At 63.6% G+C, this 48985-nt stretch carries 42 protein-coding genes, 1 tRNA gene and 1 other RNA gene; 25 read left to right on the forward strand and 19 right to left on the reverse strand.

Features of this window, described 5'->3' with window-relative positions:
* Positions 1-12 precede the first annotated feature (12 nt).
* From Y703_RS17625 to Y703_RS0103400, 6 genes are all read left to right on the forward strand, one after another.
* Positions 13-4014: an Lhr family helicase gene (locus tag Y703_RS17625; RefSeq protein WP_253907919.1), complete on the forward strand. Its 4002-nt coding sequence runs from the start codon at positions 13-15 to the stop codon at positions 4012-4014.
* Positions 4007-4813: a DNA-formamidopyrimidine glycosylase family protein gene (locus Y703_RS0103380; RefSeq protein WP_026551593.1), complete on the forward strand. Its 807-nt coding sequence runs from the start codon at positions 4007-4009 to the stop codon at positions 4811-4813. The genes Y703_RS17625 and Y703_RS0103380 overlap by 8 nt, the downstream gene beginning before the upstream one ends.
* Positions 4814-4835: 22 nt before the next feature.
* Entirely contained in the window at positions 4836-6785 is a 1950-nt protein-coding gene (locus Y703_RS0103385; protein ID WP_026551594.1) for a DUF6541 family protein, read from the forward strand.
* 44 nt (positions 6786-6829) lie between these two features.
* Positions 6830-7738, forward strand: coding sequence for an RluA family pseudouridine synthase (locus Y703_RS0103390; protein ID WP_026551595.1), 909 nt, complete (start codon positions 6830-6832; stop codon positions 7736-7738).
* Positions 7739-7790: 52 nt separating this feature from the next.
* Positions 7791-8438: a DedA family protein gene (locus Y703_RS17630; RefSeq protein ID WP_253907920.1), complete on the forward strand. Its 648-nt coding sequence runs from the start codon at positions 7791-7793 to the stop codon at positions 8436-8438.
* 226 nt (positions 8439-8664) lie between these two features.
* Complete coding sequence (locus tag Y703_RS0103400) at positions 8665-9585, forward strand: hypothetical protein (RefSeq protein WP_026551596.1); 921 nt, start codon at positions 8665-8667, stop codon at positions 9583-9585.
* On the opposite strand, the gene Y703_RS21340 is transcribed toward Y703_RS0103400, so the two are convergent.
* The 4 genes from Y703_RS21340 to Y703_RS0103415 form a co-directional block, all read right to left on the reverse strand.
* The gene (locus Y703_RS21340; RefSeq protein ID WP_081743375.1) at positions 9527-9832 is read right to left on the reverse strand and encodes a hypothetical protein; all 306 of its coding nucleotides are present in this window, start codon (positions 9830-9832) and stop codon (positions 9527-9529) included. The two genes, Y703_RS0103400 and Y703_RS21340, sit on opposite strands and share 59 nt — an antisense overlap.
* 29 nt (positions 9833-9861) lie before the next feature.
* A complete protein-coding gene (locus Y703_RS0103405) occupies positions 9862-11100 on the reverse strand; it encodes a DUF2254 domain-containing protein (protein ID WP_051427259.1) in 1239 nt (412 codons plus the stop codon).
* A gap of 162 nt (positions 11101-11262) precedes the next feature.
* Positions 11263-12426, reverse strand: coding sequence for an acyl-CoA dehydrogenase family protein (locus tag Y703_RS0103410; RefSeq protein ID WP_026551598.1), 1164 nt, complete (start codon positions 12424-12426; stop codon positions 11263-11265).
* A gap of 33 nt (positions 12427-12459) precedes the next feature.
* The gene (locus Y703_RS0103415; protein ID WP_026551599.1) at positions 12460-13236 is read right to left on the reverse strand and encodes a 3-hydroxyacyl-CoA dehydrogenase; all 777 of its coding nucleotides are present in this window, start codon (positions 13234-13236) and stop codon (positions 12460-12462) included.
* 170 nt (positions 13237-13406) lie between these two features.
* Here Y703_RS0103415 and Y703_RS17635 point away from each other — a divergent pair, with 170 nt between their 5' ends.
* Complete coding sequence (locus tag Y703_RS17635; RefSeq protein ID WP_051427260.1) at positions 13407-14528, forward strand: glycoside hydrolase family 76 protein; 1122 nt, start codon at positions 13407-13409, stop codon at positions 14526-14528.
* On the opposite strand, the gene Y703_RS17640 is transcribed toward Y703_RS17635, so the two are convergent.
* The 4 genes from Y703_RS17640 to Y703_RS0103440 form a co-directional block, all read right to left on the reverse strand.
* Positions 14477-15547, reverse strand: coding sequence for an ABC transporter ATP-binding protein (locus tag Y703_RS17640; RefSeq protein ID WP_173400603.1), 1071 nt, complete (start codon positions 15545-15547; stop codon positions 14477-14479). The two genes, Y703_RS17635 and Y703_RS17640, sit on opposite strands and share 52 nt — an antisense overlap.
* A complete protein-coding gene (locus tag Y703_RS17645) occupies positions 15544-17127 on the reverse strand; it encodes an ABC transporter permease (protein WP_081743377.1) in 1584 nt (527 codons plus the stop codon). The genes Y703_RS17640 and Y703_RS17645 overlap by 4 nt, the downstream gene beginning before the upstream one ends.
* 20 nt (positions 17128-17147) lie before the next feature.
* Positions 17148-18203: an iron ABC transporter substrate-binding protein gene (locus Y703_RS0103435; protein ID WP_026551600.1), complete on the reverse strand. Its 1056-nt coding sequence runs from the start codon at positions 18201-18203 to the stop codon at positions 17148-17150.
* A 103-nt stretch (positions 18204-18306) separates the two neighbouring features.
* Positions 18307-18897, reverse strand: coding sequence for a YdeI/OmpD-associated family protein (locus Y703_RS0103440; protein WP_026551601.1), 591 nt, complete (start codon positions 18895-18897; stop codon positions 18307-18309).
* 62 nt (positions 18898-18959) lie between these two features.
* Between Y703_RS0103440 and Y703_RS17650 the strand changes: the two genes are divergently transcribed.
* The 6 genes from Y703_RS17650 (at position 18960) to Y703_RS0103470 (ending at position 24538) form a co-directional block, all read left to right on the forward strand.
* Complete coding sequence (locus Y703_RS17650; protein ID WP_051427261.1) at positions 18960-19646, forward strand: hypothetical protein; 687 nt, start codon at positions 18960-18962, stop codon at positions 19644-19646.
* A 112-nt stretch (positions 19647-19758) separates the two neighbouring features.
* A complete protein-coding gene (locus Y703_RS0103450) occupies positions 19759-20298 on the forward strand; it encodes an NUDIX hydrolase family protein (RefSeq protein ID WP_026551602.1) in 540 nt (179 codons plus the stop codon).
* Between the two features lie 30 nt (positions 20299-20328).
* Positions 20329-21150: a DUF6707 family protein gene (locus Y703_RS0103455; protein ID WP_035763724.1), complete on the forward strand. Its 822-nt coding sequence runs from the start codon at positions 20329-20331 to the stop codon at positions 21148-21150.
* A gap of 40 nt (positions 21151-21190) precedes the next feature.
* Complete coding sequence (locus tag Y703_RS0103460) at positions 21191-21997, forward strand: SRPBCC family protein (protein WP_051427262.1); 807 nt, start codon at positions 21191-21193, stop codon at positions 21995-21997.
* Between the two features lie 19 nt (positions 21998-22016).
* Positions 22017-23261 carry a tRNA guanosine(34) transglycosylase Tgt gene (gene tgt / locus Y703_RS0103465; RefSeq protein WP_051427263.1) on the forward strand — a complete coding sequence of 415 codons (1245 nt, stop codon included), beginning with the start codon at positions 22017-22019 and terminating at the stop codon, positions 23259-23261.
* A gap of 320 nt (positions 23262-23581) precedes the next feature.
* A complete protein-coding gene (locus tag Y703_RS0103470; RefSeq protein ID WP_026551606.1) occupies positions 23582-24538 on the forward strand; it encodes a type IV toxin-antitoxin system AbiEi family antitoxin domain-containing protein in 957 nt (318 codons plus the stop codon).
* A 94-nt stretch (positions 24539-24632) separates the two neighbouring features.
* Here the strand turns inward: Y703_RS0103470 and Y703_RS0103475 are convergent, their stop codons facing one another.
* The gene (locus Y703_RS0103475) at positions 24633-25355 is read right to left on the reverse strand and encodes a queuosine precursor transporter (RefSeq protein WP_051427264.1); all 723 of its coding nucleotides are present in this window, start codon (positions 25353-25355) and stop codon (positions 24633-24635) included.
* Between the two features lie 137 nt (positions 25356-25492).
* On the opposite strand from Y703_RS0103475, the gene thiD reads away from it, so the two are divergent.
* The 4 genes from thiD (at position 25493) to Y703_RS17665 (ending at position 33071) form a co-directional block, all read left to right on the forward strand.
* The gene (gene thiD, locus Y703_RS0103480) at positions 25493-26317 is read left to right on the forward strand and encodes a bifunctional hydroxymethylpyrimidine kinase/phosphomethylpyrimidine kinase (protein ID WP_026551608.1); all 825 of its coding nucleotides are present in this window, start codon (positions 25493-25495) and stop codon (positions 26315-26317) included.
* On the forward strand, positions 26314-27810 hold the full coding sequence (locus tag Y703_RS17655; RefSeq protein ID WP_051427265.1) for a polysaccharide pyruvyl transferase family protein: 1497 nt from the start codon (positions 26314-26316) through the stop codon (positions 27808-27810). Before thiD ends, Y703_RS17655 begins: the two co-directional genes overlap by 4 nt.
* A 9-nt stretch (positions 27811-27819) precedes the next feature.
* Positions 27820-28809: a glycosyltransferase family 2 protein gene (locus Y703_RS17660; protein ID WP_051427266.1), complete on the forward strand. Its 990-nt coding sequence runs from the start codon at positions 27820-27822 to the stop codon at positions 28807-28809.
* 299 nt (positions 28810-29108) lie between these two features.
* Complete coding sequence (locus tag Y703_RS17665; protein ID WP_051427267.1) at positions 29109-33071, forward strand: S8 family serine peptidase; 3963 nt, start codon at positions 29109-29111, stop codon at positions 33069-33071.
* A 76-nt stretch (positions 33072-33147) separates the two neighbouring features.
* Here Y703_RS17665 and rraA read toward each other — a convergent pair whose 3' ends face one another.
* Positions 33148-33624, reverse strand: a complete 477-nt coding sequence (gene rraA, locus Y703_RS0103500; protein WP_026551609.1) for a ribonuclease E activity regulator RraA — start codon at positions 33622-33624, stop codon at positions 33148-33150.
* 37 nt (positions 33625-33661) lie between these two features.
* Positions 33662-35167, reverse strand: coding sequence for a helix-turn-helix domain-containing protein (locus tag Y703_RS0103505; protein WP_026551610.1), 1506 nt, complete (start codon positions 35165-35167; stop codon positions 33662-33664).
* Positions 35168-35296: 129 nt separating this feature from the next.
* On the opposite strand from Y703_RS0103505, the gene aceA reads away from it, so the two are divergent.
* The 3 genes from aceA to Y703_RS0103520 all read left to right on the forward strand — a co-directional run bounded on the left by aceA (position 35297) and on the right by Y703_RS0103520 (position 39261).
* Entirely contained in the window at positions 35297-36643 is a 1347-nt protein-coding gene (gene aceA, locus Y703_RS0103510; RefSeq protein WP_026551611.1) for an isocitrate lyase, read from the forward strand.
* Between the two features lie 137 nt (positions 36644-36780).
* Positions 36781-38400: a malate synthase A gene (gene aceB, locus Y703_RS0103515; RefSeq protein WP_026551612.1), complete on the forward strand. Its 1620-nt coding sequence runs from the start codon at positions 36781-36783 to the stop codon at positions 38398-38400.
* Between the two features lie 144 nt (positions 38401-38544).
* Positions 38545-39261, forward strand: coding sequence for a DsbA family oxidoreductase (locus Y703_RS0103520; RefSeq protein WP_026551613.1), 717 nt, complete (start codon positions 38545-38547; stop codon positions 39259-39261).
* On the opposite strand, the gene Y703_RS17670 is transcribed toward Y703_RS0103520, so the two are convergent.
* From Y703_RS17670 to Y703_RS17685, 5 genes are all read right to left on the reverse strand, one after another.
* Entirely contained in the window at positions 39258-39965 is a 708-nt protein-coding gene (locus tag Y703_RS17670; RefSeq protein WP_051427268.1) for a LytR C-terminal domain-containing protein, read from the reverse strand. The genes Y703_RS0103520 and Y703_RS17670 overlap by 4 nt on opposite strands.
* Positions 39958-40257 (reverse strand): type II toxin-antitoxin system VapB family antitoxin, encoded by a 300-nt coding sequence (locus Y703_RS0103530; RefSeq protein ID WP_026551614.1) that lies wholly within the window; start codon positions 40255-40257, stop codon positions 39958-39960. The genes Y703_RS17670 and Y703_RS0103530 overlap by 8 nt, the downstream gene beginning before the upstream one ends.
* 87 nt (positions 40258-40344) lie before the next feature.
* Positions 40345-41694, reverse strand: a complete 1350-nt coding sequence (locus Y703_RS0103535; RefSeq protein WP_253907921.1) for a multicopper oxidase domain-containing protein — start codon at positions 41692-41694, stop codon at positions 40345-40347.
* Positions 41691-43124 carry a multicopper oxidase domain-containing protein gene (locus Y703_RS17680; RefSeq protein ID WP_035763698.1) on the reverse strand — a complete coding sequence of 478 codons (1434 nt, stop codon included), beginning with the start codon at positions 43122-43124 and terminating at the stop codon, positions 41691-41693. Before Y703_RS17680 ends, Y703_RS0103535 begins: the two co-directional genes overlap by 4 nt.
* Positions 43121-43780 (reverse strand): hypothetical protein, encoded by a 660-nt coding sequence (locus tag Y703_RS17685; protein WP_253907922.1) that lies wholly within the window; start codon positions 43778-43780, stop codon positions 43121-43123. Before Y703_RS17685 ends, Y703_RS17680 begins: the two co-directional genes overlap by 4 nt.
* A gap of 86 nt (positions 43781-43866) precedes the next feature.
* Between Y703_RS17685 and Y703_RS17690 the strand changes: the two genes are divergently transcribed.
* Positions 43867-44769, forward strand: a complete 903-nt coding sequence (locus tag Y703_RS17690; protein WP_051427269.1) for a Cof-type HAD-IIB family hydrolase — start codon at positions 43867-43869, stop codon at positions 44767-44769.
* 56 nt (positions 44770-44825) lie between these two features.
* Here Y703_RS17690 and Y703_RS0103560 read toward each other — a convergent pair whose 3' ends face one another.
* Positions 44826-45797, reverse strand: a complete 972-nt coding sequence (locus Y703_RS0103560; protein WP_026551617.1) for an NAD(P)-dependent alcohol dehydrogenase — start codon at positions 45795-45797, stop codon at positions 44826-44828.
* Positions 45798-45853: 56 nt separating this feature from the next.
* Here Y703_RS0103560 and Y703_RS17695 point away from each other — a divergent pair, with 56 nt between their 5' ends.
* Positions 45854-46561, forward strand: a complete 708-nt coding sequence (locus Y703_RS17695) for a TetR/AcrR family transcriptional regulator (RefSeq protein WP_253907923.1) — start codon at positions 45854-45856, stop codon at positions 46559-46561.
* Here the strand turns inward: Y703_RS17695 and Y703_RS0103570 are convergent.
* Positions 46545-47048: a glutathione peroxidase gene (locus Y703_RS0103570; protein ID WP_026551618.1), complete on the reverse strand. Its 504-nt coding sequence runs from the start codon at positions 47046-47048 to the stop codon at positions 46545-46547. The two genes, Y703_RS17695 and Y703_RS0103570, sit on opposite strands and share 17 nt — an antisense overlap.
* Before the next feature lie 75 nt (positions 47049-47123).
* Between Y703_RS0103570 and Y703_RS0103575 the strand changes: the two genes are divergently transcribed.
* Positions 47124-48059: an oxygenase MpaB family protein gene (locus Y703_RS0103575; protein ID WP_026551619.1), complete on the forward strand. Its 936-nt coding sequence runs from the start codon at positions 47124-47126 to the stop codon at positions 48057-48059.
* 147 nt (positions 48060-48206) lie between these two features.
* Here the strand turns inward: Y703_RS0103575 and Y703_RS0103580 are convergent.
* A tRNA-Ser gene (locus tag Y703_RS0103580) sits at positions 48207-48291 on the reverse strand.
* A 190-nt stretch (positions 48292-48481) separates the two neighbouring features.
* Here Y703_RS0103580 and ffs point away from each other — a divergent pair.
* Both ffs and Y703_RS17700 read left to right on the forward strand, forming a co-directional pair.
* Positions 48482-48577: signal recognition particle sRNA small type (gene ffs / locus Y703_RS21345), an RNA gene on the forward strand.
* Between the two features lie 24 nt (positions 48578-48601).
* Positions 48602-48985 (forward strand): glutamate--tRNA ligase family protein (locus Y703_RS17700; protein WP_035763739.1); only part of this gene is annotated, 384 nt, incomplete at its 3' end.

A 48985-nucleotide genomic window follows, 5' to 3' on the forward strand; every position in this document is an offset into this window, starting at 1 on the left:
GAGGAGATCCAGGTGCGTATCCTGCCGGCGCAGCAGAACGGTGACGACGACTCCTACGGTGCCGAAGCCGTTCCGCAGGGCAGCATTTGGCCGCACGTCGAAGAGAAGATCGTCGACCTGATTCAGGCCAACCGCTCAACGATCGTGTTCGCCAACTCGCGCCGCCTCGCTGAACGCCTCACCGCCCGCCTGAACGAGATCCATTCCGAACGGCTGGAGACAGCCGCGCTGCGAAACTCTCCTGAGATTGACCCACCTCAGGGCCCCCCCGCCCAGCTGATGGGCCAGTCGGGTCAGAGCGACGGCGCGGAGCCACTGCTGGCGCGTGCCCACCATGGGTCAGTATCGAAAGATCAGCGGGCCCTGATCGAGGATGATCTCAAGTCCGGGCGCCTGCGCTGCGTGGTCGCCACCTCGTCGCTGGAGCTCGGAATTGATATGGGGGCTGTTGACCTGGTGGTTCAGGTGGAGTCTCCCTACTCGGTGGCCAGCGGTTTGCAGCGCGTGGGGCGGGCAGGGCACCAGGTGGGCGAGGTGTCCCAGGGTGTGCTCTTCCCCAAGCACCGCGGCGATCTGGTAAACACAGCCGTCACTGTTGAGCGCATGCTCGCCGGGAAGATCGAGCCGCTGTACATTCCCGCCAACCCACTGGACATTCTGGCGCAGCAGACGGTCGCGGCGGCGGCCCTGGGCACCATCGACGTCGAGGAGTGGTTCTACGTCGTCCGCCGCTCGGCACCCTTTGCGAGCCTGCCGCGTTCGGCGTTCGACGCGACCCTTGACCTGTTGGCGGGGCGCTACCCCTCCGACGAGTTCGCGGAGCTGAGGCCGCGGATCATCTGGGACCGGGTGGAAGGCACCATCACCGGGCGGCCCGGGGCCCAGCGCCTGGCCGTCACCTCCGGCGGCACCATCCCCGATCGCGGGCTCTTCGGCGTTTTCCTGGTGGGCTCAGCTGAACCCGGCACCGGAGGCAAACAGGGTGGACGGCGCGTCGGGGAGCTCGACGAGGAGATGGTCTACGAATCCCGGGTTGGCGATGTATTTGCCCTGGGCGCCACCAGCTGGCGGATCGAGGACATCACCCACGACCGGGTGCTCGTCTCCCCCGCGTTCGGCCAACCCGGGCGGCTGCCGTTCTGGAAGGGCGACTCCCTGGGCCGGCCCGTCGAACTGGGCCGCGCTGTCGGCGCATTTGTCCGCGAAACCTCTGCGGCTACCCCCGAGGATGCTCAGGCGCGATGCCAGGCGATTGGCCTGGATGACTGGGCGGCGGGGAACCTGCTGACCTACCTCTCCGAGCAGCGGGCTGCCACCGAGATAGTCCCCAACGATCGCACCCTGGTGGTTGAACGCTTCCATGACGAGCTCGGCGACTGGCGCGTGATCCTGCACAGCCCGTTTGGCATGCCGGTGCATGCACCGTGGGCGCTAGCTGTTGGCGCGCGCCTCGAGCAGCGGTATGGCATGGATGGGTCGGCGATGGCGTCCGACGACGGAATCGTCCTGCGGGTTCCCCTGATGGACGATGAACCCCCCGGGGCTGAGTTGTTTCTCTTCGATGCCGAGGAGCTTGATGGCATTGTCACGACCGAGGTGGGAGGTTCAGCGCTTTTCGCCTCAAGATTCCGTGAATGCGCTGCACGTGCCCTGCTCCTGCCCCGCCAGAACCCCGGGAAGCGCTCTCCACTGTGGCAGCAACGGCAACGCTCGGCGCAGTTGCTCGACGTCGCCCGTAAATACCCGACCTTCCCGATCGTTCTTGAGACAGTCCGCGAGTGCCTGCAGGACGTCTATGACCTGCCCGCCCTGAAGGAGATCGCAGCCAGCATTGAGCGCCGGGAGCTGCGGATCGTCGAGACGACGACGCCTCAGCCGTCACCGTTCGCCCGCTCCATGCTGTTCGGCTATGTGGCGTCGTTCCTCTACGAAGGAGATTCCCCCCTCGCCGAACGGCGAGCAGCCGCCCTCTCGTTGGACCCCACCCTGCTCAACGAACTGCTCGGCCGCGCCGAGCTTCGTGAGCTGCTGGACCCTCAGGTAATCGCCTCGACCGAACGCGAACTGCAGCGGCTGGCACCGGACCGGACCGTCCGCGGCGTCGAGGGTGTGGCGGACTTGCTGCGACTGCTGGGTCCGCTCACCACGCAGGAAGTGGCCGACCGCTTCCAGATGCCTGAGGAGCCAAGCGACATCCCAGCCGTCGACGAGGTGGTTCCGCTTCTCACCCAACTGGTCCAGGCGAACCGGGCGTTGCTGGTCTTCGTGGCAGGAGAAGAACGCTGGTCAGCCGTCGAAGACGCCGCCCGGCTGCGCGACGCACTGGGCGTTCCGCTCCCGATGGGCATCCCGCTGGCCTTCATCGAGCCCGTAGCGGATCCCCTCGGAGACCTGGTGGGACGCTACGCGCGCACGCACGGCCCGTTCACCGCCGTCGAAACGGCCGAGCGGCTGGGGCTTGGGGTAGCGGTGGTGCTGACCTCCCTGCAACGGCTCGCCGCCGACGGCCGGGTGGTGGAGGGCGAGTTCCGCCCTGTTGCTTCCCTTCCTGAAGACTCAGTCGAGGCTCAACGCCATACCGCGGCGCCCAGCGAGTGGTGCGACGTCGAGGTGCTGCGCAGGCTGCGCCGCCGGTCCCTGGCCGCACTCCGGCAGGAGGTAGAACCGGTAGAACCTGCCGCCTACGGCAGGTTCCTTCCGTCCTGGCAGCATGTGGGCTCCACTCTGCGAGGACTTGACGGCGTGGCAACGGTGGTCGATCAGCTGTCGGGGGTACCCATTCCGGCGTCGGCGTGGGAACCGCTCATCCTCGGGTCCCGGGTGGCCAACTACACTCCGGCGATGCTCGATGAACTTACAGCTACCGGTGAGGTGGTGTGGTCCGGAGCGGGTTCGCTGCCGGGTAACGACGGGTGGATCGCTCTGCACCTGGCGGAAAACGCACCATTGACCCTCCGGCCGGACCCGGTATTCGACCCGTCCGCCCTGCAGTTGAATCTGCTGGAACTGCTGGACCGGGGCGGAGCCTACTTCTTCAGGCAGTTGGCCGAGTCGCTGGACTCCGAGGCGCCGCGAAACGACTCCGAGGTGGTCAACGCCCTGTGGGAACTGGTGTGGGCTGGACGGATCGGCAACGACACCTTCACACCGGTGCGCAGCCTGCTCTCAGGCGGCAAGACCGCCCACAAGCAGCGCGCTGCACCACCGCGGGCCCGGTCGTCACGCGTCGGTAGGCTCGGACGCACCCCCGGGGCCTCGTTAACTGGGTCTTCCCTGCGGATCTCGGGTACCGACGACGGCGTACGCGGCTACCAGCGCAGCACCCCTCCGATGGCCGCCGGTCGATGGGCCGTGCTGCCGCAGGTCGAAGCGGAAACCACCGTCCACGCCCATGCCACAGCCGAACTGCTTCTGGACCGGTACGGAGTAGTCACCCGCGGATCGGTGGCCAGCGAAGGCACCCCCGGCGGTTTCGGTCTGCAATACAAGGTCCTGGCCCGGCTCGAAGAAATGGGCAGGTGCCGGCGAGGGTACTTCATTGAGCACCTGGGCGCCGCCCAGTTCGCGGTGCCAGCCACTGTGGACCGCCTGCGCTCGTTCGGCGCCGACGCTCAGCAGGAGCGCCGCCCGGGTGAGGATTCCGGCGTCGTCCGGTTTTCAATTGCCCTAGCCGCTACCGACCCGGCCAACCCCTACGGCGCCGCCCTGGCCTGGCCTGCCTCCGACGGTGGGCACAGACCCGGCCGGAAGGCTGGCGCCATGGTGATCCTGCAGGACGGCCATCTGGCCCTCTATGTGGAACGCGGTGGCAAAACAGTGCTCGCCTTCACTGATGATGCGGCGGCTCTGAATGCAGCAGCCGTTGCGCTGGTAGCTGTAATCCGCAGGGGTGCAGCCGAAAAGATGGCGATCGAAAAGGTTAACGGAGAACCGGTACTGGACTCGGAGGTGGGCCGGGCCCTGACCGCCGCAGGGTTCTACTCCACTCCACGGGGGCTGAGGATTCGTGCCTGAGGGGGATACCGTCTGGCGGGCCGCCCGCGAACTCAATGCCGCCCTGGCTGGCCGGACCCTGACACGCTGCGATATCAGGGTGCCCCGCTTCGCTACTGTAGACCTCACCGGCGAGACGGTGCAGGACGTCGTTGCGCGGGGAAAGCATCTGCTGATCCGGGTGGGCGGCGACGACGGGTGGATCGTTCACTCCCACCTGCTGATGGAGGGGATCTGGCACATTTACGCCACAGGGGCCAAATGGCGGCGACCCGCGTTCAAGGCACGATGCATCCTGGCAACTTCTGACGCGACGGCTGTGGGTTTTGAACTTGGTTTCCTGAAGATCCTTCCCCGGTCCGCCGAGGAGGAGGCGGTGGGTTACCTGGGCCCTGACCTTCTGGGACCCGGTTGGGATCCCGAGGAAGCGCTGCGGCGCCTACTCTCTCAGCCGGACCGGCCAATTGGGCTCGCCTTGCTGGATCAGCGGAACCTTGCGGGGATCGGAAACGTGTATCGGTGTGAGTTGTGTTTCCTCGCCGGAGTGCATCCCCTGACCCCGGTTGCCGGCGTCAGGGACTTGCCGCGAATGGTGGCCCTGGCCAAGAAACTCCTGGAAGCCAACAAGGCACGGTCCACCCGCACCACCACAGGAAATCTGAGGGGTGACACGCTCTGGGTCTATGGCAGGGAGCATCGCGGTTGCCTGCGCTGTGGGACCCGGGTGACGCTGGAGCAGCTCGGGGACAACGAACTCGAATTGCGGGACCTGTACTACTGTCCGTATTGTCAGCCTGCCAGTCCGGCGCCAGCCGAATGAGAACCACTACCCGAGGGGGCCTATGAGTTGGACGGAGACCGTCCCCGCCTTTGTGGTAGCTATCGCGGTGGTGTTCGGTCCTGGTCTGGCCTGGGGCGCAACCCTGGGGTTGCGACGCCTGACCCTGCTGGCTTTGGCTGGACCGTTCAGCGTGAGCGCGGTGGTGATATCGGCCGAGGTAGCCGCGTTCGCCGGCGTCGGATGGTCGCTGTTGCCTGTCCTGGCCGTCACGGTGGTAGTGGCGGGTGCGTTGTGGGCGCTGCGGCGTCGATTCGGACACCTGATCCATGGCAAACCGATCAAGGACGAGCCCCTGGCCCGCTGGCGGCCAGTTCTTCTCGCCTGGGCTGTCGCCGCCGTCCCAGTGGCGGCGGTAATGTTCTGGATGTTCGGCGTTCCCGAGAACATCGCGCAGTCCCACGACAACATCTTTCACCTCAACGCCCTGCGCTACATCATCGAGACTTCCAACTCATCCTCACTGACTCTCGGGTATCTCGGAACCCGTGAGGGTACGTTCTATCCGGCCGGCTGGCACGCTGTCGTCTCGCTCGTCATCGCCACAGCCGGCATTCCCCTCACTGCAGCAATCAATGTGACCAACCTGGTGCTGATCACCGGAATCTGGAGCGTCGGCTGCCTTTTTCTTGTCAGCCGACTCACCGGCGAGCGCACGCTGCCCCTCCTGGTCGCGGGCGTCCTTTCCACCGCCTCCAGCTCGTTTCCCTACCTGCTGCTGGAATTTGGGGTGGTCTACCCGTTCATGCTGTCCATCGCGATCCTCCCAGCGGCCCTGGGGCTCGCGATTCAGCTGGTCGGGGCGGGCACTGATGTGCCGCTGAGGCGTTTCGGCAGCGTCCTTCTGTTGGCGGGACTCCTGCCCGGGCTGTTGCTCGCGCACCCGTCGTCGCTGCTCGGGCTGCTCGCCCTGGCCGCACCGGCCGTGATCGCTGTGGCGTACACCCGGTTCCGGGCTACCAGCGGCCGGCGACGGCTGGCTGCCGCGTCCAGCGCCGGCGCCTTCCTGGTACTTTCGGCAGTGCTCTGGATGACCGTCCGACCTGCACTGAGCAGCGCCGACAACTGGGCGCAAATGGGCGACGCCGGTGGCGCGATCCTAGGGGTGGTCTTCCACGGCCCCCTTGGCCGCCCCGTAGCTCTCTTACTCACTGTGCTCACCGCTGTGGGTGCCGCAGTTGTCCTGTACTTGCGCAGCCACCGGTGGGTGATCGCAATGTATCTTGTGGCGGGCACCCTGTTTGTGGTTGGCAGCTGGCAGGAGGTGCCAACCCTGCGGTGGGTCGTTGCGGGCCCCTGGTACAACGACTATTTCCGGATCAGCGCCATGCTGGCCCCAGCGGTCATGCTCGTGGCAAGTATCGGTGGCGTTGCGCTGGCGGGTTCGCTGCTCAAGGGGTTGCAGAATGCCCGTGCACTGCGTGGCACCCCCGAGCCTGCCTGGTTCCTGCCGTCTGCAGGGGCGGTACTCGTGGTGATCTCTCTGGCGGTGGCCCCATTGTTTGCCGTGCAGCGCGGGGTCAGCGAGGCTGCTTTCCACTACCGTTACACCGCTGACTCGCGGCTCCTGACCTCAGACGAGCTTCAGTTGCTGGAGCGCCTCCCGGATCACGTGCCACCGGATGAGGTGGTAGCGGGCGATCCTCTGACTGGTACCTCACTCTCCTATGCCTTCGCTGGCAGGGAGGCGTTGCTGCCGCACGGTACCAACCCGCCGACGGCGGAGGCCAGGCTGATCTTCAGTGAGCTGGACACCATGGTGCGGAATCCGGCTGTCTGTGACGCGGTGCGGAGCACCAATACGGCCTTTGTGCTCGACTTCGGAACCGCTTCGGTCCACGGCGGCGAGGCTCGGGTGTTCGCCGGCTTGGACGACCTCTCGCCAGAAGCAGGCTTTGAGCTGGTGGACCGGGAAGGCGATGCGTCACTGTACCGGATTGTGGGCTGCGGCTAGCCTCCAGTGTGCCGGCCAACTGGGACGCGTACCCTTGATAGGTGATGCAATCCCCCCTTCCCGTCCGCAACGGCGTTAACGCCACCCGGCTGCGCCTGCCCTCCGAGGGCCCCTGGGGGACAGCGCTCGACTACATTCTGGACCGCTGGAACCATGTCGATCCTGAAGGCATCGCCGCCCGCTTCGACAGGGGCGAGGTGGTGGCGCTGAACGGTGACCAGCTCACCCGGAGCACCCCGCTCACCGCTCATACCTTTGTCTGGTATTACCGGGAGTTGCCGATCGAGGAACGTCTCCCCGTCGAGGTCAGCATCCTTCACCAGGACGATCATCTTCTAGTGGTGGACAAACCCCATTTCCTGCCCACAACTCCGGGCGGCCGCTATGTGGCCGAGTCTGCGTTGGTCCGGCTGCGTGTTCAGCTGGATCTGCCGGACTTGATCCCCATGCATCGTCTGGATCGGTTGACAGCTGGGATTCTTCTGTTCTCCACTAACCCTGCCACCCGGGGAAACTACCAGCTTCTGTTCGAGAACCGCCTGATCTCCAAGGAGTACGAGGCGGCCGCCCCGGTGAACCACAGCCTGGACCTGATGGACCATCCCCGCGTGGTCCGCAGCCGAATCGTCAAGAGCCGCACCTATCTGCTCGCCCAGGAGATGGAGGGGGAACCCAACACGGAAACCCTGGTGAGCCTGGTGGAGGAACGACTGGGCCGCGGCCGCTACCGGCTGATCCCCCACACCGGCAAGACCCATCAGTTGCGGCTGCACATGGCAGGGCTGGGGCTGGGGATTATCAATGACCCGTTTTACCCAGTGCTGCATGCCCAGGCGCCGGACGACTACAGCAAGCCGCTCCAGTTGCTGGCGAAAAGCATCGCGTTCACCGACCCGCTCAGCGACCTCCCCCGCCGTTTTGACAGTCAGTTGCAGCTGCAGGACTTTCCCTAGCAGGTTCCCCACCCCTAGACCGCACCCCGTTGGGCCCCTGTAGATTGGAGCGGTGGACCTTACCGATTTCGGAGCATGGTCGCCGCTGTTCCATCCCCTGACCTTCCTCGTCGTCGTCATTGACGTGTTCATTCCTGCGGTGCCGTCCGAATTCCTGGTGATCGCGTCCGGCACCATGGCCTCCGAGGGGACACTGCTTCTGCCAGTGGCGCTGCTGACGGCGAGCCTGGGGAGTTGGCTGGGCGACATCATTTTGTACCTGCTGTTCCGCAACCGATTGACGTCATGGTTGGACAAGTACAGGTGGGGGCGCTTTATCCACCGAAGTATCCGAACTGCTGTAACTAAGGCAGGGAAGTCGCCCACCTACGCGGGACTCATCGCCCTGCGGTTCCTTCCGGCAGGGCGAACGGCAGGTGTCGCTGCGGCCGGCATCGCCAACCTTCCGCTCCGCCCCTTCCTGGCGTCCGCCGCCGTCGGCGGCATCCTCTGGGGCTCCTGGCTCGTCATGCTGGGCTACATCACCGACGTGACCACTGGGTTCCCGTTGTGGGTCAGTGCCCTGTTGGGAATGGGTGTGGGTACGCTGGTGGGACTTGTAATTGCTGCATTCCTCGCGCTCAAGCAACACCGGAAGGCTAAAACTACCGATGAGCACCCCGACGCCGCCCACCCCCCGGCTGCCGAACGAACCGACTAGTTCGCCGGCTGTCGCATCGGAATCCCTAGGGCACAACCCGCCATCAGACGGTGGGGCCCATCAGTCGCCCTCGCCCGTGCTGGAGCGGCTTCGGGCCGGTCGACCCAACGGTGGTGCGTCCAAGGGAACGACGCCGGACGACAGTACTGCAGCTACCGTGCGGCCCTCAGCATCCGAGACCAGTCGGCCAGTGACCCCCGCTGCAGCGCCAGGAAGCGCAGCGAGGGTGGCCACAGGTCGGGCCGGGGAGACGGGTTCAGCAATTCTCAGGGGTGTCCGTTCCTGGGACCCCGATCTGGTCCGGCGGATTGTGGTGACAGTGGTCGTGATCGGTGCGACCCTGGGTACTGTCAACGCCGCCGGCGCCTTCGGCGGACAAGATATCCGGGAGACCCCAATCGGGACCTTCGATCCCGGCGCCACTTTGCTCTCCGTCGCCGCCCCCGCGCCGTACCTGTGGCCGGTGATCGGCGTCGGTTTGCTTGCGTACACGACCCACCAGTGGTTGCCGTCCCAGCGGCGCAGCCCCCGGCATCGCGGGCTTGGCTGGATAGTTGTGGCCGCCCTGCTCGTGACACTGGGGTGGGTTCTAGCCGTCCAGCAGGCCATGCCGACGGCGAGCCTGGCGATGATCGGGGTGCTGGTGGTCCTGCTGCTGGGATCCCTCCGGTGGCTCAACCACTACCCAGCGCAGACCAGAACGGAAGGCCGTCTCGTGGATGCGCCGCTCGGATTGTTTCTGGGTTGGGCCGGGGTCACCTTCGCCGTTCACACGGCAGCGGTCCTGACCGTCCGCGACGTCGACTGGCTGGGATGGGGCGCTCAACGATGGGCTCTCATCGCGGTGGTGCTGCTCACCCTGGCCGCGATGGCCGTGTGCATGACCGATCGGGGGCGGATTGCCGTCGCCGTCGCGGTCGTCTGGGGATTGGCCTGCATGGTGCCCGAGCGCCTCATCGGTGACCTGCAGTCGAACCCGGTGGCGTTCGCTGCCGGGCTGGGAGCGTTTGTCCTCATCATCTCTGCTGGATCGAGGCGGCATCGGGTGGACCATGCTTATCGCCGAGAGCTACGGGCACGTCAGATGGCTACAGTCGCTCCCATCGATTTCCACGACGACGGAGAACCCGCAGAGACCCGACTGTAGCCACCCGCTCAACCGCGTGCCGCATATTCATCGCAGCGCTGATAGCGTGCCGGGCACCTGTCTCGCCATCGGTTTCCTCGACCAGGAACCGGAGGGTGATCCGCGGGACCCCCGCCACCACATCGAGCTGCTTTGCCTCCACCAGGTGCGCTGAGCTGAGCGCCGCTTCGGCGGCATCCATGACGGCCTCAGGAGGATGCCCTGGAAGCAATCCAGTGATGTCGAGTTGTGCGCGGAAAGAGGGCATCCCACCAGTCTGCCATCGCCGTCCTGTCCTCAGCCGCGTTCTTCGTGCGGGGCAGTAACGAGGTCATCGGCCGAGCCAATCCCCGATACATCGGGGACAACCGCCGCTTTCGCGTCCGCTGTGGAGGATGCAACGTCGCGAGCGCTGGAATCGAGCGACTCCAGCTGGTACTCCAGCGGCTGGAGCCTCTCGGCGGGGGCGACCGCCATCAGGTCATCAAGTGCCAACCTCAACCGTCTGGTCACCTGCGGCGATCCGGACCCCGCCAAACGAACTTCGTCGAAACCGAGCCGCACGTACCCTTCCCAGAGCATGGTGGGCATCGTCAACCTGAGGACGCCGGCGTCGTCGTCGTGGTGCCCCGAATGCAGTGGACGGCGGCAGATTTGGCGGAGGATGTCGTGAATCCGGTCGATAGCCTGGACTGCTGTGGTGGGATCTTCGAATGGCCCCGATGACAGGGAACGAATAGCAATGTCTACCAACATCCTGATGCCATAGGCTACGTCCTGGTTCATGGTGCGTTCGGGGCCGATGGCTACGGCCTTGACGACGTCGGATTCTGAGAGCCCGCCCGGGTTGCCCACGATCCGGAATAGAGCTGAACCGGTCGGAATGTAATCTCCGACTGCCCAGAGCAGCTCCAAGCGGCAGCCAGCGCGCTCGGCGAGGACGACGAGTCTCCGATGGTCAACGGCAAACATCACCCCGGACTTGGGCGCAACGACCAGCTCCGAACCGAGATCAGGGGCAGGACCGGGGTCGGGATAGACGTGGTTCAAAGTCTTCATGGTGTCGTTGGCAACCCATCCCACCAGGGCAGCGACGCGCAGAGATTGCCCGATGTGGTTCAGGTACCACACCAGGGTGCCGATGCAGCTCAAGACCAGGACCATGGCCGTAACAACCGCCAATCCCGGCACAGTCCCGCCGTCGGTGGTGGTCTGAACTGAACGCATAGACAGCATGGAGTGCGCGAACGTCCCAGCGAACAAACCGATAGCGGACTGGCTCGGCCGGTCCTGGAGAATTTGACGAACAATGCGCGGCGAAAAGACTCCCATGGCAAGCTGGACCACTACAACCACCAGCGACAGCACCAGGCCAGTAAGGGTCAACATAGCGAAGGAAATCAGGTAGAGAATCTGCAGGGCCGCGTTGGCGTCCCCGCTCACGCTTTGCGGGATCAGCGTTCCATCATCGATCGACGTAGTGATGAGGGAGGTCGCTACGCCACCGAGAATGAAGAGAACCGGTATGACCCACAAGCTCGTTTTGAGGTAATGCCCTATCCGGAAACGTTTGATTGGGGCCTCCTCTCAGCCAGCGGGCGACATCTGGAACCCGCAGGTAAAAGCACGCTGCTCCGATCTCGACGGTAACCTAGAATATACCGCTCCATTACGGGAGAGAGAGAACGCCTCAACTGATCAGTTGATCGCTGACAGCCCGGTGATGGCTCGTCCGACAATGAGGGTGTTGATCTCATAAGAGCCTTCGTAGGTGTAGACGGCTTCCGCATCGGCGAAGATCTTCGCCATCCGGAAATCGGTGGTGATCCCGTTGCCGCCGAGCATGCCACGGCCCAGCGCGACGGTTTCGCGCATTCGGGCAGTGGTGTATGCCTTGGCGAGTGCCGCCTGGGGCATGTCCCCTCCGCCGCCTTCCTGCAGCTGAGCCATCCTTGCCATCATGCCCAGGCTCGCTGTCGTATTGCCGAGCATGCGCACCAGTTGCTCCTGCACCAACTGGAATCCCCCGATGGGGCGGCCAAACTGGTGGCGTTCCACTGCGTACTGGCGGGCGACATCAAACGCGGCCAGCTGCTGGCCAACGGCCTGCCACCCGACGAGGATCCGTGACCCGCGCAGCAACCGGCGCGTATCGGCGAAGGTATTGATACCGGCGAACCGGTCCGACTCGGGGACGCGGACATGGTCGAGCACAATGTCCGCGTTCTGAACTGTGCGCAACGCGATCTTGTTTTCGATCCTGGTCCGGGTTACTCCCGGCAGGGTCGCGTCGAGGATGAAGCCCCTGATGCTCCCATCGGCGGTGTCTCTCGCCCACAACAGCATGTAGTCGCAGAAGGTCCCGTTGCCAATCCAGCGTTTGGCGCCGTTCAGGATCCAGCTGTCGCCGTCGCGCGTTGCGGTGGTGGACAGACCGCCAGCCACGTCGGAACCGTGCAGTGGCTCAGTGAGCGCGAACGCCCCAGTGATCCGTAGATCCATGGCGTCCTGCAGCAGCCGTGCCTTTTGGTCTTCGGATCCGAACTCATGCAGCGCTTCGACAAAGAGATCGTGGTGGACCATGAAGAACGTGGCAAGTGAAGTGTCGGCGCGGGTCATTTCAGCGATGACCATGCCGCCAAACAGGTAGCTATACCCCTGCTGGACCGGAGTGCTCAGGTTCAGGGCGGCGAGTTTGGGCAGCACCTCGATAGGGAATTCGGCCCGGTTCCACCATTCCCCGGCCGACGGCGCCACCTCCTTGTCGAGGAAATCGCGGACGTCGTCGAGCTTGGCCCGCTCAACGGGGCTGAGAAGGGATTCAAAGCCCATGAAATCGGCGGAGGGGAGGGTGCTCTCCATTGAGCTGTTCCTTTCTGATGCTGCTGTTGGCAGCTATTTCGGTGCCATCCGGATGGCACCGTCGAGGCGGATCGTTTCGCCGTTGAGCATCTGGTTGTGCACAATGTGGGAGACCAGCGCGGCGTACTCGTGGGGCTTGCCGAGCCGGGAGGGATGAGGGACCTGGGCGCCCAGAGAATCCTGCGCCTCCTGGGGTAGTCCGGCCATCATGGGGGTTTCGAAGATTCCGGGAGCTATAGTCACCACCCTGATCAGCGAGCGGGCCAGTTCGCGCGCAATCGGCAGGGTCATGGCTGCGACCGCACCCTTGGAAGCGGAGTAGGCCGGCTGCCCAATCTGACCATCAAACGCCGCGACGGAGGCGGTGTTGACAATGACCCCCCGCTCGGCTGAGCCGTCGGCGGGGCTGACCGGATCGGTTGCCGCCATGGCCGCGGCGGAGAGCCGAATCACGTTGAAGGTGCCGATCAGATTGATATTGATGACCCTGGCAAACTGTTCCAGCGGGAGCACGCCATCCCGGCCAAGCACCTTGCCGGGGGTGGCGACCCCCGCACAGTTGACCACGATGCGCAGCGGGCCCAGCGCAGCCGCGACATCGACGGCGGCCTGCATCTGAGCAGGGTCGGTGACGTCAGCTGGAGCGAACACGGCGCGATCACCGAGCGCAGCTGCGAACTCGGCGCCCGCCGACTGCGGCAGATCAACGAGGACTACTGTCGCACCCTCGCCGTGGAGTTTCGTGGCGGTAGCCTGTCCCAAACCCGAGGCGCCCCCGGTGATCAGGGCAACAGTGTTGGTGATATCCATGGTGTCTCCTTCAGCTGGCCGGGGTTGGGCGATCTGTCGACAATGTGAGCTCAGGCGGGACCTGATGCCAACCAAACACTACTGTGACGCAGCCCATACTGCATCCGGGCGACTGTTCAGTTGGCAGATTGCTCAATCCCAGCCACGGGTTCTCCGGCTAGGGTGGATTTATGCTCACTTCGCGCCAGGAACACCCGATCCGTCGGGCAGCTTCGAGGGCGGGGGCCGCCGCGGACTCGGTCCAGTCCCGATTCGGCCATCGACTGTTCGGGCTCCCGGGGACCCACCTTGGCGCTGTGCATAACCCCCGCGAGCGCATCGGCTCGCCCTGGCACTACTGGTGGCAAGCCCATTATCTTGACGCGCTGATTGACGCTGCGCTGCGGGAATCGGATGAGCGTGAATCCAGGCGGCTGGCCATGACCGCCCGGCGCTTACTGCGCGGGATCCATCTGCGCAACGGACTGCGCTGGACCAACTCCTACTACGACGACATGGCATGGCTGGCCCTGGCAACCGATCGGCTGACCCTGCTGGGACTGGGTGGCAGCCGCGCGATTCCGCCACTGGAACGGGCCCTCCGCTCCGCGCATACGCCGGAGGCCGGTGGCGGGCTGTACTGGAATATGGGCCGGGACTTCAAGAACACCCCCGCCACAGCACCTGCGGCCCTGCTCTTCGCCCGGCGGGGCGACCCAGCCCAGGCACAGCAGCTGCTGGACTGGCTGCGTCAGCGACTGCGGAATTCGCACACCGGGCTGCTTCAAGACGGTATTCGGCTCGATAAGGGGCGAGAGACGCTAGTACCAGACGTGTACACCTATAACCAGGGTCCGATCCTCGGCGCCCTGCTGGAAATGGGTGGACCACGGCACCTCGTTGATGCTGCCAGCCTGATCACCGCCGTCGACGAGCACCTGGCACGTGACGGGGTGCTGACAACCCATGGGTCCGGCGACGGCGGCCTGTTCACCGGAATTCTTGCCCGGTACCTGGCCCTCGCAGCGCTCACGCCTGCGCTCCCGGCCACCGTTCAGCGCACAGCCGCGACCCTGGTGACCACCACCGCCGAGGCACTGTGGGCCGGGCGAATCGAGGCGCCACCCGCTGGGCGGGGCGGCCGTCGTCGTTCTCACCGGACCGGCCAGCTGGCGTTCGCCGCCGGAACCGGCGACGACGCACTCACCGACGGGGCCGAACTGTCCACGCAGCTGCAGGCGTGGATGATCCTGGAAGCCGCCTACCGCGTGGACACCGGCGCAATCGGCGACGACGCTGAACCGTCGGAGTAGGCGAGCGCCCGGTGTCTGATACCCAGCGAAACCTGGTCCCCCCTGCTGGGCAGATCGGGTGCGGCGACTCGGGCACGCACCGTTGTTCCGGACGGCAGTTCCACACCGACGAGGGCGTCATGGCCAGCGTAGGCCACCGAGGTAACTGTCCCGTCGGTTCCGCCAGCCCGCACACTCAGCCACTCCGGGCGAAGCATCACGCAGACCGGTGAGCCGTCCTGCGGTTCGCTACCATCGGCCATCTCGGCCTCCACCAGCCCAAGTGCGCATTGCACCTGCCCGCCGGAAAAGTAGCCGTTCAGTTCCACCGTGTCTCCAACAAATGCCGCCACCCACCGACTGACCGGCCGCTCATACACTTCGCGGGGTGTTCCCCACTGGAGGATAGCGCCGTTCCGCATCACCGCAACGTAGTCGGCGAGGGACAGCGCCTCCTCCTGATCGTGGGTGACCAGGAGGCTGGTGTTGCTCTGCCCACGCAGGAGTTCAGCGACTTCCCGCCGCAGGGTTGAGCGCAACTGAGGATCAAGCGCGGCGAACGGCTCGTCGAGGAGGATCAGGTCCGGCCGTGGCGCAAGCGAGCGGGCCAGTGCCACCCGCTGGGCCTGCCCGCCGGAGAGCTGGGAGGGTGCGCGGTCAATCAACTCTTCGAGGCCCACCATTTCCGCGAGGTCGGAAATCCGTGCCGGCCGGTCAGCGTTCCGTTTCAATCCGAACCCGATGTTCTCCCCGACCGACAGGTGAGGAAACAGCGACGCGTCCTGGGGCACCCACCCGACACCCCGTTTCTCGGGAGCGATCTGGACGGTGGGCGAGGAGAGGAGCTTCTCCCCCACGCTGATGGTGCCGCCGGCCGCCGGGAGTAACCCGGCGATGGCGCGCAGCAAAGTGGTCTTGCCGCACCCGCTCGGACCCAGCACAGCGGTCAGGGACCCCCGGGGAATCTCCAGGTGGACGCCCTCGAGCACCGTCGTACCCCCATAGGCAACCCTCAGCTCGTCAATGACCACCCAGCTCACAATTCCTCCTTCGCGACGCCTCGGAAACCGGAGAGCACCACCGCCGGGACGGCGGCGAGCAACACCAGAGTCGCCGCGTAGGGTGCGGCAGCCCCGAACTCGAACACTGTGGTTCTTGACCACAGCTCAGTCGCGAGGGTGGCCGTGCCGGTGGGGCGCAGCAGCAGCGTCGCAGGTAATTCTTTCATGACTGAGATGGCGACCAGTAGCGCGCTGACGCCGATGCCGGGGAGGGCAAGGCGGGCAGTGACCCGCCACCATGATTGCAGGGGGGACAGGCCCAGCATTCGTGAGACGTCAACCAGGTTCCCGGGTACCGCCGCGATACCGCTGCGCATGGTGCCGATCGCCTTGGGCATGAACAGGACTGCATATCCGAAGATCAGCACCACTACGGTCTGGTACAGGGCCGGGACAACAGCCAGCGCGAAAAACACCAGCGCCAGGCCTACCACGATGCCTGGTAGCGCATGCCCCAGGAACCCGACGGCCTCTATCGCTGCGACCAGCCGTCCCCGGTAGCGTGCTGCCAACACTGCTATTGGCAGGGCCAGCACCACGGCGGCGAGCGCGCCAGCAACGGCGAGGCCCAGTGTCGCTCCAATCGCCTCGGCAAGTCGGACGCCGTCGATCTCACGCAGCGTCTCCGCGTCGAGGAGGCGGCTGGTGAGCCCACCCACGGGAACGACAACGCTGATCAGCGGGGCGCTGAGCACCAGGGCCAGCGTGGGACCAAGCCACCGTCCGGGCGAGATCAAGGGTATTCTGCCGCGGCTGGCTCCCGGACCGGTCTGACCGCGAAAGCGCTTCTCCCCGGCCACCACTGTGAGCGCCAGGACCACGAGCATCAGCGCCAGCAGCGCGGCCTGGTTACGGTCGAAACTCGCGCCGTAGGCCGAATTGATGCCCCAGGTAAGTGTTTGATACCGCAACATGGACACCAGCCCGAAGTCGGACAGCGTGTAGAGGGCCACGAGGAGGGCTCCAGCTGCGGCGGCAGGCCTGACCCGAGGCCACGTTGCCGCGCGGAAGGCCCCCCACGGCCCGCGGTCCAGGGTGCGGGCCACAGCCTCAAGGTCTCCTGACGCGCCACGCAGAGCTGCGGCAACCGGCAAGGTGACATACGGGGTGCAGACCGCCGTCATGATCAACCAACTCGCAAGGAATCCATCGAGGGCCGGCAGCCAAACCAGCCAGCCGTACGCGGCGAGGTAGGACGGGACCGCAAGCGGCAGCGCGGAAATCAGCAACATGGCCCGCGGGGCCGGGATGCGGACCCGGGTCAAAACCCAGGCGGATGCAGTTCCCAGTACCAGACAAGTGCCAGTGACTGCTGCCGCCAGCAGCACTGAGTTCACGGCGAGCTGCAGCACCCTCGCGCGCAGGAGGGTGTCAACCAGTTCGGCAAACCCGGCGTCGAACGTCCGCACGAGAAGATAGACCAACGGGATGGCCGCCGCCGAGGCGCACACCACTGACACCGCCACCAGCCAGACAGGGGGCCTGCCCCCAGGGACCGCTGGCGCGCGAACTGAACGCGGCAGCGCATCGCTGGCACGTTCAGTTCGGGCGAGGGTCATTCGGGTGTCACCGGCTCCTTCTAGATCAGGCCATACTTGGTGAGCAGTTCCTGGGTCGCCTCAAGGGACTCCAGGTCGGAGAGATCAAGATCCGGGTTGACCAGAGAGTCGAGAGCGGGCAGGCCCTCGGGAGCTTCGATGCCCTCGGCGAGGGGGTATTCGAACGTTTCCTCAACGAAGTACTGCTGGGCGTCGGCCGAGACCAGGAACTCGACAAATTTCAGGGCGTCGGCATCCTGCGCCGCATTGGAGAGAATCCCTGCCCCCGTCACATTGACAATGGAGCCTGGGTCGCCAGCTTCGGGGTAGGAGAGCTGGGCACGCATGTTGTCCTCGCCAGCCTCTGCGGCCTGTCTGAACCAGTAGTAGTGGTTGATCAGCCCGGTCTCGACGACGCCGTCGTTCACAGCGGTCAGGACAGCACCGTTGTTCTCGAAGATCTGGGGGTCATTGGCGGCGAATGCTGCCACCCATTCATCGGCTGCTTCTTCGCCCTTCAGCACCCGGTAGGCGGTAATGAAGGCCTGGAAGCTGGCGTTCGATGGAGCAAATCCCACCCGTGAGGACCACTGCGGTTCGGTGAGCTCATCCACCGATACGGGGACCTCATCGGCAGTCAGCTCTTCGCCGTCGTACACGAGGACGCGGGCACGCCCGGTGACACCTACCCAGCTGTCATCGGTGGAGGTGAACCCATCAGGAACCGTGGCGGCGAGGTCTTCGGGGAGAGTGGTGAACAGGCCAGCGCTGCTGAGCGCACCGAGCGCTCCTGCGTCCTGGGAAAGGAAGACCTGGGCGGGAGTCTGCTCGCCTTCTTCGAGTAACAGCGCACCAAGCTCGGCCGTATTGCCGTACCGCACGTCTACCTTAATCCCACTGCTTTCCTCGAACATGTCGATGAGCGGCTGGACCAACGCTTCGTCTCGGCCGGAGTAGAGGGTGAACGCGTTATCCGCCTCCAGTTCCGCGGCCGGCGCAGAACCGTCCTGCTCCGCTGCTGGCTCAGTTGTGGTCCCGCAGCCCATGAGAGCGAGGATCGTGGCACCGGCTGCTAGGGCGGCAAATCTACTAGTCATGTGTGATATCTCCGAGTAAGTTCCGAAAGTTGGTAAGGATAACCTTACACGGAATAAATCCGAATTAGTCACAAAAGTGTGACCTAATAGGCCTAGCGGTCGATCAGGGGCGCTTCCGCTGGGGGTAGAGAGTCTCGTGCCGGGCCAGCATTGCAACGAATTTTGCCATATTGCGTTCCCTGGCCGCGTCGGTCTTGAGCTGGCCCAGGCGGAAGATCAGCGCATATCTGTTCTGCGACGTCAGTACATCGAACATCGCCTGCGCCTCTGGCTCAGCTGAAATTGCCGCGGCCAGGTCGGCGGGAACTTCAGTCGTCGCCGGTCCAGCGTAGGCCCGCTCCCACCTGCCGTCGGCTTTCGCGGAGGCGACGGCGTCCTCGCCAGCCCGCGTCATCCGGCCTTCCGAAGCAAGCCGTTCAATGTAACCGATGTTGCGCAAGGACCAGATGCTGCGCGGACCCCGTGGCGTGAATCGCTGGAAAGTGCTTTCGTCGTCTCGCCGTCGTGCCTGGCCGTCGATCCAACCCACGCAGAGTGCCTCATCCAACGCCGCCGCGTACGTCAGGTCGGTCACTGACCCGCCCTTTTTGTGCAGGATCAGCCAGACGCCTGGGGAGGTGGGGTGGTTGGACTCGAGCCATTCCCTCCACTCAGTGGCATGGAACACCACCAGTTCGGGCAGTTCAGCCTTCATGAAGCTACTGTAATCCCCTATGCTCCCCTGAGCTCCCCGACCCACGAATCTGGAGACACCCAATGCTGCGGGTCCGCCTCACCCTATTCACTGCAGACCCAGCTCAAGCGGCCGCCCTGTTGCAGGCTCTGGGTCTGATTTCCGGGGAAGCAACTGCTGATCAGCGGCTTTTTGACGCCAGCGGAGGTCGGATCGCTGTCCACAAAGCTGGAGCTGGCACCCACGGGCTCGTCATTCTCGGTTTCGAAGCAGGCGTTCTGGACGAGTTTGCCCGCCGCACGCGGGAGAGCGGTACAGCTGCTGAGGTAGTCAGCGGGCCCGACGGCGAGCCGACAGCCCGCGTCACCATGCCGGGACTAACATTCACCGTCGATCGAGGAGAGCGGGAGCTCAGTACCGGCGTCCACCCGCACCTGACCGTTGTGTGCGTCTGGCACACGCCGGCCACGACATCGGCGGCTCGCGCGCTGAGGGACATCGGGGCGCGGCCCCGCACGGGCGAGACATCAGGTCCGCTGGATTTCGCTGCCAAGAACGGCGGTCTGGTGTCAGTCCGCCCCGCGGAGCAGCAGCGCTTCGAGCTGGGCTTTGAGTACGCCGGCGCGTTGAGTGAGCTCCTCTCTCGTGTCCAGAACGCTGGCTTCCCGGCAGAACTGGTGGACATTGGCGCCGACCGTTTCCTGCGTGTGCCACTGCCTACTGGCCGGTACCTCATCATCGCGGTGCGCCGCGAGGAACCTGGACCGTGACCGTGGCATTCAACACCTGAGGCACAGTCAGGTGGAAAACTCGAGATTCAGCCAATGGCCGAAGCGCAGCGCGCCGCCCGCAGTCGCAGCCTTGTCTGCTATAAAACAAAGTATGAACGTTCGCACCCCAGACCCCAATCCCGGGTGGCTTTCGGAAGATGACCTCTCCGAAGCCCGCCGTCGCCTCCCTATGGTTTACGTTGAGGCCATCCCGGTGCGATGTGACTCGCTGGGGTACGTCACCGAGGTCGGGCTGCTACTGCAGGCCAACGAGCAGGGCGAGATGGTCAGGACGTTCGTCTCTGGGCGGGTGATGTACCGGGAAACCATCCGGGCCGCACTGGTCCGCCACCTGGAAAAGGACCTGGGCCCGTTTGCCCTTCCACAGCTGCCGCCCTGCCCAGTGCCATTCACCATTGCCGAGTATTTCCCCTCGCCCTCCGAGACCGGAATGACTGATGACCGGCAGCACGCCGTCGCCCTCGCCTACCTGATTCCCGTCACCGGCGAATGCGAGCCCCGGCAGGACGCGCTGGAACTATCCTGGATGACCCCCGACGATGCCCTGAGCCCAGGCGTTCAGTCAGAGTTCTCCGGCGGGCGCGGAGGGCTGCTCCGCCAGGCGCTGGCCTACGCAGGCTGGGGACGTTAGCCAGTGACCGGGGACCATTCACCGCCGCGCGTGCGAAGGGTCAGCGCTGAGGCTGTCGCCGCCGGTCACCACATCATCGGTCCGGCCGGGACGGAGCCCACCAAGGTGGTGGAAACCGATATCGAGACCGATGATTTCGGCACCCCCGCCGTCGTCGTTGCCACGCTCGATTCCGGTGCAACCCTTCGGATCGCCACCGGTTCGCAGGTCCAGGTTGCAGTTGACGGTCGCGAGGCGTCCGGGTCCATTCCCGCCCAGGACGGAACTCCTGAGGCAGTGATCGCCCACGCTGTCTCAGTCCACCCGGAAAGCGTCCAGCTGCAAGCCATCGCTGAACGTCTCGGCAGGGGGGTGAACGTCAAATCCGGCGCCCATCTGCAGGACGTCCACGACCTGGCGCTGAGCCTGCTGGTCGATTTCGCCGACACAGCAAACGCACTCCGGGTCTGCGACCTACTCACCCAACTGCCCTACGACGGCAATTTTGGCCGTTGGAAATGGATCGAGGGAGTGCTGGCGCTCGCATCCTATCTGGCCTACGACGGCGGTGACATCACCCGCGCAGCTGCCTATTCGGTATCGCTACGCACTGCCGATGATGGCGAAACCGACCCGTTGAAAGCCAAACTGGCCGCGGCGGTCCGGCAACGCCAGCTCAACGACCCGAATCTCTACGACCCTGAGATCAGCCGCGCCGCCGCTGCCGCAGACGCTGCTGCGGAGAAGGACTGGCGAGTGGTCCGGCTCACGGCGCTGCTCTACCTGCGATCCCACGGTGGTTCCGAGACCCTGGCCACTGAGGAATTGAACCGCCGGATCCACAACGAGCTGCTTGCGATTCGTGCCGTGTAGGACTCTGGAGCACTTGCTGCGACGGGAGTAGAGTGTCGCCATGAATCACTCATCCGGCGCTATCGACACGGCTTCAGCTGGCGTTCTGAATCCGCTAAGCGTTCACATTTTCGCCGACGCCCGCCAGGTCTGGGTGATGCTCCGCGAACCGGCGAAGGTTGCCCAGTGGCACGGGTGGGACTACGACGGCCTCGCCCAGGAGATCCGCCAGATCTTCTTCTCTGTCAGTGTCGCCGAGGGGCAGGACCATCTTTCACTGACGCTCGGGGACGGCGACACGTTTGGGCTGCAGCCCGGCCCGGACGGGACCGTCGTCACCATGGAACGTGGACACCCTGACCCGGAGTCCGAGTTGGCCCATTGGTCAGCTGACATCACAGAGGGATGGATTTCCTTCCTTCAACAGTTGCGTTTCGCGCTGGAGCGGCATCCCAACGCAAACCGTCACACAGCGTTCTTTTCCGGCACCCCAGCGGATGGGCTATCCATCGCGGACCGGCTGGGCGCAGCAGGGGTGGGCGAGCCCGGCGATTCCTATTCGCTCACCCTGCCTGACGGCCAGGAGCTGACGGGCAGGGTGTGGTTCCGCACCGAACGCCAGCTGGGACTGACAGTGGCTCAATATGCCGAGCACGGCGACGGGCTGCTGATCCTTGCCGAGCAGCCGCTGGCTGAAGGGGTCCGTGACGTGCCGTCGTCGGTGCTGATCGCCTCGACGTACGCGTTGGGGGCCAGAAGCCTCCACAGTATCTGGGACGGTTGGGAAACTATCCGCCGCGATCACTACCCGGACGCCGCCCCCCTGGTCACTTCCATCCTCGGGCCCGCAGGCAAACGCTCCCGGTAATTGCTGGCAAAATGGGCTGGTGCCAACTGATACACAGCAGTCCTCCTTCTCCTTCACCGTAGATCAACGCCTGAGCACTCCGACGGGCGAGCCACTGCATGGGCGCACGGGCACCATCAGTACCCCACACGGTGAGATCCGAACCCCTGCCTTCATCGCCGTCGGGACCAAAGCCTCGGTCAAGGCGGTGCTCCCCGAGTCCATGAGCGATTTGGGGGCCCAGGCACTGCTGGCGAACGCCTACCACCTGTATCTGCAGCCGGGCCCCGAGATACTCGACGCAGCAGGTGGGCTGGGCCGTTTCATGAACTGGAACGGGCCAACGTTCACCGACTCGGGAGGGTTCCAGGTGATGAGCCTGGGCTCCGGGTTCAAGAAGGTCATCACCATGAACGTCGCCGACGCCGAGGCTGGAGGCTCCGATCAGCGGGTTGCGGCCGGCAAGGAGCGGCTCGCCCACATTGACGACGACGGCGTGTGGTTCAAATCGCACCTCAACGGCGACCGGCACAGATTCACCCCCGAGATTTCGATGCAGGTCCAGCACCAGCTCGGCGCCGACATCATGTTCGCCTTCGATGAGCTCACCACCTTGATGAACTCGCGCGGGTACCAGGAAGAGTCGCTGGAGCGCACCCGGCTGTGGGCCGAACGCTGTATTGCCGAGCATGATCGGCTCACCGACGAGCGGGTAGGGAAGCCGTATCAGGCTCTCTTCGGCGTCATCCAGGGGGCCCAGTATGAGGATCTGCGGCGCAAGGCGTCCCGCGACCTTGGCGGCATGGATTTCGACGGCTTCGGCATCGGTGGGGCCCTGGAGAAGGAGAACCTGGGGGCCATCCTGGGCTGGTGTGCCGACGAACTGCCGGAGAACAAGCCGCGACACCTCCTGGGCATCTCCGAGCCAGACGACCTGTTCACCGGCATTGAGAACGGCGCTGACACCTTCGACTGCGTCTCCCCTACCCGGGTGGCCCGCAATTCAGCGTTCTATACCCCCGACGGGCGATGGAACCTTTCAAACGCACGGTTCAGGAAGGACTTCACTCCCCTGGTCGACGGGTGCGACTGCTACACCTGCACCAACTACACCCGCGCCTACATCCACCACCTGTACAAGGCGAAGGAAATGGTTTCGGCCACCCTCATCTCAATCCACAATGAACGCTTCATCGTGAAACTGGTCGACGACGCCCGCGACGCGATCAGCGACGGCACGTTCTTCGACTTTAAGGAGGAGGTGCTGGGCCGCTACTACACCTAGCCCGGCCCCTTCCCGCTCCGGCTTCCCCGCTCCGGCTTCCCTGCTCCGCGTCGCTCCCGTCCGGGCGTCCCAGCGTCCCAGCGTCCCAGCGTCCCAGCGTCCCAGCGTCCCGGCGTCCCGGCGTCCCGGCGTCCCGGAAAAGTGGTGGACCCGCAGCCAAGTGGTGGGGCAACAACGATCCTGCGGGTGCGCCACTTTCTGGCGGATGCAGTTGCACTCGGACGGGTCACACCTCCTCCACAGCCACCCGTTTGGCTCGGGTTGCCCACATAACGGACTCGGCCTGACCGTGGCCACCCGGATCGGCGCATGCTGGCTGCATGAATATCCAGTGCCCCTCCTGGCTGAAGGCCTCTGACATTCCCTGGACCACCGAGGAACTCGCTGAGCGACACGTCGGTGATCGGCAGGTCGCCCAGCTCGTGGCATCGGGTGACCTGGTCCGTCTGCGACGCGGCTGCTACCTTTCCGGCCAGCTGTGGCAGCAGCAGTCGCCTGAGACGCGGGCGCTGCAACGCATCCATGCCCACCATCATGCACTTCTGCGGGTCTCTCGAGGCGGGATGGTTTACAGCCACACGTCGGCGGCCCGCGTGCATGGCCTGCACCTGTGGAAGGTGGATGACCTCATCCACCTCACCCAGGGATTCCCGACCACGCCGCACGGACATGGCCCTGACGTCCGCGCCCATTGCTCACGGCTGGCACCGCAGGATATAACCTCCCGGGGAGGCCTGCGGATCACGTCCCTGGAACGCACAGTCGTGGATTGTGCCCGAGTTCTCCCCTACCGCAAGGCGCTCATTGTCGCCGATCACGCCCTACGGGCCGGCGGAAACCAACCGCTGATGCAAAACCTTACCCATCAGCTCTCTGGCCACAAAGGCGTTGCCAACGCTCGAAAGGTTACCGTTCACGCCAGCGGGTTGGCCGAGTCTCCAGGCGAAACGCTGACCAGGCACTTCCTCCACCGGATGAGGCTACCGATGCCCGAGGAACAAGTGCCCGTCCGAAGCAGGTACGGCGAGCACCGGCTCGACTTCGCCTGGCGGGAACTCCTGCTTGCCCTCGAGTTCGACGGACGGACCAAGTATTTCGCGTATGCGCCCACCGATGAAGTGCTATTCCAGGAACGCCGCCGGGAGAAGGCCCTGATGGAGGACGGCTGGCAGTTTGTCCGCATCGAGTGGGCAGATCTGTTCCGTGAGCCGGAGTTGAAGGCGCGGATCGTCGCGGCCCTGCACCGGGCGTGCCGGATCCACCGGAAAAGTGCTTGACCTGCAGACGAGTGGCCGCCCCACCACTCGTCTGCGGCTCCGGCACTTTTCCAGGCGGGCCGGGCCGAGGAAGTCGCTAGGACCTCAGGAGACGCTAGGACGCTGCATAGCTCGGTTCGCGCTTCTTGATCCACCCGATCACCACTGCGGTCAGTGGCACAAAGAGGACCTCGATCAGGGTTTTGTACAGGAATCCGAAGAGCAGATAATTCAGGAATCCCCCGAAGGTGGTGATGCCGATAACCGATGCGGCGATGGCGCAGAAGATCAGGGTGTCGGCGAACTCGCCGACCACTGTAGACCCGAGTAGTCGACCCACCAGGCCGCGCTCGCCTAGACGGGTCTTCATCCGGACCAGAACCCATGAGTTGAGGGTCTGTCCCACGGCGAAGGCCAATAAGGAGGCCAGAACAATAAGCGGGACCGGTCCAAGCGCTCCTTCAAGGGCGGCCTGCTTCACCGTGCCGAAATCGTCTTCGAAGCCTGGCAGCGCGATGATAATCAGGTAGCAGAGCGACGCGAACGCCGATAGCAGGAAGGTGACCGCAATGGCCAACCGCGCCGCTTTGAAGCCGTAGACCTCACTGATCACATCACCCAGGATGTAGGCAATGGGAAAGAGGAAGAAACCGCCGTCAGTGATGATACTGAAATCGCCGGCGATCGGTCCGATCGCCACTCCCTTGGAAGCACCGATGTTGGAGAGGAGCACGACGACGGCGAGGGTCGCGAGCATGATCGCAAAGTATGTACTCCCGGAGGCGGCAAATTTTGCGCGGGCTTTTTCCTGCAGTTGAGTCAACGTCTTCTCATTCATCGAAGTGGTTCGCGGACACGTGTGCGCCCGCTGTATTAGCACTGATGCCCGGCTGCCCCCGGGCAGTTCAATTCTGCCATGCCCCGTCGGGGCGTCCCGAACTGGCCGCACCGACCGAAAATGGGCACACTAGAGAAATGTCCCTAACTAATCCCGCCCCCGCAGTGACCCTCACCATCGCCGGATCCGAAGCTACCGGTGGCGCAGGCGCCCAAGCGGACCTCAGGACCTTCCAGGAGCTAGGGGTCTACGGTATTGCGGCCCTGACGTGCATTGTGTCCTTCGACCCGAAGGACAGCTGGAACCATCGCTTCGTGCCGGTCGAACCTCAGGTCATCGCCGATCAGTTGGAGGCCATCCAGACGTGCTACCCGCTGGAGACAGTCAAGATCGGCATGCTCGGAACTCCAGCAACCATCGACACTGTGGCAACGGCGCTGAAAAGCCAGCAGTGGCGGAACATCGTGCTTGACCCGGTGTTGATCTGCAAAGGCCAGGAGCCCGGAGCTGCACTCGACACGGATCAGGCGTTGAAGGCGCAGATCCTTCAGTTGGCCACCGTAGTCACTCCCAATCACTTTGAGGCAGAGTCGCTCTCCGGCATGTCGATCAGCAGTATCGAAGACCTCCAGGAGGCCGCCAAGCGGATCCATCAGATCAGCGGCGCCATCGTCGTCGCTAAGGGTGGCATCCGGTTGGAGGGCCAGAACGCCGTCGACGTCTACTTCGACGGCACAACACTCGAGTTGCTGTCTGCACCGAAGGTCGGCGAGGTGGCCGTCAGCGGGGCCGGGTGCACCCTGGCCGCCGCCATCACCGCCGAACTCGCCAAGGGCGCCACTGCCCTGGAGGCAGCACGCACCGCCAAAGCATTCGTGACCGAGGCAATTCGCAACCGGGTGTCCTCAGCAGCACCGTTCGACGCCGTGTGGCAGGGCGGCGCCTCCGGTACCTCAGCATGAGGGTAGCGATTCTCGGCGATATTGGGCAGCGCGTCTACCACGTCGGCGATGACGCGATGACGCACGCAGCGGTGGACGAGCTCGCTGCGCGCGGCATCACTGACGTCGTGTTGCTCAGCCGCAACGTGGCTGACACCGTTCACCGGTTCGGGGCCGATGCCGTCCCGACCATCGAATTCCCCTGGCCGTATGCCGAGTATCAGCAGTATCTGTCCGACATACGTTCGTTGCTTGCCGGGCAGCCACACGGGCTGGTGGAGGAGGACCAGGTGCACCGCCTCATCGAGACGATCGGCGGGTGCGAGGCAGTGCTGATCGCTGGGGGCGGCAATATGAACTCGGTCTACGGCTGGCTCCTGTACGAACGCGCAGCGGTCGTCGAGATCGCCCGGCACCTCGGCAAGCGGGTGGTTATCTCTGGCCAGACCTTCGGCCCCCTGCTGTACGGCGCGGACCGCGGCGTCGCGTCACGGATGCTCTCCCTCGCCGCGTTGGCAGGAGCGCGGGAGAACAGTTCGCTCGCACTCGGCAGGGAGTTGGCTGGCTCCACAGTGGTTCCGTGCCTCGATGATGCCTCGTTCCTCGCCGCCGGCACCGGCAGAGAAACCAACACCTCAGTTCCCGCCGCTGGCCGCGGCCTGGATCGGCAGGACGACTCGCCTCCACCGGGCTCCTACATCGTCGGTACTTTCGCTGGCAACACCGGCGCCTGCCCCCGTGACCAATTCATCACTGCGGTCGCAGCGGCCCTCGATGCCGCCGGCGAACTCACCGGACTGCCCGTCCTGCTCCTGCCCCACATGGCAGTCGAGGGCGAAGGCGGCGTCGACGAGGCCATGCATGCGGAGATAGCTGCTGCGATGACGTCACCGGTCGATGCGCGGCCGATCGCTTCGGCGCGGGACACAGCGGCCCTGACCTCGAGGGCTGCGTTGGTGGTGACCTCCCGCTACCATCCAGTGGTTTTTGCGCTCGACGGTGGCGTCCCGACAGTGGCGCTGTCACTCGATGAGTACAGCGATGTCCGGCTACGGGGAGCGCTCGCCAATTGGGGGCTCGCGGACTTCGCTCTCCCGCTACCATCCCTGCTGGACGGCACGGCACGGCTGGCTATCGGGGAAGCCTGGCAGCGCCGCGAGACCATCGGCGATCATGTGCGGGCCCTCCGCCCCCGAAAGGTCAGTGAATCAGCCGCCTGGTGGGACCTCGTCGTCAACGCCCTTCAGGGCAAGCGGGTGACAGCCGGTACTCCAGCCTCCCACCAGCAGCTCGCTCCGGAGGGTATGTGGGCCGCGGCGGCGGCCTCCGCCCGCGTTGTATTCCTCCCGATGTCAGCTGAACTCGCTGACCTTCGGAAAGCCCGGGAACATTTCGAGGGCGAAGCAGCAGCTTCGAGGGCTGAGCTGCAAGGCTGGTTCGACTCCTCCAGTTTCAGGCTGGTCCGCAAACTCGCCTCACTAAGAACGCGGCTGCGACCGCGCAAAGCCATCTAAGGACTGTCAGTGACTACCGCTCCCCCACCACCAGTCGCCATCATCATGCGGTCCCGGAACCGCTCACTGCTGTTGGACCGTGCACTGCGGGATGTCCTCGGCCAGACGGTGACGGGGTGGACCCTCGTCGTCGTCAATGACGGCGGCAATCGCGATGAAGTGGACCCGGTAGTGGACCGCTACCGTTCACAGTTGGGCGACCGGATCCAGGTCATCCACCACGACACATCCCTCGGGATGGAGGCCGCCTCCAACGCCGGCATCCGCGCGTCGGATTCCGAATTCATCGCCATTCACGACGACGATGACGAGTGGCACCCAGCCTTTCTCGAGCGCACTCTCGCCCACCTGGCGCAGCACGACGACGCCGGCGTGGCAGTCCGGACCGAGTTGGTCTTCGAGCGGATCACCAGCGGAAGAATCGAGGAGGTCAGCAGGGAGATTTTCCAGCCCGAATTGCAGGCAGTGACCCTTTTCGACACCCTCCGCCACAACCGCTGTGTCCCCATTTCGATACTTTATCGCCGATCGGTTCACGAGCAGATCGGCTACTATGACGAATCCCTCTCGGTTGTCGGCGACTGGGAATTTCAGCTCCGCCTGCTCCAGCGGCACACACTGGGCTTTCTTGGCGAGGAACCGCTGGCGTACTGGAACCAGCGGACGGAAGCTACCGGAGACCTGGGAAACAGCGTGATCATTGGGGACGCCGAGCATAAACGCCTGGACAAACAGGTGCGCGAGAACCATCTCAGGGATCACGTTGGCCAGGCTGGATTGGGGGCACTCCTTTACCAGACTGCCTATCAGCAGCGAGAATATGACCTGCTGCACGATCGGCACGCCTATTCGGACGACCTTTTGCGCCAGATCCTTGATGCTAACCGCCAGCTCTCCGACCGGGTGCAGCTGCTGGAGGAAGCCGTCACCGATGCCAGCCTTGTGTCCCTGCTGAGGCGTCGTTACCGCCGGCTGAAGGACAGGGTTCTGCACCGATAAGGCCCAACCAATAGTCACCGATTCCACCTCGGCCCACCATTCTCAGCAAATTATCAGGAGATTGCCTAACTTAACTAAGTTTTTTGTGTGGTAGCGGTTGACTTGTGACTCACCACACAGAAAAGTGGGTACGGTGCAGGCGGTTGGGTAGCCGACGTCGACGCATCAACTACTGCTGACGCAACTTGTTCACACCAGGAATGTCACTCTCATCTGTCACGGCCGTGTCAGCAGTACTTGCGGGGAGCTAATCGAAGGTCTCAGCGGGTGGCCATGACCGAGCCTCACTAAGGAGAAGTATGAGCAAGTCATACCACCGGAATACGGGGAAGGCTGTGTTGGCATCGCTAACCGGCCTTGTTCTGGCTTCCAGCATGTGGGCGCCTGCTTCGGCCATTGAATCACCGTCATCCGGTGAACCAACGGCTGAGGGAATTGAGCTCCAGGCAGTACCTGACCTCAAAGTCAGCAGGGACCTAACGGACCGTACCGGTCCAACGGCGGCCTACATCCAGTTCGCAGGCAAGGGCGCCTTCGAACAGACCCAGTCAGCTGAGGTTCGCAGCGGCATCCAGTCACCGGTCGATCGGACCAGCGACGTCCTGAACATCAGGTCAGGTATCCAGGCGCAGGCTGACGAGGTTGCGGCCGAGGCTTCAGCTTCCCAGCTCTACACCACCACCAATACCATCCCCGGTGTGGCCATCCAGGGTGACGCAGAGGCAATCAAGGCACTTGCTGCCCGGCCCGACGTCGTAAAGATCACCGGGATCGTACCGAAGACCGCTACCAACAAGGGCGCCGACATCGATACCCGCGCGCTTGACGCCTGGACGGCACGGGACCAGACCGGCGAGGGAGTCACCATCGCGGTGCTCGATACCGGTCTCGATTACACCCACTCGGGATTTGGCGGCCCGGGAACCATCGAAGCATTCGAGCAGGCACAGGCGGACCTGGTTCCTGACCCCGCTCTCTTTGACGCAGCCAAATATGTTGGCGGCTACGACCTGGTGGGTGACGACTACGACGCTGGCGACCCGGACAATGACATTCCCAAGCCAGACCTCAACCCCCTCGACTGCCAGAGCCACGGCTCCCACGTCGCTGGCACCGCTGCTGGCTACGGCGTCAACGACGACGGCGCCACCTTCGAAGGCGACTACGGCACCCTCGACGCCGCTGGCGTCAATGCGATGCGGATCGGTCCCGGTTCGGCTCCCGAAGCCCAGCTGGTTGCCCTTCGGGTCTTCGGCTGCACCGGTTCCAGTTCGGTAGTTGGATCAGCCCTCGACTTCGTACTCGACCCCAACGGCGACGGAAACTTCGACGACCGCGCTCAGGTTGTCAACATGTCACTGGGTTCCTCCTTCCCAGCCTATGACGACCCCGAAAACGACATCGTTAACGCACTCACCGCGCAGGGTGTCCTGTCGGTTGTGTCCTCCGGTAACGACGGCGATGTCTACGACATCGGCGGCTCCCCCGGCAGCTCCGAATCAGCTCTGACAGTTGCCGCGAGCGTCGGCTCGCAGGTCACTCTGGACCGCGCGGATGTTCTTGCGCCGTCCGACGTGGCAGGACAAGCCGCTGGCCAGTACAGTGCCAACTATGACTATTCCGCCGCCACTGAGGAAGAACTCACGGGCACAGTGGTCAAGGCTGACCCAGCGAACGCCTTCGGTTGCAACGCCTTCCCGGCAGGATCCTTTGACGGCGAATGGGTTTGGCTGCAGTGGGAAAATGGTGATGCTCCCCTCCCCTGCGGCTCGACCGTCCGATTCAACAACGTCGAAGCGGCCGGCGGAGCAGGTGTGGTCCTCGATTCGACGGATTCCGTCTTTGACGGAGGTATTGCCGGCAACCCGGCCCCAGTGAAACCGATCAGCCCTAAGGGAATCCCCGGCATTCAGTTCAACGCTGAATTCTCTGAGCAGCTGGAACCAGCTGCAGCAGCTGGAACCCTAGAGATTCGCCTCGACTCCGCATATCAGGCAACTGCTGGCGCAAGCTCGGAAGCACTTGACACACTGGCGTCCTTCTCCTCCCGTGGGCTTCACGGCTCCAACGGGGTAGTCAAGCCCGACGTTGCGGCACCGGGCGTCTCAACTGGTTCAGTCCAGGTTGGAACGGGAACCGGCGCATCGGTGAAGAGCGGTACCTCGATGGCTGCCCCTCATGTGGCTGGCATCGCCGCGCTGCTCTACGCTGAGACGAACTACAACCCGTACGAGATCAAATCCATGATCATGAACACGGCCATCGCTGACCTGGTCACCGCTGATGGAGTCGAATACGCTCCGAACCGTGTGGGTTCCGGGCGCGTGGACGCCGTTCTGGCACTCGACACCCCCGTTCTCGCTTACGCCACAGAACAGCCATCGCTCACCTCGGTGAACTTCGGCGTTCTGGAACTGGGCACCGAGGCCATGACCATGACCAAGCAGATCACCGTTGAGAACAAGTCAGACAATGTGATTCGCTACAGCGCCTCCTACCTGGAAGCGTCAACCATGCCGGGCGTCGAGATTGCAGTAGTCCCGCAGGAACTCGCTCCGGCTACGCTGACCAACGCGTTTGATGTTCCGGCCAATGGCACTGCGACTGTCGATGTCGTCATGACCATCGATGACCCCGCCGCCCTGGCAAAGACCATCGATCCGGCGGCCGAGGAACTTCAGTTCGGCGTTGCCCGGCAGTACCTTGCTGACGTGTCAGGCCGCGTGCAGTTCGCCAGCGAAGTGAACACACTTCGTGTTCCTGTCTACTCGGCACCGAAGCCAACCTCGGAGATTTCGGCTGGCGCGAAGATCATGTTCGAGAACGCCTCAACCCTTGAGAGCTCAGTAACGCTCGAGGGCCGTGGGCTGCTGCAGGGTGGAGAAGATTCGACCTATGCGTCAATCGTTTCCCCGCTGGTACTCGGCGCCGAAAGCCCCCGGGCCGACGAGCGTCCGCTCGAATCCCTGTACTCTCTCGACCTCCGTTCGGTTGGAGCCGCTTCAACGGTTCCTGCGGTTCTGGCCGCCGGTGGCAACCCTGAGGGCGATCCGGACGCAGATCCTGTACAAGCGCCCGCTGTCCTGAACCTGGGCATCAGCACCTGGCAGAACTGGTCGCAGCTGGCCGGCAACAATCAGGTTGCGGTTGAACTGGATGTCGATGGGGATAGCGAAACCGACATGGCCGTCCTCACACTGCGTCTTCCGGACCTGGACATGATCGTGTTCGAGGTTGCGCCGATCCTTGAAGATGGCTCACTCGGCCAGGGCGAGAACCTGTACTTCGCCAACGGTGCTGACGGCAGCCTGGACACGAACACCTTCGATACCAACGTCATCACTCTGCCGGTTCCTGTCACCGAGCTGGGACTTGATCTGAGCGCTTCAGCTCCGATCCAGTACCGCGTCTCAACGGCAAGCCCGTTCAACGTGAACGAAGATGGCGAATCAGGCCCGGTTGATGAGACTGACTGGATCGACTTCAACGTCACCGAGCCCGAGCTGTGGTTCGAGGGCGATACCCCTGATGCAGCGTTCATTGCAGCTGAGGGTGCGACCATCGGCGTAAACCGCCAGGAAGGCGTCACCGACGCCCGCGCGTTCTTCATTCACCACCACAACGCAACTGGCCTGAAGGATGAGATCGTCGACCTCCAGGTTGACCAGCTTCGATTCCCGGATGTTGCGGGCAACTTGCATGAAGAGGCAATCAACTGGCTGGCCGATCAGGGCCTGACCACCGGCTACCCGGACGGCACCTACCGGCCACTGGCATCGATCAACCGCGATGCCATGGCGGCGTTCCTCTACCGCCTGGCGGGCGAACCTGCCTACGCAGAGCCAGCAGTGTCTCCATTCGATGACATCAAACCCGGCACTAAGTTCTATAAGGAGATGTCGTGGATGGCTGAGACCGGCCTGTCGACCGGCTACGAGGAGGGCAACGGCGTCGTCACCTACCGCCCGCTGGCTCCCGTCAACCGTGACGCCATGGCTGCCTTCATGAACCGCTTCGCCGGCGAGTACTGCAACATCGGCGACGCAGCGGATTACGATGCACCTCAGGTAGCACCGTTCCCGGATGTTCCGGTGAATGATCAGTTCCACCGGGAAATCTCCTGGATGGCCGAGAATGAAATCACCCAAGGCTTCCCGGACGGCGAGTACAAGCGCCTTCAGCCGGTGGCCCGTGACGCCATGGCAGCATTCATCCAGCGTCTCGATGGTTACAATGAAAACAACGGCGGTTGCAACCCGTAACCACGGTTAGCAACAGCTAGACACTAAAAAGTGGTGGCCACCCGGCAACGGGTGGCCACCACTTTTTGCTGCCAGGCTACGGTGCTTGCTCCAGCACGAGAATTCCATCCTCATCGGCATGCACCATCGCCCCTGGGCTGAAAATGATCCCGCCGATAGCGACGGGGACGTCCACCTCCCCGGCTCCCTCTTTGGCGCTCTTGCGGGGGTTGCTGCCAAGAGCTTTAACCCCCAGCGGGAGGGTGGCGAGCACTGCACGGTCACGGATTGCACCGTAAATGATGACGCCGCTCCAATTGTTCGTCAGGGCTATCTCCGCGATCATGTCGCCCATCAGGGCACGATCCAGTGATCCTCCACCGTCTACAACGAGGACTGCACCGTCGCCAGGGGTGGAAAGAACAGATTTCAGCACCACATTGTCGTGGTAACACTTCACTGTCCTCACGCGTCCACTGAACATCTTCTTTCCGCCCAGATTTTGGAACTGAGTCGAGACTGATTGAACCGACTCCCCGAGTTCGTCGTAGAGGTCTGCAGTAGAAATTTCCATGGATACTCCCAGCTAGGTGTTGACAGCCACTGACCAGTTAGCGCGAATGGGCTTCCAGGAAGGTATAGACCTCCGTCTCGTCCACCCCGGGAAAGGCGCCGGGCGGCATCGCTGCCAGCAAGTGCGAGTGCGCCCGGGCGCTGGGCCAGGCATGACCAGCCCAGTTCTCAGCCAACGACGACGGCGGCCGCCTGCAGCACGCTTCATCAGGACAGAAGGACTTCTCCCGCATGGTGGTGTCCCTGCCCCTGAACCATTTCACGTGCGCGTACGGCACCCCGATGCTCAGCGAGAACTCGCCGTTCGCTGACCGTTCGGTCCTGGCCGTGCACCAGTAGGTACCGTTCGGCGTATCCGTGTACTGGTTGTAGGCGCGAAACTTGTCGGCCACCTCAAACACCACCCGCGACGTCCACCGTTTACAGGAGGGCTGGCCCTCAATAGCGCCGGTATGATCCTGCGGGAATGTGACGCCGTCGTTTTCGTAGGCCTTGTAGATGATTCCGCTCTCATGGGTCTTCTGAAAGTGGGTCGGGATGCCAAGGTGCTCGGTAGCAAGATTGGTGAACCGGTGCGCCGCAGTCTCATAGGAGACAGCAAAGGCGTCGCGGATGTCCTCCACTGCGATCTCCTTGGCGGCCTTCGACCGCTGCAGGTATTCCACCGCTGGCTTCTCCGGCAGCAACAGAGCCGCAGCGAAGTAGTTGGTGGCAACACGCTGTCTGAGAAATTCGCGATAGTTTTCGGGGGTCTGATGATCCAACACGTAGTGCCCAAGGGCCTGCAGCAAGACCGAGCGGGGATCGTGGTCAGTCCGCTGGGACTGGGTCAGGTAGATCCGCCGGTTCTTCAGGTCGGTCACTGAGCGGGTGGAGTGCGGTAGGTCTCCCACATGGTGCAGGGTAAATCCCAGATGCGCGGCGATATCGGCGATCAGGTGCTGCGACATGGGACCGCTGGTGTGCCCCACGGAGTCCAGCACCTTCTGCGCCTCAGCCTCGAGCTCCGGAAAGTAGTTGTTTTGGCGGCGCATCTCACCCCGCAACTCGGCGTTGGCCCGGCGTGCCTCTTCAGGGGTGGCCACCTGCTCGTTAAGCCGGCGCTCGAGCTCCCCCTGGAGACCAACGAGCGATTCCAGTACCTCCATCGGCAGCCGCGACGAAATGCGCACCTTCGGCAAGCCGAGCGACCCGTACAGCGGGCCACGCTGGGCCCTTTCCAGTTCGATCTCAAGGGCTGCCCTACGGCTCGGCGGCTCAGAGCCCAGCAGTTGGTCTATTCCCACCCCGAGCGCTGAGGCAAGGCCCTGGAGCATGCCGAGCTTGGGTTCCCGCTTGCCGTTCTCGATCAGCGAGAGCTGGGACGCAACGGTTCCCACCACTGCACCAAGATCGTCAAGGGTCATCCCCTTCGCCTTTCGGAGATGACGGATCCGTCGCCCCAGGCTGATCGCATCAAGATCCCCCAGACCCGTAGGTGTGACCTCAGCGGTCCCGCCCGCTCCGGGGCGGTTCCACGTTGAACTGGTCGGAAGAGTAGTCATTTATTGAGTTTATGCGAAGAACTGCATTTCTTGCCAGTATCTTCGACTAGTAACCCCGTTGAAATGCCAGAAAGATTGAATTTACGAAGCCAGACGTGCCAAGGCTGAGGGAATTCAAAGGAGAATGCAATGACACAGGACCAGACCACCCCACCTGCAAACGAAGCATCGACTGGTAGCAACCAGGGCTCCGCGGGATCGGCAGAGCGGGCGCTGGAACTCGAATGGGCAGCTAGCCCGCGCTGGGAGAACGTCCGACGCGATTACTCAGCTACCGACGTCGTGCGCCTCCGCGGTCGGGTCCAGGAGGAGCACACCCTGGCCAGGCGCGGCGCCGAGAAGCTCTGGACTCAGCTGACCAGTCAGGCGCAGACCGGCGAGTACACTCACTCGCTCGGTGCACTGACCGGCAACCAGGCGGTACAACAGGTCAAAGCAGGCCTGAAGGCTATTTATCTGTCCGGCTGGCAGGTCGCCGCCGACGCCAACAATTCGGGGCACACTTATCCCGACCAGTCCCTTTACCCGGCCAACTCGGTGCCCACGGTGGTGCGGCGCATCAACAACGCGCTGCTGCGCGCCGACCAGATCGACTTCGCCGAGGGCATTCAGACGGTCGAGGACTACCTGGTACCCATTATCGCCGACGCCGAGGCCGGCTTCGGCGGCCCGCTCAACGCGTACGAACTGATGAAGTCGATGATTCAGGCGGGCGCGGCTGGCGTTCACTGGGAAGATCAGCTCGCCTCAGAAAAGAAGTGCGGACACCTTGGCGGGAAGGTACTCATCCCGACGCAGCAGCACATTCGCACCCTCAACGCTGCCCGGCTCGCGGCCGACGTCTCCGGTGCACCCTCAGTGGTGGTGGCGCGGACCGATGCTGAGGCGGCAACGCTGATCACCTCCGACGTTGACGAGCGGGACCAGCCGTTCATCACCGGCGAGCGCACGCCCGAGGGCTTCTACACGGTGCGCAACGGGCTCGAGGCCTGCATCGCTAGGGGCCGGGCGTATGCCCCGTACGCCGACCTGTTGTGGATGGAAACCGGGACACCCGATCTGGACCTGGCACGGAAGTTCGCCGAGGGTATCAAGTCGGAGCACCCGGACCAGATGCTGGCCTACAACTGCTCGCCGTCGTTCAACTGGAAGAAGCATCTGGATGATGCCACCATCGCTAAGTTCCAGCGGGAACTCGGCGCCATGGGCTTCACCTTCCAGTTCATCACGCTGGCTGGCTTCCACGCGCTCAACTACTCGATGTTCGATCTGGCCGAGGGCTACGCCCGCGACGGCATGAGCGCCTACGTCGAGTTGCAGGAGCGCGAGTTCGCTGCAGAGTCCCGCGGCTACACCGCCACCAAACACCAGCGTGAGGTGGGAACCGGGTACTTCGACCAGGTTGCCACAGCCCTCAACCCGAATGGCAGCACCCTTGCCCTGGCCGGGTCCACGGAGGCCCAACAGTTCCACTAAACCACTTCCCCACCCCCGGTACCACCCCGGTCCCACCCCCGGATCGAGTCGACACAAATGACCATTTTTCGACCCGGAATCGGTCATATGTGTTGACTCGATCCCAGAGGGGGACCCATTTTTCCAGGAGGCACACCATGAACAACCTGATTACTCTCAACGGCGTTACCCTGACGGCGCCGGCCGTGCGTCGCCAGGACGAAATTCTCACCCCCGAGGCCCTCGAGTTCCTGCGCCGGCTGCACCAGTCCACCGCCAGTCGCCGGCAGGAACTTCTGCAGCTGCGGCAGCAGTCACGCGCCAGGATCTCCAACGGCACTGACCCACGTTTTCTCCCCGAGACAAAACACATTAGGGACGACGCCGGGTGGCGGGTTGCGCCAGTCGCTCCCGGATTGGAGGACCGCCGGGTAGAGATCACCGGGCCGGTGGACCGGAAGATGACCATAAACGCACTCAACTCGGGTGCCAAGGTATGGCTCGCTGACATGGAGGACTCGTCAACTCCCAGCTGGTCCAACGTCATCAACGGCCAGCTCAACCTGCGCGATGCCCTGGCGAACCGGATTGATTTCACCTCGCCAGAGGGCAAGGAGTATCATCTTGGTGCCGACCGGCCGACCATCGTGGTGCGGCCCCGCGGGTGGCACCTTCCAGAGAAGCACCTGCTGATCAACAACACCCCGATCGCCGGGGGACTGGTGGATTTCGGCCTGTATTTCTTCCATAACGCCCGCACCCTCATTGCGCAGGGCAAGGGTCCCTACTTCTACCTGCCGAAGATTGAGAACCACCTGGAGGCGCGGCTGTGGAATGACATCTTCGTCCAGGCCCAGCAGCTCCTTGGCCTGCCGCAGGGCACCATCCGCGCCACGGTACTGATCGAAACCATCACTGCCGCTTTCGAGATGGAGGAGATCCTCTACGAGCTGCGCGAACACGCCGCGGGCCTGAATGCGGGCCGGTGGGACTACATCTTCTCGGTGATCAAGAACTTCAGGACCCGCGGTCCGCGCTTCGTCCTCCCCGACCGTTCGATGGTGACCATGACCGCCCCGTTCATGCGTTCCTATACCGAGCAGTTAGTGCGGATCTGTCATCGCCGCGGTGCCCACGCGATCGGTGGCATGGCCGCCAACATCCCGAACCGCCGCGATGAGGCAGCCAACGCCGTCGCACTCGAAAAAGTGCGGGCAGACAAGACGCGCGAAGCCAATGACGGTTTCGATGGCTCGTGGGTAGCCCACCCGGACCTGGTTCCGGTGGCCATGGAGGTCTTCGACGGGGTCCTCGGCACGGAGCCAAACCAGCTGACCAAGCTGCGCGACGACGTCGTCCCCGATGACAAGGCGCTCCTGAATATTGCTGGCACCCCCGGGGTTATCACCGAAGCTGGGGTGCGCGGCAATCTGGAGGTGGGCGTGAGGTACATCGAGTCGTGGTTGCGCGGCAACGGTGCTGCTGCCATCAACTCGCTGATGGAGGACGCGGCCACGGCTGAGATTTCGCGGTCGCAGATCTGGCAGTGGATCTATTCGGGTGCGGTCACCGACGAGGGTGAGATGATCACCCACGGCTGGGTCGCTGAACTGCTGGACGAGGAGTTCGAGCGGATGGAGCGCTTCGACGGAGACCGGTTCGTTGACGCCCGTGCAATCTTCGAGGAGGTGGCCCTGGGCGAGGAGTTCCCCACCTTCCTCACCGTCCCCGCCTATGCACGCTACCTTCACGAGAGCAGGGAACTGGCCCCGGCCTGAGCCCGCCTGAGCCTGCCACGCCCGGACGCGCCCGCAGAAAGTGTTCAGCTAAGGCAGCTAGCCACCGCTTTTTCCGCACACCCTCTGTGGGCGCGTCCCGTTGGTGCGGGAATACCCCACCGCTGGCGGCGCGTTATGCCGGATATGCAGATTGAGATTTGGTCAGACGTCAAGTGCCCATGGTGTTTCGTCGGCAAGCGCCGGTTCGAGAAGGCACTTGCGGGTTTCGACCACCGGGACCACGTTACAGTGACCTGGAAAAGTTTCCAGCTGGACCCGGATCTCCCGGACCACTATGACGGCACCGAGCAGCAGTACCTCGCCGAACGTAAGGGTATCTCCGAAGATCGCATCCGCCAGATGTGGGACAGCCTCTCCGCTTCGGCTGCAGGCGAAGGACTGGACTTCCGCTTCGAGGACGTGGTGGTAGGCAACAGCTTCACCGCCCACCGGTTCCTGCACCTGGCCAAATCACAGGGTCTCGGCGACGCCGCCAAGGAAGCCATTTTGTCCGCCCACTTTGAACAGGGCAAGGACACCTCTGATACTGAATTTTTGGTGAGCCTCGGCCGCGAGATTGGTCTTCCGGAGCTGGATGTGCGGGACACCCTTGGCACTGACCGCTTCGCCGACGACGTGCGGCACGACATCGCCGAGGCCCAGAATCTTGGCATTAGCGGAGTGCCGTTTTTCGTCATCGACCGCAAGTACGGTATCTCCGGTGCGCAGCCCACCGAGCTGTTCGCCGAGGCGCTCGACACCGCATGGAAAGAAGCGAATCCGCTCACTCTCGTGAATCCCGCGGGTTCGGGTACACAGTCGGCCGACGGCGAAGTGTGCGGCCCAGACGGTTGTAACTAGGGGGCCGCCGGTGTCGATGACGGCGTACTCGATGTCGACTCGGCCTCGGCGGACTCTGCCGTTGGGTCGGCGCAGACTAGCCCTGCCGGCGTGGCGTCCAGCTCTTCCTCTGCGATGAGAGCTCCATACCCCGAACCGACGACGACGTCGACGGTTGCGTCAGTGCGCTCGTCCTCGACGAAGGTGGTTCCGGGGATCTGGCGCTGCACCGTGAACGCGTTCGAGTAACCGTTAGGACCGGCCACCACGATAGCTGTCATGCCGACCCGGTTCACCGTGCGGTTGCCGATCTCACCGACCACAAAGGCCCGCTCCCGTAGGCTTTCGCCGACGGTGCCCGCCAGGCCGGAGACAGTGGTGCTGTTGTACAGGTTGATGGTGACGGCCGAGGGTGACTGCACTTCGAATGGACCCGCAGGGCAGGTATATGTCGGTTCGGGGTCGGGCTCCAGTGCAGCGATCCGGATGTCCCCACGGTTGATGCCGACTGCAACGAACACCGCCGCCACCAGAAGGGCGACCAGGACCACCAGCACTATCCCGTGGCGGAGTCGACGCATGTAGATGTGGGGGCGTTCAACGTCCCCGGTATCGGCGAACACGTTGTCCAGGTCGTTTTCAGTGACAATCCGGTGGCCGTGCCACTCAATGGGGTTCTTCTTCGACCTTTTGGTCTGGTGCCGGCGCGGGGGCTGGTCAGTCATCGATCACCAGCACGCGCGCGTGCAAAATGGTTCGCTGATGAAGTGCGGTCCGGACGGCTCGGTGAAGGCCGTCTTCGAGGTAAAGCGTCTCGTTCCACTGGACCACGTGCGGGAACAGATCGCCGAAGAAGGTGGAGTCCTCAGCCAGCAGCGCCTCTAGGTCAAGGGTGGTCTTGGTGGTCACCAGTTCGTCGAGGCGGACCTGCCGGGGCGCGACGCCGGCCCAGTCCTTGGGGCTCACGTAACCATGGTCGGGGTAGGGGCGTCCGGCGCTTACGGCTTTGAAGATCACCACTAAAGACTAGAGAAGATCAGCAGGCAATGAAACATGAGCCACGCCCAGCGGCATGTAGTGGCCTAAAGGTTACGTGCCGACGGATCAGGTCACAATGATCGGAACCGTCCGTACAGCCAGTGTCGCGCCAGTAATCCAGTCCTCCCACTCGACTCTCAGTTCGTACCGGCCGGAAGCTCGAGGCATTAGCATCACGTCGTAACGTTCTGCGGCGCCGAATGCCAGCACACTGGTGAGCAGGGGATAGCCGGCCGCCGAGCAGGTGGGAGCCGGCACCCCCGGAATAGACGTGTCTCTGAAGGGCCTCCCATCATGAGCAATGATCTCGGCAATCCGCGCAGGGTGCCCCGCCGCATCGGTGAAGTACATCCGGTTTGGTAGATAGTTTGCGTTCACTATCCGCAGAAGCGTTGGCTTGCGCGCCCCAGACACCACGTTGGCGGAGATGGATGAGAGACTCCACGCGCGGTCGTCCGTGTCACCCCGGTTGGACAACTGGCCGCCCAGCAGATAGAAGTGCTTGGGCTCAAACCGGTTTAAACCGACATCCTCACCGGACAACCCGGCCGCATGGTTCATTTCATGCCAGCGCGGGTCCACCGAGTACGGAACTAGGATGGTTTCCGACTCGATGTCGTACTCGGGTCCGTCAACGAAGGCTCTGCGCGCGCCTGGGCTCACCGGACAGCTGGGATGCACTACGGGGTCCACCACCAGTGCCCCAAACATACCCATCTGTGCGTGCAGGACGGTGTTGACATGGCAGTGATAGAAGTATGTGCCCGCCGCCCCATAGTTGGGATCACCGGGCCTGCCTGGCTCGGCCTGCCACTGGTAGGTATAGGTATTCCCGATTTCAAAGGAAGTGTGCCCTACTCCGTCATTGCGTGGATCGGGTTCCATGCCGTGCCAGTGGATGGTGTGCGCGCCCTTACCTGGAGTAAACGTCGCATGAAAAATCTCGCCTTCCTTGGGGCGCAGTGTCGGCCCCGGCAGGCTCCGGCCGGACGCCTCTGTCTGGAAACTCCAGATCTCGATTTTTTTGCCATCATCAAATGCAAGATCGCGGGAAAAGAAGTCCAGGACCACAGCTGTTTGCGGCGTCTGCAGAAATTCCGTTCCAGGGTTATCAAGGTCAAGCTGTTCTGAACTGAAGTCCACCTGGCTGCGAAACCGGTGGTTCGGGACTCCAGCGTGGTCGTCATCAGGGTCGGGTAGGGGGATGGGCGCCAGTGTCGGCGTTGGCGTTGGCGTTGGAACCAGGGTTGGTGTCGCAGAACGTCTCGGCTTGGGCGTCGGCTTAGCAGTCGTCGACTTCGGCTTCGGCGTGGGGGTGGGCGTCGGCTTCGGCTTCGCGGTCTTGCGCTCGGCTTCTGTGCGCTTGGACCAGGGGAACCGCCGCTCCATGCTGGCGGGAACCTTGCCGTTGCTCACAATGCCGCTCCTGTGATCGGTGCTTTCAGGGTCCAGTGAGCAACCAGCCCACCCGGATACAACCCTCCGGCAGCTGTCTGCGAGGGCTCAGCGTGACAGTGCATGGGGTATTCCCAGTCTGTTTTTCGGGCGGCCCAGACGGCGTCGACGGCATCCGGGGGCCGCTTGATGGGGATGATGCAGTCCTTGCGGTCCATGGGTTCCAGTTCAACCACGTCCTCCCATTGCTGAACCACAACGTGACCCTCGGGATCCACGAAGCCGTCACTGCGCGGCCAATTGTAATTGTTGCGTCCTACGGTCCACAGGTGGTTTCCATGAAAGTGCATCTGGTGGAACACGATTCCAGGGTTGACCATTCGGACAAGCTGCCCTCCGCGCAGCGTTCCCAACTCGGTGCCCTCGCCGAACTGACGGACGTCCAGCTGTCGCGGATACCCGGAAATGAGCGTCTGTTCTTTTTGCGCCAGATTCAACTGATCGTTGGTGGTGATGCCGAGGGATTCGAATCCGCTGCGTCCGTTCAGCAAAAAGTACCGCGGGACGGCCTTCGTCCTACGTGGGTCGACGGTTCCTCCGGACGCCTCGATCCCGGCCCAGACCGAGTCAACGTCATGACAGATCCATAGCCACTGGCGCTCGAATGAAGCGAGGTTCTCCCCGACGGCCCACTGATGGTCCGGATGCACAACCAGCAGCACCCCAAAGAGGCCCAATACCCGCTCAACCGGATTGTTGGTCGGGTCGGTGTAGATGTACGTCCCGGGTGCGGTCGCATCAATTTCCAGCATTGCGGTTCCCGCTGGATCGATGACGCCGGTGCCCACGTCGCTCTTGCCGGGACCGACCCCGTGCAGGGTGAACTGATGCGGCTTGGACAGCCGGTTGTGAACACGTATCCGGATCCTGCCCCCCACTTCAGCAATAATGGTGCGCTCCGGAAAATAGCTCGCCCAGTAGTTGCGGCGGATATAATACTGCCCGGGGTTGGCAGGGTCCGGCCCGTAGGGCTGCGGCGTTCCGTGCGGGGGCAGCGGGGCGCCCAATGGGTAGCTCCGGCTCTCCACCAGTTGCCCGCTCGCGGTGAACACCTTCGGGGCAATTGCAAGGCTAGGGCGGAAGTCGTCAACATTCGTTGGACGGTCCCCAAATCCACGGTGATAGATCAACGAGCCGTCAACCATTTTCAGGTAGCCCTCATTGATATAGAGGTCCAGTACGCCTGGGATTGGACTGACAGCCATCGGCTGGCTCGATGCCACCACTCGGCCCTGGGTGCGCTTGAGTGGCTGCTGATGAACCAGTGCAGCCACTCCCACCCCCGCGGCGGCTCCATACCTGAGGAAGTCCCACCGGCCCAGCTGCCCGGCCGCAGCCACAAGATCGGTAGCTTCCGCAACATCCTGCGGCCCATTATCGATATCAGTCATGATTTCGACAACCAGCCCGGCCGGTTGAGCACCGAAGGCATCTCAAGCGGCAGAGGTTCGCCGTGGCTCCAGGGATCGGTGAACTCAGCAAAGAGTCTTTTCGCATCGGAGGGCACCAGGAAGTTGATCCAAAAATAGCTTGTCGATTGCGCTGCCAATGGGCCCGTTACCGCTTCCGCGTCCCTGTTAGTCACTGTGGGTCCGTCCGCCCCGATCTGCAAGCGCAGTTGACCCGGGGCAAAGAGCACTGGACGGTCGGTATGGTTACGAACCTCGAGCCGAAGTGCGAGATGTTCTCCCCAGGTGCTATTGGCCGGTTGACCCGAGTTACCTACACCCACCGTTCCATGACCGCTGTGGGCCGGACCGGACTTCATCAGGTCACCAATACCGCCTGGCCCGTTCGCCGGGGGGAACCTTAGCTGGCGCTCGGCCTCGCTCAGGCGAACGCTGCCAAAAGAAGTTTTCACTCCCGACACGGTGGTGAGAGTACCGCTGGTCAAACCAACGGCCACGAGGCCACCCATGCTCACTGTGCCGGCTGCCGTGACACCGATCAGCACCCCGAATACCCTGCGTGTCAGGCCAGGCTTGTCCGCTGGCCTGATATCCGTGCAAACGGTGGGCTGCACAACCTCCCCCAATAATGTGGTCATCGGCTCATCCGCTCTTATTTGTAGACTTAGCATCTCCCTAGAAATTGTTACTTCGACACCTTGTAGAAATCTTGGAGACGTGACCTATGCCTGACACCGATTCGCGCCCTGAGCTGACCGGACTCCTGCTGGATGTCGATGGACCGATCGCGAGTCCCGTCTCGCGGACAGTGCGTCAGGAGATCATCGGCGACTTAGTGACCCTTGCCGCCGCGGGCTGGCCCGTCATCTTCAATACCGGGAGGTCCGACACGTTCATCCGGGACGAAGTCATGACGCCGATGCAGGCGGCAGGCATTCCGGAGGGGGTGGTGTTCCACGCTATCTGCGAAAAGGGCGGGGTATGGTTCAGCTTCGACAGATCAGGGGCTGGCGAACTGCACATTGATCAATCGCTGGCGCTGCCGAAGGAGTTCGGCGCCGGCATCCGTGACCTCGTGGCGGAAAAGTACTCGGAACACATGTTCTTCGATGAAACCAAGCACGCAATGGTCTCTGTGGAGCAGCACGTGGACGTGGACAACACCGATTATCTTGCTGAGCAGGAGGGGTTCGACGCCGACGCGCTGGCCCTGATGCGCTCCCATGACATGGGAGTCTGCCGGCTTGCCCACCACTCGCCGGACAGTGATGACAACATCGACTACCGGATTGACCCGACCATCATCTCCACCGATATTGAGTCGGTCCGTCTGGGCAAGGATCTCGGCGCCGAGCGGGCGCTGAGCCTCCTCGACGCTCGCATTCCCTCACGCTGGCGGACTGTTGGGGATTCACGCACCGACTACGCGATGGCCGATTACCTGCACGAACACGGTTACGACGTCGCCCACGTCGATGTGCGGCCCGCCGATGGGGTCCCGGAGACGCCGTATCCAGTTCACACCGAGGACGACCTGACCAACGACGACGCCGGGGCGGCCTTTCTGGCGCGCTGCGTGCTGTCGCTGACGCCGGGCAGTCACATCGGGCAGATCACTGGCGAGTAGCTGAGCATCAGCGTCGATCCGGCCGCCGGCAGGCGCGATTCACGCTCACTCGATGGTCACGGTGCGGCGTCATGTCCCGCGTGCGGCAGGACCACGAGGTTCCCAATCTTCCGGCCAGTGTCAATCAGTCGATGCGCTTCCTGCACTGACTCAAGCCCGGAGAGGACCTCCGTTAACGGGTCGAGCTGTCCACCGGCCACAAGGTTCAGGAGGAGGGCGAAGTGCTCGCGCCGCTCCGGAGCCGGGCCCGCGAACACCTGGCCCCTCGCGCGGATGGTATCGATCAGGCTCGCAACCGCCAGAATGAGCGATCCCCCCGGAACGAGTAACCGCAAGCCATCGTCGCGGGAGACGTTACCCACCGCGTCGAAGACGATGTCGAAGCGGTCCTCAAGCATCGCAACCGGCGTTTTCGCATAGTCGATAACCCGGTCCGCGCCCAGGCGAACCGCAAGGTCCGCATTGCGCTCGCTCGTGACCGCAGTCACAGTGGCGCCGAAGTGCTTGGCGAGCTGCACTGCGGCGGACCCGACTGCTCCCGACGCGCCGTTGACGAGCACCGTATTTCCCGCTGTCACGTGGGCTCGATCGCTGAGGAAGTGCAGGGCCGTTGTGCCGCCGAAGAGTATGCCCGCAGCATCCGTGTGGGGCACCTCCGCGGGCTTGCGCACCAGCGTCGCGGCCCGGGCTCTAACGTACTCAGCATGCGCCCCCAGACGCGCACCGGTCATCCCCACCACCTCGTCGCCGGGGGAGAACTGGGTGACATCAGCGGCGATGTGCTCCACCTTGCCCGAAAACGCTGCACCCAGGACACGGGCCCTTGGACCACTGACACCGATAGCTGCGCGAGCGAGCACGCCGAACCCTTTCGGGAATCGTCCGGCGCGGATACGTGCATCGCCAGCCGTCACCGCGGCGGCCTCCACGCGGACCACCACCTCCCCTGCACGCGCCTCGGGCATCGGCGCCTCTGACACGACGGCATTTTCTGGTGGTCCGTAGTGGTTTACAAGCACGACTCGCATGACATCCCCTTACATGTGTAAGCTGTTTCTGGAATAGTAGGCTTACAGGTGTAAGAATGCAAGAGGGGATTGAAATGGCCGAACGGGCCCCGCTCAGCGGGCAGCGCGTCATCGAGGCTGCGGTGGCGGTTGCCGATCGCGGTGGGCTCGCCGCGGTCAGCATGCGCAACGTTGGCAGTGAACTCGGCGTCGAGGCGATGTCGATCTATCACCACATCGCCAACAAGGAAGCGCTGCTCGACGGGCTGGCAGACTGGATCTTTACTCGGATCGAACTACCCGTTCAGGAATCTTCGTGGCGACCGGGAATGCTGCTGCGGGCGGCGTCCGCGCGGGATATCCTCTCAAGTCATCCGTGGGCGCTGGCGCTGATCGAGTCACGGGCGAACCCCGGTCCAGCGCTGATGCGCCACCACAATGCGGTCGTTGGATGCCTGCGACGCGGGGGTTTCCCGGTAGTCCTGGCGTCGCAAGCGTTCTCAGTCATCGACGCCTACGTCTACGGGTTCGTCCTGACAGAGCAGAACCTACCTTTCGAAGCGTCCTCCGGTGCCGCGGACTTCGCGGCCACCATTGCGCCACCACCCGATGAGTATCCATACCTCGCTGAACTAGTTGACGAACTCACCGCCGGTGGCAATTACTCGTTCGCCGCTGAGTTCGACTACGGGCTCGGAGTCATCCTTGACGAACTTGAACGACGGCTAGCGAAAAACACTTCCCGGCCCAACCTCCACAGTGGAGAAGCTAAGCCGCCCGGCTAGCAATTGCACTTTCGATAGCCGCAACTACCTCGTCTGATTCGGGCTCGACGGTAGGGGCGAAACGCGCCACCACCGAGCCCTGATCGTTCACCAGGAACTTCTCGAAGTTCCACTTCACCAGTCCCGGCAGCATCCCGTTCTTGAACTTGGTCAACTCCGAGTACAGCGGGTGCTGATTCTTGCCGCGCACGTCAGCTTTTTTGGTCAGCGGGAAGGTGACGTCGTAAGTGGTCGAGCAGAAGGCCTGAATGTCCTCATCGGCGCCTGGCTCCTGGCTCATGAACTGGTTGCAGGGCACACCGACAACCACGAATCCCTGATCCCGATACTTTTTGTACAGGTTCTCCAGGCCGCCGTACTGGGGGGTGTAGCCGCACTTCGACGCAACATTCACCACCATCACCGTCTTGCCCGAGAAGTCCCCGAACGACGCCTCTGTGCCGTCGTTCATGGTCAGAGGGATGGAATGCAAATTCGTTCGTGACATGGTTACTCCCAATAGGCGACTGCTTTTCATTCGTACGGTAGCAGCCAGTGGATGGGCCTGAGCAATAATGAGTGAGTGGCCTCACTGATTAATACCTGGCGAACGCAGCTCCGCAAGACCTTTACGGCTAACGCGGAGGCCCCTCCGTCCTGGGCTGAGAAACTGGACGAGGGCGACGACGTCGGGTACTTCCCGCCGTCGTCAGCTGCCTGGGCGGTGCACAGCTCCATGACTCCCCTGGTGGGAGGCATCCGCGCCCTCCTCCTGCAGGCCCTGCATCCGGGAGCCATGGCGGGTGTGCATGACTTCTCCCGGTACCGTGAGGATCCGCTAGGCCGTTTGGCCGGCACCATCCAGTGGATCTTCACCGTGACGTACGGATCCGCGGAGGCGGCCAAGGGTGGATCGGCCTGGGTGCAGCGGCTGCATCAGCGGGTCACCGGAACGTATGTCGATAGCAAGGGCGTCACCCAGGCTTACTCGGCAGCCTCGCCCGACCTGTTGCGCTGGGTGCATCTGGCGTTCACCGACGCCTTCCGCGCCTCCCACCTGGCCTACGGGTCCGCGATCCCCGGCGGCGCTGACAGCTACGTAGCGGAATGGGCGCAGGCCGGCCGGCTCATGGGGGTAACAGATCCGCCGGAGTCAGCGGCACAGCTCGCCGCCCAATTGGCAGCGTTCGACGATGAACTGGTGTGCGGACCGCAGGTCACCGAAGCGCTCCGCTATATCAAGCGGCCACCGCTGCCGGTGTCACAGCGCTTCGGCTATCAGGTGCTGTTTGCGGGTGCCGTGGCAACCCTTGAGCCGCGGCACCGGGAGCTGCTCGGGCTCCGCGTTCCGTCGCTGGGGCCTATCCCGCTGCCGGTACGCACGGCGACCCGCGTGGTCATGTTCATCGTCCGCCTCGGCCTGGGCCCTGAGGGCCCGAGTGAGGCAGCTGCCAAACGTAGGCTCGCGCGGCTGAAGGGAACAGCAGCGGAAGCCAACCCACCCCGGCCGGGGATATGACCTCCCGCAAAGGGCACGGCTGCTGAATCGGGTGCGCTTTCCCAGTGAACAGTCACAGTGAGTGGGAAGTATTGCGGAACCAGGATCGCCAAAAGAAAAAGCGGTTCTGACCGGCACAATGCCTTGCCAGAACCGCTTTCCAGTGTGCGGAGGATGGGGGATTTGAACCCCCGAGGGCGTTAACCCAACACGCGTTCCAGGCGTGCGCCATAGGCCGCTAGGCGAATCCTCCTAGTTTGGAGCAGATACCAGAATACCCAACGGGCAACGATCTAACGAATCGCCGCTAACCGGACATCGCCGCTGCCCTGTCAGCGGCGATGTCCGCACGGCCCGCAGGCCAGTATTTGCCGGACATTTCGGTGCCTCGATCGGCACTTTACCCGGTTCGAACCCGACCCCCGGATTCCTGTAGACTATTTCCCGGCCCCTCATGCGGTGTCACCCTGTGAACTCCCCCAGGACCGGAAGGTAGCAAGGGTAAGCGGGCTCTGACAGGTGCATGGGGGGTCTTCTCATCCCCTGACGCTGCAGGAGCACCGATGAACAACCCCGGCGCCGGCCGCTTTGCCCCCAGCCCATCGGGGGAACTGCATCTGGGGAATCTCCGCACTGCCATCTTTGCCTGGTTGTTTGCGCGCAGCACCTCACGGGCGTTCCTGCTGCGGATCGAAGACCTGGACCGGACCCGTTCCGGAGCCGGAAACGCCCAGCTCACCGAGCTTGCCGCCGTCGGAATCGACTGGGATGGCACGCCAGTCCGCCAAAGTGAGCGGCTAGCTCTGTACCAGGATGCCATTGAGTCATTGCGCAACGCAGGCCTGCTGTACGAGTGTTTCTGCTCCCGCCGCGACATCGCCGAAGCCGTCAGCGCCCCGCATTCCCTGCCGGGGTCCTACCCTGGCACCTGCCGCAACCTGACGACG

It is taken from the genome of Arthrobacter sp. H20, assembly GCF_000520515.1.
Lineage (GTDB): Bacteria > Actinomycetota > Actinomycetes > Actinomycetales > Micrococcaceae > Arthrobacter_D.

Excerpts from the sequence above, each read along its gene's own strand:
- Y703_RS17655 (WP_051427265.1), top strand. The coding sequence starts at position 26,314 with ATGAGGGTAGCGATTCTCGGCGATATTGGGCAGCGCGTCTACCACGTC.
- thiD (WP_026551608.1), top strand. The coding sequence starts at position 25,493 with ATGTCCCTAACTAATCCCGCCCCCGCAGTGACCCTCACCATCGCCGGA.
- Y703_RS0103450 (WP_026551602.1), top strand. The coding sequence starts at position 19,759 with ATGAACGTTCGCACCCCAGACCCCAATCCCGGGTGGCTTTCGGAAGAT.
- Y703_RS0103410 (WP_026551598.1), bottom strand. The coding sequence starts at position 12,426 with ATGGAGAGCACCCTCCCCTCCGCCGATTTCATGGGCTTTGAATCCCTT.
- Y703_RS0103470 (WP_026551606.1), top strand. The coding sequence starts at position 23,582 with ATGAATATCCAGTGCCCCTCCTGGCTGAAGGCCTCTGACATTCCCTGG.
- Y703_RS17690 (WP_051427269.1), top strand. The coding sequence starts at position 43,867 with ATGCCTGACACCGATTCGCGCCCTGAGCTGACCGGACTCCTGCTGGAT.
- Y703_RS0103520 (WP_026551613.1), top strand. The coding sequence starts at position 38,545 with ATGCAGATTGAGATTTGGTCAGACGTCAAGTGCCCATGGTGTTTCGTC.
- Y703_RS17695 (WP_253907923.1), top strand. The coding sequence starts at position 45,854 with ATGCAAGAGGGGATTGAAATGGCCGAACGGGCCCCGCTCAGCGGGCAG.
- aceA (WP_026551611.1), top strand. The coding sequence starts at position 35,297 with ATGACACAGGACCAGACCACCCCACCTGCAAACGAAGCATCGACTGGT.
- aceB (WP_026551612.1), top strand. The coding sequence starts at position 36,781 with ATGAACAACCTGATTACTCTCAACGGCGTTACCCTGACGGCGCCGGCC.
- Y703_RS17645 (WP_081743377.1), bottom strand. The coding sequence starts at position 17,127 with ATGACCCTCGCCCGAACTGAACGTGCCAGCGATGCGCTGCCGCGTTCA.
- Y703_RS0103505 (WP_026551610.1), bottom strand. The coding sequence starts at position 35,167 with ATGACTACTCTTCCGACCAGTTCAACGTGGAACCGCCCCGGAGCGGGC.
- Y703_RS0103560 (WP_026551617.1), bottom strand. The coding sequence starts at position 45,797 with ATGCGAGTCGTGCTTGTAAACCACTACGGACCACCAGAAAATGCCGTC.
- Y703_RS17665 (WP_051427267.1), top strand. The coding sequence starts at position 29,109 with ATGAGCAAGTCATACCACCGGAATACGGGGAAGGCTGTGTTGGCATCG.
- Y703_RS0103390 (WP_026551595.1), top strand. The coding sequence starts at position 6,830 with ATGCAATCCCCCCTTCCCGTCCGCAACGGCGTTAACGCCACCCGGCTG.
- Y703_RS0103440 (WP_026551601.1), bottom strand. The coding sequence starts at position 18,897 with ATGAAGGCTGAACTGCCCGAACTGGTGGTGTTCCATGCCACTGAGTGG.
- Y703_RS17670 (WP_051427268.1), bottom strand. The coding sequence starts at position 39,965 with ATGACTGACCAGCCCCCGCGCCGGCACCAGACCAAAAGGTCGAAGAAG.
- Y703_RS0103385 (WP_026551594.1), top strand. The coding sequence starts at position 4,836 with ATGAGTTGGACGGAGACCGTCCCCGCCTTTGTGGTAGCTATCGCGGTG.
- Y703_RS21340 (WP_081743375.1), bottom strand. The coding sequence starts at position 9,832 with ATGCCCTCTTTCCGCGCACAACTCGACATCACTGGATTGCTTCCAGGG.
- Y703_RS17635 (WP_051427260.1), top strand. The coding sequence starts at position 13,407 with ATGCTCACTTCGCGCCAGGAACACCCGATCCGTCGGGCAGCTTCGAGG.
- Y703_RS0103415 (WP_026551599.1), bottom strand. The coding sequence starts at position 13,236 with ATGGATATCACCAACACTGTTGCCCTGATCACCGGGGGCGCCTCGGGT.
- Y703_RS0103570 (WP_026551618.1), bottom strand. The coding sequence starts at position 47,048 with ATGTCACGAACGAATTTGCATTCCATCCCTCTGACCATGAACGACGGC.
- Y703_RS0103435 (WP_026551600.1), bottom strand. The coding sequence starts at position 18,203 with ATGACTAGTAGATTTGCCGCCCTAGCAGCCGGTGCCACGATCCTCGCT.
- Y703_RS17685 (WP_253907922.1), bottom strand. The coding sequence starts at position 43,780 with ATGACCACATTATTGGGGGAGGTTGTGCAGCCCACCGTTTGCACGGAT.
- Y703_RS17680 (WP_035763698.1), bottom strand. The coding sequence starts at position 43,124 with ATGACTGATATCGATAATGGGCCGCAGGATGTTGCGGAAGCTACCGAT.
- Y703_RS0103475 (WP_051427264.1), bottom strand. The coding sequence starts at position 25,355 with ATGAATGAGAAGACGTTGACTCAACTGCAGGAAAAAGCCCGCGCAAAA.
- Y703_RS17650 (WP_051427261.1), top strand. The coding sequence starts at position 18,960 with ATGCTGCGGGTCCGCCTCACCCTATTCACTGCAGACCCAGCTCAAGCG.
- rraA (WP_026551609.1), bottom strand. The coding sequence starts at position 33,624 with ATGGAAATTTCTACTGCAGACCTCTACGACGAACTCGGGGAGTCGGTT.
- Y703_RS0103460 (WP_051427262.1), top strand. The coding sequence starts at position 21,191 with ATGAATCACTCATCCGGCGCTATCGACACGGCTTCAGCTGGCGTTCTG.